The sequence below is a fragment of the Oceanobacillus massiliensis str. N'diop genome (genome assembly GCF_000285495.1).
Lineage (GTDB): Bacteria > Bacillota > Bacilli > Bacillales > Amphibacillaceae > Oceanobacillus > Oceanobacillus massiliensis.
Window position 1 is genome coordinate 554,613 of sequence record NZ_HE610977.1, and the last position, 56,104, is coordinate 610,716.

The 56,104-nt window shown below is 41.1% G+C and carries 53 protein-coding genes and 1 riboswitch; of the genes, 16 read left to right on the forward strand and 37 right to left on the reverse strand.

The window, feature by feature from the left end:
- Positions 1-385: 385 nt before the first annotated feature.
- From fabF to OMHG_RS08310, 4 genes are all read right to left on the reverse strand, one after another.
- Positions 386-1,624, reverse strand: coding sequence for a beta-ketoacyl-ACP synthase II (gene fabF / locus OMHG_RS08295; protein ID WP_010650017.1), 1,239 nt, complete (start codon positions 1,622-1,624; stop codon positions 386-388).
- 30 nt (positions 1,625-1,654) lie between these two features.
- Positions 1,655-2,593 (reverse strand): beta-ketoacyl-ACP synthase III, encoded by a 939-nt coding sequence (locus tag OMHG_RS08300; RefSeq protein WP_010650019.1) that lies wholly within the window; start codon positions 2,591-2,593, stop codon positions 1,655-1,657.
- A gap of 125 nt (positions 2,594-2,718) precedes the next feature.
- Positions 2,719-3,684: a BMP family ABC transporter substrate-binding protein gene (locus OMHG_RS08305; protein WP_390621674.1), complete on the reverse strand. Its 966-nt coding sequence runs from the start codon at positions 3,682-3,684 to the stop codon at positions 2,719-2,721.
- A gap of 63 nt (positions 3,685-3,747) precedes the next feature.
- Entirely contained in the window at positions 3,748-4,362 is a 615-nt protein-coding gene (locus OMHG_RS08310) for a hypothetical protein (RefSeq protein ID WP_010650022.1), read from the reverse strand.
- Between the two features lie 216 nt (positions 4,363-4,578).
- Between OMHG_RS08310 and OMHG_RS17885 the strand changes: the two genes are divergently transcribed.
- Complete coding sequence (locus OMHG_RS17885; RefSeq protein ID WP_010650023.1) at positions 4,579-4,743, forward strand: DUF2929 family protein; 165 nt, start codon at positions 4,579-4,581, stop codon at positions 4,741-4,743.
- Positions 4,744-4,792: 49 nt separating this feature from the next.
- Here OMHG_RS17885 and OMHG_RS08315 read toward each other — a convergent pair whose 3' ends face one another.
- Positions 4,793-5,101, reverse strand: a complete 309-nt coding sequence (locus OMHG_RS08315; protein ID WP_010650024.1) for a hypothetical protein — start codon at positions 5,099-5,101, stop codon at positions 4,793-4,795.
- 147 nt (positions 5,102-5,248) lie between these two features.
- On the opposite strand from OMHG_RS08315, the gene OMHG_RS08320 reads away from it, so the two are divergent.
- On the forward strand, positions 5,249-6,061 hold the full coding sequence (locus OMHG_RS08320) for an undecaprenyl-diphosphate phosphatase (protein ID WP_147629052.1): 813 nt from the start codon (positions 5,249-5,251) through the stop codon (positions 6,059-6,061).
- 179 nt (positions 6,062-6,240) lie between these two features.
- Here the strand turns inward: OMHG_RS08320 and OMHG_RS08325 are convergent, their stop codons facing one another.
- Positions 6,241-6,552 carry a metal-sulfur cluster assembly factor gene (locus OMHG_RS08325; protein WP_010650028.1) on the reverse strand — a complete coding sequence of 104 codons (312 nt, stop codon included), beginning with the start codon at positions 6,550-6,552 and terminating at the stop codon, positions 6,241-6,243.
- A gap of 84 nt (positions 6,553-6,636) precedes the next feature.
- Positions 6,637-7,398, reverse strand: a complete 762-nt coding sequence (locus OMHG_RS08330; RefSeq protein WP_010650029.1) for an alpha/beta fold hydrolase — start codon at positions 7,396-7,398, stop codon at positions 6,637-6,639.
- Between the two features lie 138 nt (positions 7,399-7,536).
- On the opposite strand from OMHG_RS08330, the gene OMHG_RS08335 reads away from it, so the two are divergent.
- The 4 genes from OMHG_RS08335 to OMHG_RS08345 all read left to right on the forward strand — a co-directional run bounded on the left by OMHG_RS08335 (position 7,537) and on the right by OMHG_RS08345 (position 9,327).
- Positions 7,537-8,373 carry an HAD family hydrolase gene (locus tag OMHG_RS08335; protein WP_010650030.1) on the forward strand — a complete coding sequence of 279 codons (837 nt, stop codon included), beginning with the start codon at positions 7,537-7,539 and terminating at the stop codon, positions 8,371-8,373.
- Between the two features lie 151 nt (positions 8,374-8,524).
- The gene (locus OMHG_RS18765) at positions 8,525-8,677 is read left to right on the forward strand and encodes a hypothetical protein (RefSeq protein ID WP_010650032.1); all 153 of its coding nucleotides are present in this window, start codon (positions 8,525-8,527) and stop codon (positions 8,675-8,677) included.
- Positions 8,678-8,872 carry a DUF3813 family protein gene (locus OMHG_RS08340; protein ID WP_010650034.1) on the forward strand — a complete coding sequence of 65 codons (195 nt, stop codon included), beginning with the start codon at positions 8,678-8,680 and terminating at the stop codon, positions 8,870-8,872.
- 191 nt (positions 8,873-9,063) lie between these two features.
- Complete coding sequence (locus OMHG_RS08345) at positions 9,064-9,327, forward strand: NifU N-terminal domain-containing protein (protein WP_010650036.1); 264 nt, start codon at positions 9,064-9,066, stop codon at positions 9,325-9,327.
- Between the two features lie 262 nt (positions 9,328-9,589).
- Here the strand turns inward: OMHG_RS08345 and OMHG_RS08350 are convergent, their stop codons facing one another.
- Positions 9,590-10,000, reverse strand: coding sequence for a hypothetical protein (locus OMHG_RS08350; protein WP_010650038.1), 411 nt, complete (start codon positions 9,998-10,000; stop codon positions 9,590-9,592).
- Positions 10,001-10,017: 17 nt separating this feature from the next.
- A complete protein-coding gene (locus OMHG_RS08355) occupies positions 10,018-10,860 on the reverse strand; it encodes a YitT family protein (RefSeq protein ID WP_010650041.1) in 843 nt (280 codons plus the stop codon).
- 113 nt (positions 10,861-10,973) lie between these two features.
- Here OMHG_RS08355 and OMHG_RS08360 point away from each other — a divergent pair, with 113 nt between their 5' ends.
- The 3 genes from OMHG_RS08360 (at position 10,974) to OMHG_RS08370 (ending at position 13,262) form a co-directional block, all read left to right on the forward strand.
- A complete protein-coding gene (locus tag OMHG_RS08360) occupies positions 10,974-11,840 on the forward strand; it encodes a DegV family protein (RefSeq protein WP_010650044.1) in 867 nt (288 codons plus the stop codon).
- 247 nt (positions 11,841-12,087) lie between these two features.
- Positions 12,088-12,279, forward strand: coding sequence for a YppF family protein (gene yppF, locus OMHG_RS08365; protein ID WP_010650045.1), 192 nt, complete (start codon positions 12,088-12,090; stop codon positions 12,277-12,279).
- A 110-nt stretch (positions 12,280-12,389) separates the two neighbouring features.
- Entirely contained in the window at positions 12,390-13,262 is an 873-nt protein-coding gene (locus OMHG_RS08370; protein ID WP_044476828.1) for an SDR family oxidoreductase, read from the forward strand.
- Positions 13,263-13,408: 146 nt separating this feature from the next.
- Here the strand turns inward: OMHG_RS08370 and OMHG_RS08375 are convergent, their stop codons facing one another.
- From OMHG_RS08375 to OMHG_RS08410, 8 genes are all read right to left on the reverse strand, one after another.
- Positions 13,409-14,902: an alpha-amylase family glycosyl hydrolase gene (locus OMHG_RS08375; RefSeq protein WP_010650048.1), complete on the reverse strand. Its 1,494-nt coding sequence runs from the start codon at positions 14,900-14,902 to the stop codon at positions 13,409-13,411.
- A 508-nt stretch (positions 14,903-15,410) separates the two neighbouring features.
- On the reverse strand, positions 15,411-15,782 hold the full coding sequence (locus OMHG_RS08380; protein ID WP_010650049.1) for a YisL family protein: 372 nt from the start codon (positions 15,780-15,782) through the stop codon (positions 15,411-15,413).
- 222 nt (positions 15,783-16,004) lie between these two features.
- Positions 16,005-17,210 carry a DUF2157 domain-containing protein gene (locus OMHG_RS08385; RefSeq protein WP_010650051.1) on the reverse strand — a complete coding sequence of 402 codons (1,206 nt, stop codon included), beginning with the start codon at positions 17,208-17,210 and terminating at the stop codon, positions 16,005-16,007.
- Complete coding sequence (locus OMHG_RS08390; protein WP_010650054.1) at positions 17,207-18,403, reverse strand: DUF418 domain-containing protein; 1,197 nt, start codon at positions 18,401-18,403, stop codon at positions 17,207-17,209. Before OMHG_RS08390 ends, OMHG_RS08385 begins: the two co-directional genes overlap by 4 nt.
- A 158-nt stretch (positions 18,404-18,561) precedes the next feature.
- Positions 18,562-22,290 carry a helicase-exonuclease AddAB subunit AddA gene (gene addA, locus OMHG_RS08395; RefSeq protein WP_010650055.1) on the reverse strand — a complete coding sequence of 1,243 codons (3,729 nt, stop codon included), beginning with the start codon at positions 22,288-22,290 and terminating at the stop codon, positions 18,562-18,564.
- Positions 22,283-25,777, reverse strand: a complete 3,495-nt coding sequence (gene addB / locus OMHG_RS08400) for a helicase-exonuclease AddAB subunit AddB (protein ID WP_010650057.1) — start codon at positions 25,775-25,777, stop codon at positions 22,283-22,285. The genes addA and addB overlap by 8 nt, the downstream gene beginning before the upstream one ends.
- Before the next feature lie 137 nt (positions 25,778-25,914).
- Positions 25,915-26,466 carry a signal peptidase I gene (lepB, locus tag OMHG_RS08405; protein ID WP_010650058.1) on the reverse strand — a complete coding sequence of 184 codons (552 nt, stop codon included), beginning with the start codon at positions 26,464-26,466 and terminating at the stop codon, positions 25,915-25,917.
- A gap of 82 nt (positions 26,467-26,548) precedes the next feature.
- The gene (locus OMHG_RS08410) at positions 26,549-27,175 is read right to left on the reverse strand and encodes a TVP38/TMEM64 family protein (protein ID WP_010650060.1); all 627 of its coding nucleotides are present in this window, start codon (positions 27,173-27,175) and stop codon (positions 26,549-26,551) included.
- A 212-nt stretch (positions 27,176-27,387) separates the two neighbouring features.
- On the opposite strand from OMHG_RS08410, the gene OMHG_RS08415 reads away from it, so the two are divergent.
- Entirely contained in the window at positions 27,388-27,780 is a 393-nt protein-coding gene (locus OMHG_RS08415; RefSeq protein WP_010650062.1) for a YhjD family protein, read from the forward strand.
- On the opposite strand, the gene OMHG_RS08420 is transcribed toward OMHG_RS08415, so the two are convergent.
- The 4 genes from OMHG_RS08420 to OMHG_RS08435 all read right to left on the reverse strand — a co-directional run bounded on the left by OMHG_RS08420 (position 27,725) and on the right by OMHG_RS08435 (position 32,036).
- Entirely contained in the window at positions 27,725-28,246 is a 522-nt protein-coding gene (locus tag OMHG_RS08420) for a competence protein ComK (RefSeq protein ID WP_010650064.1), read from the reverse strand. The two genes, OMHG_RS08415 and OMHG_RS08420, sit on opposite strands and share 56 nt — an antisense overlap.
- Positions 28,247-28,455: 209 nt before the next feature.
- A complete protein-coding gene (locus tag OMHG_RS08425) occupies positions 28,456-30,003 on the reverse strand; it encodes a fatty acid--CoA ligase family protein (protein WP_010650065.1) in 1,548 nt (515 codons plus the stop codon).
- Positions 30,004-30,224: 221 nt separating this feature from the next.
- Positions 30,225-31,220: a lipoate--protein ligase gene (locus OMHG_RS08430; RefSeq protein ID WP_010650067.1), complete on the reverse strand. Its 996-nt coding sequence runs from the start codon at positions 31,218-31,220 to the stop codon at positions 30,225-30,227.
- An 84-nt stretch (positions 31,221-31,304) separates the two neighbouring features.
- Positions 31,305-32,036: an MBL fold metallo-hydrolase gene (locus OMHG_RS08435; protein WP_010650068.1), complete on the reverse strand. Its 732-nt coding sequence runs from the start codon at positions 32,034-32,036 to the stop codon at positions 31,305-31,307.
- Positions 32,037-32,145: 109 nt separating this feature from the next.
- On the opposite strand from OMHG_RS08435, the gene yhfH reads away from it, so the two are divergent.
- Positions 32,146-32,277, forward strand: coding sequence for a protein YhfH (yhfH, locus tag OMHG_RS17890; protein WP_010650069.1), 132 nt, complete (start codon positions 32,146-32,148; stop codon positions 32,275-32,277).
- Positions 32,278-32,485: 208 nt separating this feature from the next.
- Entirely contained in the window at positions 32,486-34,300 is a 1,815-nt protein-coding gene (pepF, locus tag OMHG_RS08440) for an oligoendopeptidase F (protein WP_010650071.1), read from the forward strand.
- 242 nt (positions 34,301-34,542) lie between these two features.
- On the opposite strand, the gene OMHG_RS08445 is transcribed toward pepF, so the two are convergent.
- The 5 genes from OMHG_RS08445 to OMHG_RS08470 form a co-directional block, all read right to left on the reverse strand.
- On the reverse strand, positions 34,543-35,490 hold the full coding sequence (locus OMHG_RS08445) for a nuclease-related domain-containing protein (protein ID WP_010650072.1): 948 nt from the start codon (positions 35,488-35,490) through the stop codon (positions 34,543-34,545).
- Between the two features lie 435 nt (positions 35,491-35,925).
- The gene (gene hemY / locus OMHG_RS08455) at positions 35,926-37,335 is read right to left on the reverse strand and encodes a protoporphyrinogen oxidase (protein ID WP_010650077.1); all 1,410 of its coding nucleotides are present in this window, start codon (positions 37,333-37,335) and stop codon (positions 35,926-35,928) included.
- Positions 37,335-38,270: a ferrochelatase gene (hemH, locus tag OMHG_RS08460; RefSeq protein WP_010650079.1), complete on the reverse strand. Its 936-nt coding sequence runs from the start codon at positions 38,268-38,270 to the stop codon at positions 37,335-37,337. The genes hemY and hemH overlap by 1 nt, the downstream gene beginning before the upstream one ends.
- Positions 38,271-38,302: 32 nt before the next feature.
- The gene (gene hemE, locus OMHG_RS08465) at positions 38,303-39,337 is read right to left on the reverse strand and encodes a uroporphyrinogen decarboxylase (protein WP_010650081.1); all 1,035 of its coding nucleotides are present in this window, start codon (positions 39,335-39,337) and stop codon (positions 38,303-38,305) included.
- A 158-nt stretch (positions 39,338-39,495) separates the two neighbouring features.
- Positions 39,496-41,676 (reverse strand): transglycosylase domain-containing protein, encoded by a 2,181-nt coding sequence (locus tag OMHG_RS08470; protein ID WP_010650083.1) that lies wholly within the window; start codon positions 41,674-41,676, stop codon positions 39,496-39,498.
- A gap of 218 nt (positions 41,677-41,894) precedes the next feature.
- Here OMHG_RS08470 and OMHG_RS08475 point away from each other — a divergent pair, with 218 nt between their 5' ends.
- The gene (locus tag OMHG_RS08475) at positions 41,895-42,389 is read left to right on the forward strand and encodes an antibiotic biosynthesis monooxygenase family protein (protein WP_010650085.1); all 495 of its coding nucleotides are present in this window, start codon (positions 41,895-41,897) and stop codon (positions 42,387-42,389) included.
- Positions 42,390-42,458: 69 nt separating this feature from the next.
- Here OMHG_RS08475 and OMHG_RS08480 read toward each other — a convergent pair whose 3' ends face one another.
- The 6 genes from OMHG_RS08480 to OMHG_RS08505 all read right to left on the reverse strand — a co-directional run bounded on the left by OMHG_RS08480 (position 42,459) and on the right by OMHG_RS08505 (position 46,939).
- Positions 42,459-42,938: a thioredoxin family protein gene (locus tag OMHG_RS08480; protein WP_010650087.1), complete on the reverse strand. Its 480-nt coding sequence runs from the start codon at positions 42,936-42,938 to the stop codon at positions 42,459-42,461.
- Positions 42,939-42,941: 3 nt separating this feature from the next.
- Entirely contained in the window at positions 42,942-43,376 is a 435-nt protein-coding gene (locus OMHG_RS08485; protein WP_010650088.1) for a disulfide oxidoreductase, read from the reverse strand.
- Positions 43,377-43,719: 343 nt separating this feature from the next.
- Positions 43,720-44,346 (reverse strand): response regulator, encoded by a 627-nt coding sequence (locus tag OMHG_RS08490; RefSeq protein ID WP_010650089.1) that lies wholly within the window; start codon positions 44,344-44,346, stop codon positions 43,720-43,722.
- Positions 44,347-44,369: 23 nt separating this feature from the next.
- Complete coding sequence (locus OMHG_RS08495; protein WP_010650091.1) at positions 44,370-45,416, reverse strand: sensor histidine kinase; 1,047 nt, start codon at positions 45,414-45,416, stop codon at positions 44,370-44,372.
- A 31-nt stretch (positions 45,417-45,447) separates the two neighbouring features.
- On the reverse strand, positions 45,448-46,188 hold the full coding sequence (gene liaF, locus OMHG_RS08500) for a cell wall-active antibiotics response protein LiaF (RefSeq protein ID WP_010650093.1): 741 nt from the start codon (positions 46,186-46,188) through the stop codon (positions 45,448-45,450).
- Positions 46,189-46,297: 109 nt separating this feature from the next.
- Entirely contained in the window at positions 46,298-46,939 is a 642-nt protein-coding gene (locus OMHG_RS08505; protein ID WP_010650095.1) for a phosphatase PAP2 family protein, read from the reverse strand.
- 111 nt (positions 46,940-47,050) lie between these two features.
- Between OMHG_RS08505 and OMHG_RS08510 the strand changes: the two genes are divergently transcribed.
- On the forward strand, positions 47,051-47,485 hold the full coding sequence (locus OMHG_RS08510; protein WP_010650097.1) for a ferritin-like domain-containing protein: 435 nt from the start codon (positions 47,051-47,053) through the stop codon (positions 47,483-47,485).
- 102 nt (positions 47,486-47,587) lie between these two features.
- On the opposite strand, the gene OMHG_RS08515 is transcribed toward OMHG_RS08510, so the two are convergent.
- Positions 47,588-48,775 (reverse strand): DUF4317 domain-containing protein, encoded by a 1,188-nt coding sequence (locus OMHG_RS08515; RefSeq protein ID WP_010650099.1) that lies wholly within the window; start codon positions 48,773-48,775, stop codon positions 47,588-47,590.
- 213 nt (positions 48,776-48,988) lie between these two features.
- On the opposite strand from OMHG_RS08515, the gene OMHG_RS08520 reads away from it, so the two are divergent.
- The gene (locus OMHG_RS08520; protein ID WP_010650100.1) at positions 48,989-50,119 is read left to right on the forward strand and encodes a CAP domain-containing protein; all 1,131 of its coding nucleotides are present in this window, start codon (positions 48,989-48,991) and stop codon (positions 50,117-50,119) included.
- Between the two features lie 94 nt (positions 50,120-50,213).
- Here the strand turns inward: OMHG_RS08520 and OMHG_RS08525 are convergent, their stop codons facing one another.
- The 4 genes from OMHG_RS08525 to OMHG_RS08540 all read right to left on the reverse strand — a co-directional run bounded on the left by OMHG_RS08525 (position 50,214) and on the right by OMHG_RS08540 (position 54,222).
- On the reverse strand, positions 50,214-50,921 hold the full coding sequence (locus OMHG_RS08525) for a DNA alkylation repair protein (RefSeq protein ID WP_010650102.1): 708 nt from the start codon (positions 50,919-50,921) through the stop codon (positions 50,214-50,216).
- A gap of 718 nt (positions 50,922-51,639) precedes the next feature.
- Complete coding sequence (lipA, locus tag OMHG_RS08530; protein ID WP_010650104.1) at positions 51,640-52,584, reverse strand: lipoyl synthase; 945 nt, start codon at positions 52,582-52,584, stop codon at positions 51,640-51,642.
- A gap of 18 nt (positions 52,585-52,602) precedes the next feature.
- Positions 52,603-53,421: a lipoate--protein ligase family protein gene (locus OMHG_RS08535; protein WP_010650107.1), complete on the reverse strand. Its 819-nt coding sequence runs from the start codon at positions 53,419-53,421 to the stop codon at positions 52,603-52,605.
- 39 nt (positions 53,422-53,460) lie between these two features.
- Positions 53,461-54,222, reverse strand: coding sequence for a 3-oxoacyl-ACP reductase (locus OMHG_RS08540; protein ID WP_010650109.1), 762 nt, complete (start codon positions 54,220-54,222; stop codon positions 53,461-53,463).
- A gap of 195 nt (positions 54,223-54,417) precedes the next feature.
- A riboswitch (TPP riboswitch) is annotated at positions 54,418-54,523 on the reverse strand.
- Between the two features lie 289 nt (positions 54,524-54,812).
- On the opposite strand from OMHG_RS08540, the gene OMHG_RS08545 reads away from it, so the two are divergent.
- A complete protein-coding gene (locus OMHG_RS08545) occupies positions 54,813-56,009 on the forward strand; it encodes a M20 family metallopeptidase (RefSeq protein ID WP_081498512.1) in 1,197 nt (398 codons plus the stop codon).
- The last annotated feature ends 95 nt before the right edge of the window (positions 56,010-56,104 follow it).

Here is a 56,104-nt window from a genome sequence, read left to right on the forward strand (position 1 = left end):
AAGGTAATTCTTAAATTCCTCTTTTAATATTAATTCTAAGTTCTCTTTAACAAAATGAAGGACCATGGATTCGATTTGTTTAGAAAAAATATTTTCAGTTATACTAGTAGACATAGGTAAGGTACTTCCTTTCTGGTTTTTGTTGTGGCTAACTAGAGGATTTACCTTACCTTTTTGTTTTATACTTCTTTACACAACATATTGTACGTCATCCGCTCTTCTCGTTTATTCCGCGATTCTCACGATTATTCCGCGCTCACCCGGTTTTTTCCGCGCTGCCTCATCTGCACGCTCGGTCTCTAATCTAACCATGTTCACCTGCAGTCATATTCTTCAGTACCGCAATAAAAAAGCTGGCCCGCAATATTTGCGGGCCAGCTTTGATTTATTGATATTTTTTAAAGACAAGTGCTACGTTATGGCCGCCGAAGCCTAGTGAGTTGCTTAGTACGATATTTACGTCTTGTCTTCTTGCTTCATTCGGTACATAATCCAGATCACAATCAGGGTCTGGTGTTTCGTAATTGGTTGTTGCCGGAATGATGCCGTCTGTGATTGATTTGATTGATATAACGGCTTCTACTCCACCTGCTGCTCCGAGTAAATGTCCTGTCATTGATTTTGTTGAAGAAACGGCAAGATTTTTAACATGATCGCCGAAGACGGTTTTGATTGCTGCTGTTTCATATTTATCATTGAGTGCTGTGCTTGTTCCATGAGCATTGATATAATCGACTTCTTCCGGGGAAACCCCAGCGTCTTTAAGGGCATGCTGCATGGCACGTGCCGCTCCTTCTCCATTTTCGGCAGGTGCGGTAATATGGTATGCGTCACCAGTTGAACCGTATCCGATGATTTCACCATAAATGTGTGCGTCGCGCTCCAATGCGGAATCTAATGATTCGAGAATCAGGATTCCGGAACCCTCTCCCATTACAAAACCATCCCGATTTTTATCAAATGGACGACTGGCTTTGCTTGGATCTTCATTCGTTGATAATGCTTTTGCTGAGGAGAATCCAGCAAAGGCCATATTGGAAATCGGAGCCTCTGTTCCGCCAGCAATAATATAGTCCACGTCACCGCGCTGAACCGCTTTATAGGCATCACCAATTGAATTGGCACCTGATGCACATGCTGTTACGGTACATGAATTTATTCCTTTTGCACCTAATTGAATCGATACTTGTCCGGCAGCCATGTCGGGAATCATCATTGGCACAAAAAATGGACTGACCCTTTTGGGACCTTTTTCCATCAATTTGGTATGCTGTTCCTCCCATGTCTGCATGCCGCCAATACCAGAGCCAATCCATACTCCAACTCGATGGGCATTGCTGTCATCGATTGTTAGCTTGGCATCTTCAACTGCCATTTTAGACGCTGCTACCGCATATTGGGTAAACGGGTCCATTTTACGAGCATCCTTTTTATCCATATATGCTGTCGGATCAAAATCTTTAAGCTCTGCAGCCACTTTTGCAGGGTAATTGTCTTTCTCAACACGTGTCACAAAGTCAATTCCTGATTTTCCTGCGATGATACTTTCCCACATTGTATTTACATCATTACCAATAGGTGTTACGGCACCCAATCCAGTAATTACTACTCTTCTTTCATCCATTTTAATTCCTCCTCCCAGTTACTCAGTGATCTATCTTCCCCAGCGCATAGCAACCGCGCCCCAAGTAAGACCGCCACCAAATCCAACCAATACAATTAAATCATTATCTTTAATTTTACCTTCTTTAACAGATTCTGACAAAGCCATAGGAATTGAAGCTGATGAATTATTTCCATATTTCTTTATGGTCGTTGCCATTTTATCTTCAGATATCCCAAGACGCTGACGGGCAGCCTCCATGATTCGGATATTTGCCTGATGCGGAACGAGATAATCAACATCTTCCTTGCTGTAGCCGATTTCTTCAATAACATTGACAGTTGATTGAGGCATTTGTCTGACCGCAAATTTATAAACTTCCCGGCCATTCATTACAAGCTGCCTCTCCTCATTTTGGTATAATTCCTTACCGCCTGCACCATTTGCGCCAAGTTCGAAGGATAAGATACCTTTACCCTCTGATACTTCACCAACGACCGCTGCTCCCGCTCCATCTCCAAGCAGGACACAGGTACCTCTGTCCTCCCAGTTCGTGATTTTGGACAGCTTTTCAGCACCTACGATTAGAATTTTCTTGTATGCTCCCGTCTCAATAAACTGTTTTGCTGTGGTAAGTGCATACATGAATCCGGAACATGCGGCACTTATATCCATTGCTGCGGCCTTTGTTGCCCCAATACGGTCCTGCAGCATACAGGATACAGATGGAAATGGTGTATCAGGAGTAACAGTCGCCACTAAAATCAAATCGATATCTGCAGCATCGACATTTGCCTCTTCCAATGCACCAAGTGAAGCGTGATAGGCCATATCCGATGTATCGATATCATCCTCTGCCAGCCTTCTTTCCTCAATACCTGTTCTCGTTCTGATCCATTCATCATTCGTATCAACGATTTTTTCCATATCCTTATTTGTGACTACCCTTGTCGGCAAGTAGTGTCCTGTACCCAGTATTCCAACATTCATATTGTCAACTCCCCTATATATCAATGATTAATATCAATTATTATGACTTGGTACTAATTTTAATGTAAATGGAATGATTAAGCAAGAAAAAAAGAATGGCTTCCGCTTTCTTTGTACTTTGTTCCTCATTGTTCATTTGGCAAAAGATCTGTCTCAATATAAGTTTCAACATATCCTTCCATTTCTTTTTGGAATGACTCCGGAACGTCATCATTAAATCCACCAAGTGAAATAAAGTTGTCCTGGAAATCAAACGTTAAGACCGTTCCTTCCAGTTTATTTTTATTAAACATCTCAGCTGTGGATTTATAAAGCTTGTCCACATGCTGGATCGTGCTTGTAAGAACTGCGTCGGGTGCTTCATCCAGCTGATCGGAAATATAGCCGATTGCATAAAGACCATCTTCCTCTGCCATTTGGATAACCTCATTACTATAGGCATCCCCAATCGGATAAAAAATGTCCACGCCTTTCTGCTTCATCTCTTCATATATTTGCAGCGCTGTTTCAGTATCCTTCCAATCATTGACATAGTTGATTAGAATTTCCGCATCCGGATTTTGATATTTCACCCCTTCATAGAAGCCTTCAATTTCCGGCTGCCAGTTATAGGTGGCAATGATGCCGGCCAGATTGGATGTAGTCATCTTTCCTGCAACCATTCCGCCCAAAAAGCCCATCGCATGGGAGTTGAAATTCAGGCTCGTTACATTATCAGCATAACTGCCGCCATTAAAATAGACGAAATGAACGTCCGGGTACAGCTCTGCAACCTCTGTAAAGTAACTTCCATAGATACTGCTGTGGCCATAGACCAAGTTTACTCCATCCTCGACAAATTCAGCTACTGCATTGTTGATTTCCTCACTTGTCGATACGTTTTCTTTGTAATATACATCTGTATCAAACTCTTCTCCAATTTGAAGCAGTCCATTATACCCCTTTTCGCTCCATTCCGATGCGTCTATAGATGTATCAAGCAGCATACCGACATTTTGTACTTCACCAGTTTCAAAATATGAGCAGCCCGATAATGCAATTCCTGTAATTATTATGAGGACAAAGGCAAATTTCTTTTTCAAATTGTACACTCCGTTCTGCTTTTTCAAATGACTGTACTTCTACTCCTTATGTGGGATAAATCCTAACTGATTTCAACTGTCTCGATTCCTGTTTAACCGATAATGCTCCACTATCTCTTTTATAATATCACTATTAGGTATATTTTCCCGGAGATAGACCGTTTTATCAAGTTTTGTGCCTAAACTTCTTTTATTATGGCTGGAATAAACCTGTAAAAGGTCTGGTAAGCTTGGTCCCTTTATCCATTGGAGCAGTCCTTCTGTTAAATCCCGGACGTAAATTGCATTCTCTTTGAAGTAATCGGCAGTAAACGAAATGAATTCATCTTTTTGGAACAAGCCTTTTTCATTCATTGGCATCCATTCGCCATAGAGTAAGGGAGTCGAGATGACCGTACAATTCGGATGGTTAGTCGATTGGACTGTCTTTTCGTCCGGATTGATCATCATAAGTTTCTCAACCCTCTGCTGAATCGGATGATGGTATGCTCCAGCTATGATGCCAAGTTCATATTCTTTATATTCTTCTGCAGCAATCAATGAAAAGAGACTGTTCCTGCCAAAAAACATACTAAGATCATCCTCACTAGGCAAGCTGATTCCATCTATCTCATAGTCGTTTTCCAATAAAGAATTTACGATATTGTAACCAACCCAATGATTACAATCAGCGACAAGTATACGCATATTTGATTTGCCTCCCCCATAAACATTATATTTCGATGACAAGTCTTTTTTTTGGAGTGAAATTTGATAGAATAAACGAGATGTATAGACATTGTTCCAATCACAAATTAATCATACAATCAAACGTAAAGCAGTCGAGATGTTTCATACTGATCATTTCCAAAGAACTGCTTTGGGCAAATACAAAAAGGTGAGGTGTTAGGTGTGCGTTACATAATGACAATTGTTTGGGCCATATTGATTGGTGCAGCTGTTTCCTATGTACTGACTAGTATGGGCGGTGAGCCATTTGTAATGGCTGATTCATTAGTACTCTCTGCTATTTTCGCTGTGATAGCCATGATTCTTGGCGATGGAATCTTAAGACAGGAAAGTAAATAAGTTGAGTAAAACCCTTGCCTTCCAGCAAAGTCGGCAAGGGTATTCCTTTTTAATACCAAGGTAGGATACTTAATGCAGTTAGTGCTACAAGGGGAAGTACAAACCTTCTGAACCTTCTTCTCGGTCCTCCATATCCTGGAAACCCAAAACCGGGGTAGCCGTAACCGAATAATCTGCTGTTATCATTCCCAAAGTGTGACTGTTCGTTATTTTCTATTGGAACAGCAAAATATACATACTCATCATCAAGCCCTGTAATAATTCCGTCAAACTGCGAACCATCAGTAGTTTGTGCGAGCACATATGAATGCATATGGTTTTTGCAGAGTTCATACATATGTTTAGTATCATTATTCATTTTCTCAGCCTCCTCATCTTCAGCCTATTCAATGGCCTATAGGATGGTGACATGTATAGTGGATGAATTGATATTTGAGGAGCTTCTGCTGAATAGACAGAGAAAAAATGATTTCAGAAATAAGGAGAGAATAAGAACATGGATTTCATAACAAATATATGGACAATCATTCAATACTTAATCTTAGGTTTAGTACAAGGGGTTTCAGAACCGATTCCAATATCTTCAAGTGGTCACCTTGTCATCTTCAGAGAATTATTTGGAATTGAAGCTGAAGGTCTGTCCTTTGAGATATTCGTAAATTTTGCCTCACTTTTAGCTGTACTCGTGATTTACCGTGAGGATATTATACGAATTATAAAAAATGGCTGGCTTTTTGTTACAAAGAAATCCGAAGCTGCCAAAAGTGATTTCAATTTCATCATTTACCTAATCATAGCAACCATTCCAGTCGGTGTGGTCGGCGTGTTATTTGGTGACGCAATTGGTGAAGCATTAAGCAATACAAAGGTCGTTGGTGTGACATTATTAATTACTGCTGCAGCATTATGGATGATTCGAAACCTTCGGGGAAGAAAAAACGATGGCGACCTAACGATGAAAGACGCTGTTATTGTGGGACTCGCACAGACCATAGCAGTTACACCTGGCATCAGCCGCTCAGGTGCTACCATTGTTGCTTCGATGCTGATCGGAATGAGACAGGAGACAGCATTGCGATTTGCATTCCTGCTTTATATTCCAGTAAGTCTCGGAACTACCATACTGGAAGTGCCCGATATGGTTCAAAGTCCCGATTTCCAGGCAATGCTTATCCCGCATATCGTTGCCTTTATAGCATCATTTATCGCAACATATTTCGCACTTAAATGGTTCATGAATATCATGGCAAAAGGGAATTTAAGGTATTTCTCTTATTACTGTGTCGTTGTTGGACTGCTAGTCATCATATTCTTATAATACGCTTGAAAGCTGTCCTGAAAACAGGGCAGCTTTATTATATTTTGGCGTGATTCGTGATTATAATGCAGCAGTGAAAGAACCTGTCTTTTCCATCTTGTCTAACAGGACTGCCGCTCCCCAATCAAAAAAGCCTCTCCGAAAAGGATATTACCTTTTTCGGAAAAGCTTTATATAAGTCAATCCGGGATTCCCAATGCAATCTTGGCGTAGCGGGACATTCTTTCTTTCCCCCACGGCGGGCTCCATACGATAATTACGTTTGTTTCTTTTACTTCCGGGATATCGGCAAGTGCATGTTTAATATCTGCTTCAATGTGAGCAGATAGCGGGCATCCCATTGCAGTAAGGGTCATTGTTACGTCACATACCCCTTCGTCGTTCAGATCGACATCATATATTAAACCCAGGTTCACAATATCAATTCCCAGCTCAGGATCGATAACGTTCTCAAGGGCGCCCATTAAATTTTCTTTTAATGCTTCATCCATCATTTTTACCTCCTTCACTTATCTACTTCTATTTAAACATAATTTTAACTTTTATTAAATAATAAAACCCAATAGTGTGCTGAATTATAAATGCTTATCGAACCAGTTAACGGTTTGCATAATAGCATATCTGCTTACTTTATGATCGCGATTTTCTTCTTTGATAAATTTGATATTTTCTTTATTTTGATAGAGCTTCACGGCCTCGTCATAAAATGTGTAGGAATGATCAAATGGAACGACAGAGTCATTCTCGCCATGCCAGAACAGCAGTGGTCGTCCATCAAGCTTTTCCGGATGGACAGACAAATCAAGTTTCTTCAGGTTACTATACAAGCCTTCAAGCATTTCATCGGTAACAGGGAGATTCCCCATCTTCTTAAAGCTCTCGACGAGTGTTTTGGCAAATGTGGTGATCTTTGGTGAACCCATCAGAATCGCTGCCGTCTTAATCCATGGATATTTGGTCAGTGCTGCCGATGTAGTGATTCCGCCCATGCTCGTACCTGCCAAGCCGAACCGACCGTCAAGGAGCAGATTCTTATCATCTAAATAGGACTTTATGGTTTGAAGCTCGTCCACATTCTGAAGTACAATATCCCAGAAGGAAATTTGTTTTTTTCGATTGGAAATATCCGCTTCTCTTTCCCCATGATACATGCTGTCAGGCAGCACAACCCTGTAGCCTTTTTCTGCAAGCAAGTATGCAAGCGGCAGATTCTGTTCCTTTGCGCTTGTAAAGCCATGGATGTATACAACAACAGGCAATGCTTCATTCTGTTTGTCGGCATTTACAATCACTAAACTTGGAATAGATTGGATCATTTCTTTATATATTCCGATCATGTGCGTCTCCCTCTTCCTAAAATGTATGATATCTTCCATTTTAAGTGCAGGCTGGCTTCCTTGCAAACAATGTAAACAATAAATTACTTTACATATACCTAAATAATTAATAAACTATTCACATATGAGGTGAATTGCATGAAAAATAAAAAACATCTAATCGCATTGGATCTTGATGGTACATTACTAACCGATAAGAAAGAAATAAGTTCACGTACAAAACAAATCATTTTAACAGCAATGGATGAAGGCCATATAGTTGTCATTGCAACCGGCAGGCCCCACCGTGCAAGCATCGATTACTACAAACAGCTTGGACTGAACACCCCGATGGTCAATTTCAATGGGGCGTTGATTCACCATCCTAATGACCGGACCTGGGATTTCGCGATGCATACTCCCATGCCAATCAAAACTGCGCATAGGATTATTGACGCCTGTTATGAATTGGATGTTCAAAATATCCTTGCTGAAGTTATGGACGATGTTTATCTGGATAGCTTCGATGAGGAAATTATCGATATATTTCAGCAGACACAGAATGAACCGCCATACGTCATTGGAAATATAAAGCACAATCTGAAGGAAGACCCAACCTCCGTGCTTATCCATCCAAAAGAAGAACATATCGAACAATTGAGAAACCATTTAAATGACTATCATGCCGAAATCATCGAACACCGTAAATGGGGAGCACCATGGAATATTATTGAAATCATCAAAAAAGGCATGAATAAGGCTGTAGGATTGCAAAAGATTGCTGATTATTATGATATTCCCAAGGATCGTATCATTGCCTTCGGAGACGAAGATAACGATCTGGAAATGATTGATTATGCCGGTGTCGGAGTTGCAATGGGTAATGCAATTGAAGACCTGAAAAATGTTTCCAAGCACCAGACGCTGACAAATCAGCAGGATGGAATCGGTATTTTCCTTGAAGAATATTTGAACATTAAGGTTAAAACGATTTAAGCGCAGCTGGTTCCTAAACACCAATTGTTACCTGTTTTATAAAATGGAATCTATACCATACTATAAGTGGACGTAAATTTACGTTCACTTTTGTTTTGCCTTTACTTCAGCATCTTTAGAGTGATTCTGTATCTTTAGGGAGGACTTCATCTTGGGAAAGCGAAATAAATCGAAGCGCTTTAGTCATCAAGGAGCAACTTCCGTCAAGAAACACGCAGAGGTATTCACGTACCGTTCCACTTTAGCTGCAGAGGTCGATCGTAAACATGAAGATGATGATCATCATACCTTAGGAGGGTTTTAATTGCAAAACAACCTATTTCAGCGCGCAAGAGATGCAGTCACAAATATGGTAAATATGCCAGGACAGACAAGTGAGCAGGACCAGCAAGCTGCACAAAACGCCATACAGGCTGCTTATAAAGAAGCTTCTCCTGATGAACGTAATCAGTTGCAGCAGTTAGAACAGCAATTGAAACAGCAGCACGAACTCAAATAGTCGGCATACCAAGACATGTGATTTTCTGATTCCAAGAAAATTTAAAAGCAAGCAACTTTTACTTCCAAGAATAAGAAGCAGCAAAAATAATCTTCCCTTCTCCATTAGAGATTAGGGGAGATTATTTTTTTGCTTTGTAAAAATACGCTTTTCTGATACTATTAGGGTAGTATGAATTAGGAGGGATATATATGGGAATTCGCGTCGAGGCAACACCTAACCCAAATGCTATGAAATTTACTGCAGATAAACTAATATTCGAAGGTACGAACAGTGTTTCCGTTATGCCTGGAAACACAAGTGAATATGAAATCATGAATGAATTAATGACAATTGAAGAAGTTGAAAATGTATTCGGTTACCAGAACTTCATCACTGTAAATAAAAAATTTGATGCAGAATGGGACAATCTTAGTCCTAAAGTATTGGATATAATCGAAAAACACGGGTATTAGCATACATAGTAAAATGTCCGTTTAAAAGTTCAAGGGAAAATTTATAGTGCCCCATCCTTTCTGGGGGAAGTAACATTAGAGGAGCATTCAGCTTCTCTTTTTTGTTTGCATTGTTATTTCGGGTTGCCCTTTTATGTACAAGTGGCAGGTAATCTCAATAATGTCACACCTTTTTATCGCAGACGAAGGATTTAGCAAATATTAAAAAGGCCGGTGTTAATTCATGATTGAATTAACACCGGCTTTTTTGATTGAGAGCTACTCATTCTTCTATATCAATTGGGATATAGTTCGGGTTAACGGTTTTGTCATTGGCATCTTTCCCGTACAGCAAAATCATTGGCGGAGCCTCTTTACCTCTAACCGTTTCCGGAAGGGTCCCTTTAATCTCAAAATCTTCCCAGACTCCTGGATCAGCTTCTAACGTAATGCGCTGTTCTTCTACGATTCGTTCCGCTTCCTGATCAATTACGTAAAAAAATGCTCCCTCAGTAGCGCTCGCTTCTCCGGTTAGGACAAATTCATTTCCTTCCGTCTTCAGATCAAGATTTTGAAACTTTACCGATGCATTGCTTTCTTCAACTACGGTGTGCTGGCTATCTGCAGTATTGCTATTCCCATTTCCACATGCCGCGAGAATCAATACGGATGCCAGCATCATAATATATTTCATTTTGTCCATTCTCCTTATCAATCACGTCTGAAGAATCCATATACCCCTGCCGTCTCAACGATATTCGTAAAGGCGTCCGGATCGACTTCACTTATGATTTTTTCCAGATCATATAATTCGTACCGCGTTATCACAAGATACATCAGGCTTTTATCCGCCTTTGTATAGGCCCCTTTAGCAGGTAAAATCGTAATGCCGCGGACCATTTTACGATGGATAGCCTGCTGCAGCTCATCTGTTTTTAAGGTAACAATCATAGCTGTGACTTTTTCGTGACGTGTATGAATTGCGTCAATAACTCTTGTCGAGACATATAATGTCAACAACGTATATAAGGCGTTTTCCGGCAAATACAAGATACCGGCCAGAGCAATAATAACTGAATTCATAACAAGAAAATATATCCCTATCGGCTTGTCCTTCAAGCGGGATAGAATCATTGCCACAATATCCATACCACCTGTAGAGGCACCTATTTTCAGCGTCAGTCCCACTCCCAAACCACCAATTACTCCACCGAACACTGCGTTGAGAATAATGTCATTTGATAATGCGACCACAGGTATGAATTGCAAGAATAAAGATGAGAAGAAAACGGAGACAATACTATATAGCGTAAAGCCTTTTCCAACTTTGAACCAGCCTACCAATAGAACAGGGATATTCAACAGCAGCAGCAGAATCCCTGTACTGATATTGATACCAATAAAATCTTTAAAAACGCTCGACAGAATCTGTGCCGCTCCAGTAAACCCGCTAGCATATACATTTGCTCCTATCAGGAAAAGATTCAATGAAAGTGCATTTAATAGCGCACCAAATATAACAATAATAATCCGTTTTGCCTCAACCATGAACATAACGGTACCTCCTTTGTGCATTTATCTTTAATTAAATAATATTTCTTTGACTAAAATTCTAAATAGCTTTAAACTAGAATATACTAGAGTAAATTAAGAATGTGGGTGGGAAAATGTCGATAAAAATTCTTGCGGATAGTGCAAGTGATTTGTCAAAGCATTATTATAACCAATATAACATTGAAATGGTACCATTAACTGTTCATTTGGATGGAAAAGAATATGAAGATGGACAAACCATTGAACCAAAAACGGTATATGATTCCATGAGAGCAGGGAAATCCCCAAAAACTTCTCAGGTTTCGCCTCAACTGTTTAAGGCGGTTTTCACGAAATATGCTGAAGCAAACGAGCCGTTGCTATATATAGCTTTTTCTTCAGAGCTCTCAGGTACATATCAGACAGCAAAAATGATGGAGCTTGAAGTTAAAGAAAGCTATCCAGATGCTCCCATCCATATTATCGATACCAAATGTGCATCAATCGGCTGCGGTCTTGTTGCCATCCATGCTGCTAAGCTTGCTCACAATGGGGCCACCCTTGAGGAAATCATTGAATCTGCCGAATATCAAGCGGAACATATGGAACATATTTTCACAGTTGACGACCTCGAATACTTGTATCGCGGCGGCCGAGTAAGTAAGACAGCAGCATTTGTCGGTACGTTATTAAAAATTAAACCATTGCTCCATGTTGAAGATGGAAAACTGATTCCATTGGAAAAAATTCGCGGTGCAAAAAAAGTTCTTTCCCGTATGGTTGAGATTATGGAAGAGCGTGGAACAGACTTTCAGAACCAAACGATTGGAATCAGCCACGGGGATGACCTGGAAAAGGCTGAACTCCTGGCATCAATGATTAGCGAAAAACTTGGTGTTAACAAGGACGATATCGTGATCGATATGGTCGGAGCATCTGTCGGTTCACATGCAGGTCCTGGAACAATCGCATTATTCTTTTCCAACAAACCGATTAAATAATGATAAAGCCTGCCAAGCCTCTTTTTGCTGGACAGGCTCTATTTTTGGGGATTTTTATCGTAATTATATGTCTCACATAGGGTTATTCCTAATCTGCTCATTTGCAAACATGGGGAAAGTGACTGCATCACATATAGTTCCCTAACAGATATACGTGGAACTTCAATAAAAAATGGCATGATTGCTTTTCATTCGTCATACAGTTGTATATATAGCTACTATATTAAACCTGAGATGGGGGTTGCCTATGATACATGAACTTTTGGATGACTTTGAAAACGAGCACAAATTTGCACCACTTACCATTGACAACTTATTGGATTACTATCAAAAAAAATATATTAATGGTGAAATTGATATTAAGAAATACCACAACATATACAGTTGCCTGCATGAAAAAGGAGCAGTCTCGGCACACGAATATTCTTTAAATAAATAGCCCTGAAGTGGGCTTTTTTTATTTTCCAGCCCCTCTCCGTTTTTCTTCCCATGATTTAATTTCTTAATTTCGGGTACATTGTAACTAAACGATACTAAGGAGGAAAACTGATGGGAATGGAAAAATCTAATGGTACACAAACACCACCGGCACAGGTTCAAAACAAGCAGCCCGGTATTGAAACAAAAATGAATCCTGAACCTGAATATATACGTAAAGGTTATAAAGGCAGCGAAAAATTAAAGGATAAGGTAGCCATCATTACTGGTGGTGACAGTGGTATTGGACGTTCTGTCAGCGTTCATTTTGCAAAAGAAGGGGCAGATATCGCTATCATCTACCTCGATGAGCATGAGGACGCAAATGATACGAAGAGACTCGTGGAAAACGAAGGACGGAAATGTTTGCTTATAAATGGCGATATTGGAAACCAGTCATTTTGCGAAGCTGCAGTAACAGAAGTGCTGGATGCCTATGGCAAGATTGATATCCTTGTAAACAATGCCGCAGAGCAGCATCCACAGCAAAGCTTTATGGATATAAGTGCTGAACAGCTGGAAAAGACGTTCCGCACGAATATTTTCAGTATGTTCTATCTGACTAAAGCTGTATTGCCTAATCTGAAGGAAGGAAGCAATATCATTAATACAACTTCCATCACGGCATATGCGGGCAATCCTTCATTGATTGACTATTCATCTACGAAAGGCGCAATCACTTCCTTTACAAGATCCCTTTCAGGTGAGCTTGTTGAAAAAGGCATCCGCGTCAATGGTGTGGCACCAGGGCCAATCTGGACCCCATTGATCCCAGCTTCATTCGACAAAGAAAAAGTAGATCAATTCGGGGCAAATGCTCCAATGAAACGTCCAGGTCAGCCGCAGGAATTAGGTCCAGCATATGTCTACCTTGCGAGCGAGGATTCAAGCTATGTTACCGGTCAAGTGATCCATGTCAACGGCGGAACGATTGTGAATGGATAAACGTGGTACGGGAACAGTATTTCAAAGCGCTGTTTCTATATCCTTGATTAAAAAAATAGAAGGCTCTCCGATGCTGGAGAGCCTTCTATTTTTTTATCCATCTAAAAACCTGCCGAGCCGAGTTGATGCAAGGACTATCATCCTTTTTATTCAGCCATTCTCTTTTTCTGTTTGATACTGAGAGCAATGATTCCAATGACAAATAAAATGAACACAATTAAAACGAAGCCGATGAAAATCCAGTTCAACCCTGCATCCTCTTGCACGGAATATACTTCAGACGATTCACGCGGCAATCCGATTCGATATTCGCCATTTTCATTTTCCCGAACAAGGTTATCACCAAGAAATCCTCTAAGCTGCATACCAGAATCCATATCCGTGACATCGACATAGGCAGATTCACTGCCATTGTTAATTGCTATATACATGGTTTCATCATCCAACGTCCGTTTGAACACACTCATTGCCCCATCAGAACCCACTATTTCAAAATCTCCGTATTGCAATACCGGAAATTGTTCCCTCAAGGAAGAAATCCGATCATGAAATTCCTTTAATTCCGGCTCCCCACTATTGAATGGAACAAGCCGCTGTGTCTCTTCTTCCGTTGCCCCGTACATCGGCAATTCCGTTCCTTGGAGAAGGGTAGGAATTCCTGGTGTTGTATACATATATGTCAGTGCCAATGTCCAGGTAGTCAATGAATTCCGTTGATTTTCCGAATATATTTGCGTAAACCGTTCCGTATAAAAATCATCCAGATAGAGTAAAGGATTTTCATTCGACGTGTTTGCCCATGTTTCATAAATATTAGAAACAGGTTGATCCGGCTCTGCAAACACTTCTGTCATTGACTCTTTCATCTCCATATTCTCGACAGCATCCAGTTCGGTTCTTTCCAATAACTCCTCACTTGCTTCATCGTTGAAAAGAATATCACCAAGCAAGTAAAAATTCGGATTCTCATCCTTTATTTGTTTCGTGAAATTTCCCAGGAAATCAATCGATGCCTCATCTACCGCATGCAGCTTAAATCCGTCCAAATCGGTTTCTGACATCCAGTATTTTGCAGTATCAATTAAATACGTCTCCACTTCCGGATTAGCCAAATTGAGCCCAGCCGTATTGGCAGTCCAGGCAGGATCCGTCAATCCATGATCCATCATCCAATCTTCTTTTTCCGGTTCATCGGCAATCGGATTGGATTTTGCAATATAATTAGTAACAAATTCCATGACAACCTTCATTCCACGATCATGTGCTTCTGCTATCAGCATATCCAGATCATCGAATGTTCCAAACTGCTCCTCCATGCTGTAAAAATCTTCAATCCAATATCCGTGATAGCCATCAGCGCCATTGTTCATTAACGGAGACAGCGAGATTGTTGTAACACCAATCTCCTCCAATGCATCCAGTCTGGCGATAATACCTTCAATATCTCCGCCATGGTATGTATCGGGATTTTCAATATCTACCTGATCATCATTCATTGAATTTCCATTATTATAACGATCGACCATAATATTATATATAATTTCCCCTTGCAGCTCGCGCTCTTCCTCCGCCAAAGCTGAGGGAACAAATGACATAGAAGCCATCAAAATGATAAATAGCATAAATGCAGATTTTTTCATAAACGATCCTCCACTATAATTATAGTAACCCATCTCATATTATTAACTAATAACCGGAATAGTCAATGCGAAATGGAGCATTGTTGAAAAGACTTCACAAGTTGAGGCTGCGGGAGTACCGGGGATGCCGGGATGAGGCGGGATGGGGTGATTCCGCTATGCCAGGGATGGGGCGGACACGAGATGGAGGGCGGGGATGCCGGGATGGGGCGGGATGGGGTGATTCCGCGATGAGGCCAGATACGGAATTCCGCGCTTTTTGCTTATTTCTGCGCTTTTCACTGTTTTTTCCGCGAAAATAAGATTAATTCCGCGTTTTCCTATTTTTTGTTACTCCGCCCAGTTAAAATACAGCGGAGAACGACCGAATTGATAGACTACTCTCTTTCCCATTGCCGAAGCAGCCTATTATTCGACAAATTCAGACAAATTCCGGGAAGTGACAGGCACCTAAAGGGCAGTAAAAAACTGCCTCATTTTACATGTTGGCAGTTTTTTAGTATTTCTATTAGAGTTGTACTCCCATTGGCAGACGGATAAATCCTAGTACTAATACAATAATGAGCGCGATCCAGAATTGTACCCATGCGCTTTTAGCTGATTTTCTCTTTCCCTTTTTAACAAGGATCATTTCCATTGCTGCGATTAACCAGATACCTGCAATACCTTTAGTGATGGCTTCGGCAAGGATTGGCATTTCACTAGTCGAAATGTAATTCCAGAGCAGGTCGCCGCCAGTATACAGGATAAACAAGTAATCAAGCCGCAGAATCATATGAAGAATCTTTCCATTTTTTACATTTTCCCTATCCTGCATTGCAATGACCAGGATAAACAGAATGAATGCTATCACCCATGATGTTATGTGCATATGTGTCATCTATGTAACCTCCTTGTTTCAATGGTTCATGTGAAGAACCGTTGTTAAAACACCTATCCATAGCATAACATGTAAATCTAAATAATTCATTTAATATACCGCTCTAGCAAAATAGAAGGAATCTCCTTGCTGCTTCAATTATGAATATCCATCATATTTTTCTGTCCTTACTTGCGATACTTAATCCAATCTCCCGCGGGAGCAGATACGAGAGGAGATGTCTCATTTTTCTCCTTCTTTATGCTTTACTGCGATTGCCCTGCGCTGTCTATCCACGGAAAAGCTGATCAGGAACAGAAGGATGCCGCCTATCATGAAGAATAGGGATTTATTGATAGCATCCCAGGCAAATTGAATGAACACCGTAAATGTACTGAACAAAAATGCCGTTGTACCAAGTAAAATATACTCATTATTATCCTGCCTATAGCCTAGGAATAGCCATCCTAATGAAAAGATGAATAAGATGGTCAAGCTAAGAATATATGAAAATGGCAAGAATACAATTGGCAGAAACAAAAGCAAATCCATCAGTTCATACTTTCTATGCTGAATTAATTTCAATAGAACAGCAATTACGAACAGGACAATCCAAACAATGGCAAAAGACCATTGAAATTCAACTTTATTCATAAAAAAGTCTTCCTGCAGCATGAAGGTCTGATACATACTCATGATGAAAATAGAAAGCAGGCTGATAAGTTTAAATGGCTTTTGGAAAACCTGCTTTGGAACGAGATCTCCTGCGAGATAAAGGACCAGATAATAAACAATCAGCCAGTAGTATTGCTGCTCTTCGGCTATGGCAAGAATCAGCATTTGTATTGAAAAACTAATACTGCACAAATAGCTGAATAGATAGTTCGCATGGTGATAGGCAAAGTGACCGAATCCAAGCAAAAGGATGAGCAGCAGAATCCAATCAAATGAACCTGTCTGGCTCACACTGTACAGTTGGCCAATTGTTGTCACGGCGATTGCAATGGTAAATAATAATTTATGTTTATAGATAAAGTATAGTCCGAGTCCCGCAATCGCCCAAATGATAAAGGGCCATGCTGAATCTATCTGCACCTGATAAATCGTTATCGTAAGCAGCATTCCTGCACCGAAAACAATATAGCCTAAAACAATAAAGCTTACCGCCAGCATGTCCGGTCTTTTTCGATATAGGATATGCCCCCATACAAGGAAGGCTATGGTGATTACTGTGAAAATAATGACCCGTGAGATATGAGGCTGTCTTGCCCATTCGGTCATAATAAAGGTGAGAAACCCAAGCCCCGTTAATAAAATGGCAAATAAGTTGATGATGAAGTTCGGATCCTTATGAACATAGCGATTCAGAATCTGATCATACTGTTCCTGGGAAATGATACCTTCCTCTACCCAGATTCTTCCTTCCTGTTTCAATTTCTGTCGGTTCATTCGTGTTCTCTCCTTTGTACAGTTCTTTTGCGCAATGGCTGTACTTTATTATAGGTTAGGCTTCTCCATATCCATTCCATCGGTCCAAAACGGTACTTCGTGAACCACCATCTGCTGAACAACACTTGGATTATGAACAGGAGCAATACAATAATAATCCCTTCAATTGGACGTATCGTTCCATATAATCCAAAACCGATGCCATAGAACAGGATAAAGCTTACGGCAGATTGAAACAGATAATTGGATAGCGCCATCCTTCCCACTGGTGCGAAGGGTTGGATCAGTTTCATTCCGTTCTTGCTTATAGCAAGCAGGGCAAAAGATACAATGTAGAAAGTTGCGGATGCTGTCCCCCCAATATTATCCTGAATATAAGAAAACCAGATTGGATTTCCGAATAAATAAGGGCCTATTTTCAATAGGATAAATGCTAGCAGCGATAACCTCCATACTCGCAAAAGGATGCTCTTATGTTTTTCCGGCTCATGCAGCCAGCCTTTGCGTGCCAGGTACATACCGAATAAGAAGAGCGGGAGCAATGTTGTTATTAAAAATAAAAAGCCAATTCCCCCGTTCGAATACATCCAGTCCTGGTAATTTTGCATCCAGATGGTTACGAGATTGCTGCTTCGATAACTTTCCATCGCCTGTGAAATTGCGGCAGCATCATAGCCTCCCAGATAGTTTCGGGCAGAAAACAATGCCAATGACAACAATCCCACACTTCCTCCAAGAAGGATTCCTCCCCAAATTAATAAATAATCATCACGAACATTCAAAAACAGAAGCAGAAGCAGACCGATAAGACCATAAGATAGCAGGATATCTCCATGCCAGATGCCAAATGCATGTATCAGTCCAAATCCGATGAGGACCAACAGTCTTCTGAACAGGAAAGGAACTGCCTGTACATGGCGTTCCTTCAAGCGATCTTTGAGCAATTGAATACCGAAGCCGAAAAGAATCGAAAACAGTGTATAAAAGCTTGCCTGGAAAAAAATATCGATAAATGCTTGTGTGACTTTATCTAAAGGTGTACTCCACGCATCTGCTGCACCACCTTGAATAAAATAAGGTGCTGAAAAGGCTCCTATATTGACCATAAAAATGCCGAATATAGCAAATCCCCTTGCCGCATCAATCCACACAAGCCTCTTATTCTCGCGGGTAGGTATCATTTCACTATTCATGGTTTATCTTCTTCCCTTTCCACAATAAATTCTCCATACCCTAGTATTCGATACAAGCCCCCCAACTTCCTGCCAGGTGCCTGTCACTTCCCGAATTTTGTCGAAAAAAACCAGCCTCTGTCTTTAAACAGAAAGCTGGCGATATTAGATTATATCCTTTACTTCGGCAGTTCTATCAATAATTGTTTGGAGAAGAAATACAGATAGGTTTCTTTTACTGGCTGCTTCCAAATTTCTTCGAGAGCCTGTCTGTAGAGTGTCATCTGTGTTTCATATCGCTTCACAAGCTGTTCACGCACCTTGTTTGTGATCTCATTTGCGATTGCATCTGTCTTGTAATCAAGGATGATCCAGCCATCCTCTTTCGGAATGACACAGTCGATGACACCTTGTATCAGAACCTGTTCATCTGTTTCACTTTGCCAATTGGCATATACGGTACTTGCCGGCAAACTAAGGCTGAATGGAACTTCTCGATATAGTTCTGAACTTTGCATCATAATCTGGGCAATCTCTGACCCGAAGAACTTTTCAATTACTCCAGCATCCACGATATCCGCTTCCACTCTTGTCAGAATCTCCTTGTCTGCCAAGCGTTCCACATGTTCTGCTATCTCCGCTTTTGTCAAAGCCTTCTTCATCGGCAAATGCTGCATAACCGTATGCATAGCTGTACCCTTTTCAGCAGAAGTAATCTTTTTCTCCGTCTGCATGAAATTCGGGCGTTTCACAATTGGAGCCTTAAAGGATTGAACAAGCTGATCATCACTATATTCATCCTTGATTTCACGCTGACGTTTAAGTTCTGTGACGGTTTGCTTTGCGCGTGAACCGGCTGCCTGCTGGTAGGGATATTGATAGGATAACCGTTTATGAACAAAATCCTGTAATTCCGGATCTCTCCATTCAACTGGCTGCCAATTGACAATCTTTTCCTTCAGATTCAAATCGGATTCCTGGGTTGTCTCTTCCAAATTCGTCAGTTCACTGGCATGGATAATCGATACATCCCATCTTGATGGATCTGCATGGATTTCAGTCAGCACAGCATCTCCTATTTCTTCTGTACGGAGGCCGGCCGTTTCCTGATGACGGATTAGAGATGGACCGACCCAATCCAAATAGGTTTTCGACTCCATACGATAATGCGCTGGCAGAACCCATTCGGAATGGTCAATCATCTTCTGCCATTTCTGAAGTTTTTTCTCCAAGGATGCTACTGATCCAACCATGATCAGCTTTTCTTTTGCCCTTGTTAAGGCGACATAAAGCACCCGCATTTCCTCAGCCAAAAGCTCTCTTAATTTTTCCTGTTTGAGCGCATGGTAAAATAAAGTGGGATAGGTGATTCGTTTAATCGGATCGATATACTTGCTGGCAAATCCCATATCTTTATGCAATAAGTATTTTTGTCTCAGATCCTGTTGATTGAATTCTTTATCCATTGCCCCCAAAATGACAACCGGAAACTCAAGTCCTTTACTTTTATGGATTGTCATAATCCGGACAACATCCTCCTGCTCGCTAAGTGCACGGGCGGACCCTAAATCATCTCCACGCTCTTCCATTCTTTCAATAAATCGCAAGAAGCGGAATAGACCACGGAAGGATGTTGACTCGTAACCTCTGGCGCGATCGTAGAGTGCCCTTAAATTGGCCTGCCGCTGACGTCCTCCAGGCATACCCCCTACAAAATCATAATAGCCTGTTTCCCGGTAAATATCCCAAATCAATTCCGAGAGTGCGCCCTGTCTGGATGCGAGGCGAAATTGATTTAATTGATTCAGAAACTGCTCTACTTTATCTGCTGTGGCATTCACATGCTGCTTCTTATATTTTGTTGCTGCTTCATAAAAGGTATTCTGCTTATCCGCCAGCCGTATGGAAGCAAGTTCATCTTCATTTAGTCCAACAATCGGTGACTTCAGAACAGACGCCATCGGAATATCCTGCCGCGGATTGTCGATTACTTTTAGCAGACTGATCATTACCTTTACTTCAATAGCTTCAAAATAACCAGTTGATAGCTCAGCATATACAGGAATTCCTTGCTTTTTCAGTTCATCGGCTATCGTTGCCGCCCATGTCATAGAACGCATTAGGATGACAATATCCCGGTATTGAAGATCGCGCTGTGCTTGTGTTCCCTTGTCCACAACCTGCATTGGACTGCTTTCTTCTTTCAGACCGATCCATGTTTTTATTTTTTCTGCATAGGCCCTGGCTTCTATTTGAGCTTTTTCCAGATCCTGAAAGTTTTCTTCGTCCTCAGATGCTTCTTCCCTTTCATCGCCTGCTTCCCGGTCGATAATCAGCAGTTCCGGGTCTGGCTGATCATATGGCATCTCATTATACATCTTATTCCCATAGATCAGTTCAGCATCTGAATCATAATTAATCTCTCCAAGTTCTTCGTCAAGGAGCTGTCTGAAAATATAATTGGCCCCTGACAGCACCTGCTCACGGCTTCTGAAGTTGCTTGCCAGATCAATGCGCTTTGACGCCTCATCTTCTCTTGCAAAGCGTTTATATTTCTCGATAAATAGTGTTGGCTCGGCATGGCGGAAACGGTAAATGCTCTGCTTTACATCCCCTACCATGAACATATTGCCGGAGCCTGTCCTGTCACTTATCAAGGTAAGAATGGTTTCCTGGACCAGGTTTGTATCCTGATATTCATCAACAAGCACTTCACTGAACTGTTTCTGAAATTGGATCGCTACTGTGGATGGAATAATGTGATCCTTTGTCGTTGTTTCATCGACTAGCAGTTGCAGACATAAATGCTCCAAATCAGAAAAGTCAACGAGGGCTTTTTCCCTTTTATGCTCGGTGAATTTTGATTTGAACTGCTTTACAAGCTCTGTCAGCTGTTTAATGACCGGCGCCATTTCTCTCATATCCGTGATATGGCTGTTCAAATCCCTGCTGAACCATTTGCTGATCATTCCGTCCCAGCGATCCTTATAGCTTTTCCTTAATTTCTTAACCTTTTCTTTCTTAGCTTCGTCACAATCCGCACGTTTACTGGACAATTTCTTGAAAGTACTGTTCGTCATAAAAGATTGCAGATTTTCCCAGGAGCCGGCATGCTGCAACGCTTCCTGCAGAAGTGCCATATCGGCATCGATTGTTTCGGCGTAATGATATGGCCCATCATTTTCCCTCGTTAAATTAAGTGCCAGCTCCATTTCCTGTTTCATTGCGTCAAATTGATTATTCACTTCATGTTTAATCATTCCGAGCCATGATATATCTTCCTCATGCCAATCTTCTGGAATATTATACGATTCAGCCAGCTGATCCAGCCAGTGTTCCGGCCAAGGATTTTGGGTGGCAAATGTATATAAATCAAGAATCAGATTCTCAACCTCCAGATCGCTTCGATCATTCGAGAAACGGTCCACCACAGCAAAAAAATGTTGCTGATTTTCCGATTCGGCACCATACCATTCCTCAAATAGATCATCGAGCACTTCCTGTTTGATTAAATCTCCTTCCATATCGTCTGCAATACGGAACGATGGGTCGATATCAATCATATATGCATATTTTCTCACCACATCAAGGCAGAATGAATGAAGGGTTGAGATCGAAGCCCTCTGCAGCAGTGATAATTGTTTCCTCAAATGAATAGAGGCAGGATTTTCTGCCAAGGCCTTTTCAAGCGCGGTGCCCACACGGTTTCGCATTTCCTGTGCCGATGCATTGGTAAATGTAACGACCAGCAGTGAATCGATATCTACCGGGTTTTGGCTATTTAATAGTTTCTGAATAATTCTCTCAACTAAAACAGCCGTCTTTCCAGATCCTGCAGCTGCTGCAACGAGAATATCACTGCCAGCTGAATAAATGGCCTCTTCCTGTTCCTTTGTCCAATTAACCATCAATAGTTTCCTCCTCTCTTAGCTTGGTCAAAATGGTATCATCCTTCATATCTGCCAGTTTTCTGTAATTATTCTCCTCCAGCACTGGGTCGAATTGGCAAACAGAATGGAACGGACAGAATGTACACGCGATATTCTGCTTATGCTGATATGGGTTTAAATGCACCCCGCCATTTGTCATATCTATCCCTGCTTGCCTTATTAAGCGCTGGATATGGAGCTGCAAATCACTAAAGGTTTCATTGTCGGCAATTTTGGAATAGTTATAGAATCCGCCATTTTTCTTAACACCCGCCGGTACAATTTGGCTCGTTCCACTTTCCAATGACTGGTCCATCATTTTTACGACTTCTTCATTGGAAAGAAGCAGTCCCTGCATTTTATATTTTTTGAAGATCTCTTCTTCTATCTCATTATCGCTCATCTTCTGATTACCTGAGATCATCGGATTGTGCACATGGAAGTACAGTACCCCAGCAGGTGTTGCCTTTGAACCAAGCCATTGCTCGGAATGTGTCAGCACAACATCCAGATAGGTAAGCATTTGAAGTGCCAGCCCATAATAAACTTCAATTAGATTTAAGCCTCTGGCGCTTGATTTGTAATCTATGATTCTCAAAAATAATGATTCTTCATTTAAAGCTTTATCCACTCGGTCAATTCTCCCCCGCAGCAAAAGCTCATATCCGTTTGGCAGCTGCATGCTCAGCGGCGGCAGCTTTTCTCTTTCACCGAAACCAAGCTCCAGCCCAACTGGTGAAAAATGGCTCTGCCTTGCCTGTTCGCTTAATATATAGGCAGCCCTCGCAATAACCTCCTGCAGTTTCTGCTGAATATATTTATATCGATTGGAACTGTGAAGAATTTGATGCTGCAAGATCGGTGCCAGATGATGTACTGCCTTTTGTGCATAACCATCTGTATCCCTTTTGGTCAGCTGGGCAAAATCCTTTCCATCCACTTGGATCCATTCCGTAATGGTCTTTAAAGCTTCATGGAAAAGCTGACCAATATCGGGTGCATCCAGCTTATAGGTTTTGCGTTCATCCAGCTTCAGACTATATTTGGCAAAGTGCTGATAGGAACATTTATAATATGTTTCCAGTCTGCTGACACTAGCCTTCACTTGCTTCGGATAGAGTTCCTCCACCGTTTCAGCTGCCAGATTGATAGGCTTGTTCTCGTAGTATAAACTTTGCAGGGTCGTATAGGTTGTACTGTATTTCGGCTGATTTTGCACATACCAGTTGAATACCTCCCACCATACCGGTTTTACCGGATACCCTTTACGGGTTCTCGCGAGCTGGGCAGTCAGTGCAGATCTGGTTTTTACCGGTGTGGTTATAAAACGCTCTGCATCTATCAGTTCATCCGGGTCCTGCAGCAGAAGATGGGCGGTACATGTTGGAAATAAGCTTTCTACACGCTTAATAAGCTGTGATGGCATTTTCGCCTTTCCTTCCTCATCACTGAGCGGAAAGCTGATCATCAGTCTGTCCTCGGCTACGGTAAATGCAAGATACATATAAAACCAGTCATCCAGCAGCTGCCGCTTACCGCTGTCTGCCAGCCGTATGCCATTTCCGGCAAGCATTTCCCGCTCTTCTTCATTAATCATGCCATCACCTGGTGGCTTCATTGGCCATATACCTTCGTTAACCCCAAGCAGGAATGCACATTTGACGCCACTCATTCTGGATCTGTCAATTGTACCGACGATAACATGATCCATGCTTGGTGGAACATGGGCGAATTTAAGCGTCTCAAAGCCCGCCTCCAACGTGGAATGGAAGGTTGATAATTTCATTTCCTCGTCGCCAGCGATTTCCACCATCTCATCAAACAACTGAATAATGGCGTTCCATACTTGATCCTGTTCTCTTCCTTTTTCTGCCTCACCACTTTCATCATATTGCTCCCTCATTTGTTCCAGCCTACTCGGAACACCTAAATCCTCAAGCAGCATATAAGTGGTTTCACTTAATTCCCTTATCGTAGAAGCTTTACGAATTTGCTCATCAAATTGCTGCAGTGCCTCGGTTACCTGATATCGATATTTATTGATTCGGTTCTGTGTATCCTTCTCCGCATCGGTTTGTGTCGCCTGATCAAAACCACGGAATCTTTGAAATTTCCATTCCTCTGTCCCAAACCATCGTTCACGGGAACGTATCCCATATTCCAGCACATAATTTTCCAATTCATCGATTGCATCACTTGTTAATGGGCATTCCTTGTCTGTGGATGGGATAAAGCCTGTTTTCAGGACACGGAATATCGCATCATATCGCCAATTCCCCTCCACAACATCCAGCAGGGAACGAATAAACTCAATCAATGGATGGTTGAGCATAGTGCGCTTTTCATCAATAAAAACCGGGATGCCATGATCATCAAAAATGGTATGGATCAAGTCATGATAGACATCTGTCTGCCTGATAAACACAGCGATATCCTGAAAACGGTATTCCTCCTCTTCCACTAGGCGCAGAATCTCCTGGGCCGCCCCCTCGACTTCTGCGCGCGGATGTACGGCTTCTGCTATTTTAATTGGGACCTCTCCCTGAAATTCGGGTAACGGCCTTACATCAAAATTCTTCTCCAAGTGAGCGAAATATGGTCGTTCCCGATATCTGCCTTTTTTGGGATCAAGAATAATTCTTTCATCGACAGTAATTCGATTTTCCATCGCAATCTGTTCTAATATATGGTAGGTCTCTGTTGTCTGATAAAATAGGTCAAGCTCGGAGATTTCCTCGTTTGGATTATCCAATGCGAGGGTGACGGTTACCGAATGACACCTCTTCATCAATGCCTCCACAACAATCAATTCCTTTGGAGTGAAGCTGTGAAATCCATCTAAATAGATATGTGCATCTTCCAGTAATGTCGATTCACTGATTTTCTCTGCCAGCAGCTGCAATTGGTCTTCGCTATCAATGTAATTAGACTGGAGAACAGCAGTCAGTTTTTCATATATATAAAGGAGATCATCCAATTTATTCATTAATGCCACTTCACCAGGGGTCTTATGTACAAATTGATCCAAATGCTCCATTTGCAGCCTTAATACCTCTGGTGTAACCTGATAACGTTTAAATTCAGTTATCATTGTCTCCAACTGATTCAAAAAGCCTTGTTTTTCCATAGCCTTTTGAAAGACCTGCCAGTCCCCTTCTTTTTCCTCGATTATCTTTCGGAGCATCATTTGGATTCCTACCGAACTGATAAACTGTCTTGTCCCGCCGCCAGTCTCCTGTAATATTCTCCACGCCAGACGGGAAAAGCTTACCACCTGGGCTCGGATGCTTCCTTGTATATTCTCATCATTAAATAATGCAAATTCCTGTTGAAATGTCATCTGATCTGGAACGATATAAAAGATGGGGGACCCTTGAGGGTTATCCAGCAACTTCTCTTTTATCTCATCCAATGTTCTTCCACTTTTTCCTGTACCGGATCTTCCGGTAATAAATCGAAGTCCCATTGTTTACCCCCTACATTAATGATCGATCATAACTAAATAGAGCTTCTATCTATTTTAACAAAAATAAGATAGAAGCTCTATCATTGAGCACGTTCATAAACCCCGGTAAAAATATCCTTCTGTTTAGAACAGATATATTAATTGCCGAAGCTGAGTTTCGCCTGTGATAATGGCCAATATTTCACATCCACTTTCCCAACAAGCTGTTCAAGCGATATAAAACCAAAGGATCTGCTGTCCAGACTGTCCCCCCGGTTATCTCCCATGACAAAAAGCCGTTCTTCCGGCACTTTTTGTTCGCCAGTTGTATCTTTAAGCGTGAAATTATCTGTAAATGGCCGGGAATCACTTGCCTGAACATATGCATCCAGAAAATCTTCTTTCACAAATTCTCCATTTACATACAGCCGATCGTTTTTGTATTCGATTTCATCGCCAGGCAATCCAATTACCCGTTTCACGTAATCTTCTTCCTCATTTGCATGAAAAACAATAACATCAAACCGATCGACATCCTTCAAATCATATACCACTTTATTTACCATTAGTAAATTACCATCATATAACGTAGGTTCCATCGATTCGCCATCGACAATATAGCTTGCAAAGATTGTCGATCGTAAAATTACCGCAAGCACGACTGCAAACAAGACTAAAAAAATCAATCTGCGATAATTGTATTTTCTCATTATATCTTCCTCCAGGTTATTATCTACTCTTATAATACCCATGGAGAAGCACTTTTAACCTATATTCACCTTCAGAACGCCTTTATTTCGCATTTTTTTTCAATCTTTGTTCGAGGTATTTGCCCAGCATCCAGAAAAGGACTATTCCTATTCCAACAACAATCGTTTTAACGGGATTCTGGGCAAATTCCATAATACTTGAACCAACGTAGGAAATCGAGAATATCATTACTGTCTTTCCCAAAAGAACAGCAAGGATGAACTGTTGTGTGCTTACTTTCGACAAGCCTGCCACAACATTGATAATCGCTGACGGTGAAAACGGAAAACAGAGCAAAAGAAACATCGGCCCGAATCCATGGCGTTCCACCCATGCAGTGACACGCGTCACCTGTTTATTCCTTCTTACTTTTTTAAGGAACTTCGTATTGCCCAGCCTTCGTATCAGCAGAAACACAACAATTGCTCCACTGCTGGCGCCAAGCCAAGAGAAAAGAAATCCCTCCAATAATCCGTAAGCCGCTGCATTACCCAACACGAACACAATGAGCGGCAAAAAAGGCAAAAAGGCTTCTATAAATGGAAAAATAATTCCGGGCAATGGCCCCAAACCTTCATACTGGTTCAATAGCTGCTGTATAACTTCTTCCAACCCATCCTCTTCAAGAGCTGTTTTCCAGTTGGAGAAAGTAATGTTTAATAGGTACATTTAGTTGGATTCTCCTCGTAACATGAACGACTTCATAAGTTAATCTTATTTATATTTTAAATTAAACAGGAAAAATTGCATAGTTTTAAGAAAAAATCGGCCACTTTCTTTTTATTTCTGTATTTTTAAATTAAGTAGTGTATTTTATGCAACTTTGTCATATAATAAGATAATCGAACAAACGTTCTATGTTACAGAAAGGTGTTGTTAGTATGCGCTATCTAACAGACGAAGAATTGGAATTGGCCACCCGCTTCCTTTTTCTGTCTATGGCGATGGTTGTAATCAGGCAGGATATCGGTCACGCTCAAAATAGTGCCTCTAAACTGAAGGAATTTCATGTGAGAACTCTGGAGAAAATGGAAACGGAAGCGGCCTTCGAACGGAGAAATTTAAAGACGTTGATGAGAAAGAAGAACATGAAAATTGTAACACTCAATAAGAATGACTCCTTCTCATCGTTTCTCTTTCTATGTCAAGGCCGGGAAGAGAAACGGAATTACTTTAATCCTGCCATCCGCAATAAGGTGGCGGCCATTGTTCAGGAGCTTACGTTGAAGGTTCTGCAATCATATCAGCAGGAGAATACTGCTGCAAAAATTTGATCCTGTTATCGAGCTGAAAGCGAAATTGTGCAGTCCGCTGCAATTGATTCAGCATGGAGCCATATGAAATATCTAGTACGACCCTGCTTCCATTTTTAAATTGGATTTCCGTCTGCTGATTATTGGCCCTGCTGACCTTGTCAATATGTGAATGGGCAATCCATGCACACTTTGGGTTACTGGGAGAAGAAGTGGGAAAGAAGTACATCCCGCTGGAAGGATCAATGGAGATTGGTGCTTTATGTGTAATACCGCAAATGTCGCGTGTCCCGTCCTGTCTGCCTTTGAGGCTGGATCCGAAGAACCGGCATGCTTCGTCAATAATCTTTGTAGGGGTTTGATCCAAAACATACTCTGTGTCTTCCTCGATCACATAAGTCACATTTTCCCCTTCCGGATTTCGCTTGGCAATGACGGCCATTGTAACAGGTGTTATTTCATGGGTTGTGAAATAATAGTTTTTCATAAATATACGATTCTTCCTTTCCGAAAAAATAAAAAGAAAGTGGCTTATCTATTAATTTACCACAACAAACTATCAAATGATACATATAAACTAAATTTTTAGAAAAAATATATTATTCCATTATTTGAGCGGTTGGGTAAGCTGCCTATAATCGATTAAAAAAGAGTTTTGCCAATCAATATGACAAAACTCGCGACTATCATCTTCATTTATGGTTTGGTAATTTGATCCCTTAGGTTTTTCCTAAGGATTTTACCAGTGGTATTTTTAGGCAGTTCCTCTAAAAATTCAATTGTCATGGGAATTTTATATTTTGCCAAATGTAATGTACAGAAATCAGTCAAAGCTTCTGCTGTAACTTCAGGATTGTCCACTACCACAAATGCCATGACTTCCTCACCAGTTTCTGGTTGTGGAGCGCCGACAACCGCAACCTCTGTTACATTCGGATGCGAATACAGCACTTCTTCCACTTCCCGTGGATAGACATTATAACCCCCAACTATTATCATATCTTTTTTACGATCGACAATATAAAAGTAACCTTCCTCATCCATACGGGCCATGTCACCTGTATAAAGCCAGCCGTCCTTTAATGCAAGCATTGTTTCCTCGGGAAGTTTATAATAGCCCTTCATGACGTTCGGACCTCGAACAATCAATTCCCCTACCTCGCCTGGTTCTAACTCCTCACCAAATTCATCCACTACCTTATTTTCCACATTGACAATATTCCTGCCAATGGAACCAGCCTTACGGGGCCGATCGAGCGGATTGAAACAAGTAACAGGGCTTGCTTCCGATAAACCATACCCTTCTGATACCCTTACATTGAAAGCCTGTTCAAATGACTTGAGTAATGCGACTGGCATAGCCGCACCACCTGAAATACAAAGACGGATATCCGCAAAATCAGCCTGATTGCCTTTGACACTTTGCAGCAAATAGTTGTACATTGTCGGGACACCTGCAAAAACCGTTGCTTGATGCTCTTTAGCAGCACGGAAAACTTCCTTTGGTGAAAACTGCGGCAGAATGATGATCGTTCCGCCATTCAAAAGTGGCGCATTAAGGGCTACAGTTAGACAGAAGACATGGAACATTGGCAGCGCAGCTATCACACAGTCCTTATGGCCGATTGACAGGTAATTAGCAACATCCTGTGCATTGGAGTATAGATTCTTATGTGTTAGCATGGCACCTTTTGGCTTACCCGTCGTACCTGATGTATATAGGATAATGGCTAGATCCTCGCCCGCCAATTTCGGCTCTTCAAACACAGAGCTGCCACCGCTCACAAAGCGGGTGAATGAATACAGTTTCGGTTTGATGATGCTGCTTGTGAAATCATTGGCTGTCTCTTTACCACTTTCGCAAATTATGTAATGTTCCACTTTTGTCAGCTCACCTGCGATTGGCAAGAACTTTTGAAGGATTACATCCATTGTGATGATACCTTTTACATCCCCATTTTGAATAATGTAAGACAGCTCTGAAGTGGTATACAACGGATTAATCGGAATCACCACCGCGCCTGCCCTTAACGCTCCATACAGGCCAATTATAAAGTGGGGACTGTTTCCCGCAACGAGTGCGATATGATCCCCCTTTTGGTAGCCAAGCTCTATAAGGCTGGAGGCAAACCTCTGCACAGAAGCTTCCAACTCATAATATGTTGTCTCCCTATCTTGAAAGATATAGGCAACTTTTTGTGGATTTTCCTTGGCGATATGGAATAACTTTTCACTTAAATTCATTTACAATCCTCCTTTTCTGAATGAATACTCATTCATAAATTTGTTTAATGTTATCGGAATTGTTAATCGTCAATACGGAAACTTTTTAATTTTCCGTATATTGTTATTATAGAAGAACCCTTCTCTCATTTCAATAGAAAGCGCTAACATTATTATTGGCAATTGATTGATGGAAGATTGTTGTATAAAAAAGTCCACTGTGATGGCAGTGGACTTGATAATCAATATAGAAGATTAATAAAATCTTCTTTTGAAATTCTCCCTAGATAATGTGACACTTCGAAATCTTCAAGTGCTTCTTCTATAGCTCTGCGTTCATGACGAACACCCTTCAGTCTTTCTTCAAGCTCTTCTATTTGGCCAATTCCGAAGAAATCTCCATAGATTTTGCAGTTTTCGATTATCCCTTTCTTCACGTCCAAACGAACATCTACGAGACCTGCATCAAATTTATAGGTTTCCTGCACATTAAATGCTGGAGATTTCCCATAATTCCACTCCCATTGCTGATAACGCTTTTTCGAGATCTCCGAAATATTTTCCCAATCTTCATCCGTGAGGACATATTGTGGAACATCTCTTACATCATCGACATTAAAGACGTGTTTTAAGATGGTTTCTTTAAACTGTTCCATCGTAATTTTTTCCTTGAGAAATTCTGAGATGTTTGCTACGCGGCTCCGGATCGATTTGATACCTTTTGATTCAATTTTGATCTTCTTGACCTTCAGCGCTTTAGTCAGTTCTTCCAGTTCAGAATTAAACATCAATGTCCCGTGGCTGAACATGCGGCCCTTTGTAGAGAACATTGCATTTCCAGAAATCTTCCGTCCGTTCACTGCCAGATCATTGCGGCCCTGCATCTCTACAGGAACCCCTAATTGATTGATGGCCTCGACCATCGGCTGGGTAAATTTAGCGAAGTTCTGAAAGCTGTTTCCATCATCTTTAGTAATAAAACTGAAGTTAAGGTTTTGTTCATCATGGTATACAGCACCACCGCCCGACAAGCGGCGCACCACTTTAATTCCTTTTTCATCGACATAATCTGTGTTGATTTCTTCAATTGTATTCTGGTTTCGTCCGATGATAATGGACGGCTGATTAATATAAAATAGTAAATATGTATCTTTCTCACCAAAGTTTTCCAAAATGTATTCTTCGATGGCCAGGTTGACCATAGGGTCTGTAATCCCTTTATTATCGATAAACTTCATGTTTTTGGCTCCTCCTCCAATTCACTTTCTAACCCCAGTTTAATTCAAAAATTCAAAGTTATCAAAGGAAATAGCTTGACAGTCCTAGGACTGCCAGACCATTCCTTCTTCAGCCAATCTGATTGTTCCATGATAGTACTGTTTTGCTTCTTCCACCAGCTGGTCAAGATTGCCAAACTGTGGAAGATGACTGAGCACCAATGTCTTCACACCGGCATTCTTGGCAATTTTTGCCCCTTCTTCACTATTCATATGTCCTGCTTTCGATCCATCTTGTCCAGCATAATAATTACAATCCGTTATCAGTAAGTCAGCATTTTCCGCAAAGTCTTTCCACTCGTCCTTATAGCTTGAATCTGCTGTATACACAATGACGCTTTCTCCATCTGTTATCCGCATTCCATAGCATGGAACAGGATGAACCGTTTCAAGAAACTGGATCGTAAATGGCCCGATTTTTAATTCCTGTTCAGGATCGTATGGCATACCCTTTGTATATTCATGGCTTAAGGATTCAAACTCTTCAAGATCCTTTGTATGCCCGTAAATTGGCAATACTGAATCTGAATTTTTTACATAGAATTGTATTAGCTTTGCATACTGAAGCACACCAATATCTGCAATATGGTCGTGATGGTAGTGGGAAAGAATAACTGCATCAAGCTCGGATACATCTCTATAATTCTGCAATTTGGATAATGAACCACTGCCAGCATCAATCAGCAATGAAAAATTATTTTTTTCAAGTAAATAAGATGAAGTTGCGCCATCCCTTGCCGGATAGCCTCCCCAGCAGCCAATAACGGTCAATTTCATATTAAATCACTCCTAAATCAAATTTTGTTGTAACACAGTATTGACAACATGAATACTGTTATAATACAATAGTTTCAAGTTCCAAAACAATTGCAAAAGGAGGATACACATGATCAGTGTTGTTGAGTTTTTCAGAAACCTGCCTAAAAAGAAATGCACACAATGCGGTGAAGACATGATCCATGAGAAAGCTGACTGCTACGGAAATGTTTGCGACGAATGTGATCACCCCGCAAGATAATCGCAGCTGCAGACTCAATTAATGTGTAACTCAGATGAAATTGGAATACTTTAATAGAACTGTACTACAACAATCCTATAAATTCTACCCGCAGCTATGATTATAGCTGCCTTTTTTCGTTTGGATATATCAGAAAGTTCTATTATTATTGTTATATTTATATTATACTTAATAGAATTAGAAATATAAATTACAAAGGAGTTTACCTATGACAATTTCTACTACGACAAGATCCAGTCGCTCCGAAACGGCACAGGAGGAAACATGGAATTTAACCGATCTATTCCCTAGAGATGAAGCCTGGGAGAATGAACTTACCAGTATACAGGAAGACATTATTGACATCACAAGCTACAAAGGGAAGCTCACCTCTAATTCCAGCACATTACTGCAAGCAATAAAAGCACTTGAAACCTATCAGCAGCGTGTCGTCCGTGTTGCTGCCTATGCAGGTCTGCGTTTTAGCGCAGATGGATCAGATCCTGATAATCAAAGGGATTCATCGAAAATGTCTGCAGCTTTAGCATTCGTCGATGCGAAACTATCATTCTTCCAATCCGAATTGCTTACACTTTCCGACCAAACAATAGAAACGTTTCTAAAAGAACAGCCACAATTGAAAAACTACTACAAAATGCTAAATGATCTGATGGAGGATAAGGCCCATACATTAGCGCCCGAAATTGAAGAGGCCCTAGCTGCACTCAGCGAAGTACATAATGCACCATATATGATTTATCAGCGCAGCACTTCTTCAGATATGGAGTTTGATTCGATTAAAAATCCGGATGGGGTCGAACTTCCAATGTCAGCAGCCCTGTATGAAGATCGCTATGAATTCTCACCTGATACCAGTACACGCAGAGCCGCATATGATTCTTTTACCAAAACACTGAATCAATATAAAAATACATTTGCTGCAACCTATGCGACAGAAATAACGAAACAGATTACGCTTTCCCGACTCAGAAAATATGAGTCTGTCACAGACTTCCTACTGGCTAAACAGCAGGTTACCAAAGAAATGTACCATAACCAGCTGGAAGTCATCCAAAAGGAGCTTGCTCCCCATATGCGCCGCTTCATCAAGCTGAAAAAGGAAAAACTTGGTCTGGATGAAATTCGGTACAGCGATTTAAAAGCACCGCTCGATCCGGAATTCAATCCTAAAACTACCTATGAGGATGCTACAGCAACGATTGTTGAAGCATTAAAAGTAATGGGACCCGAATATACGGAAATTATCAAAAAAGGAATTGCCGAACGCTGGATTGACCGTGCTGATAATATCGGCAAAGCAAATGGGGCATTCTGTTCAAGTCCATACGGTGTCCATCCCTATATTCTGATTACATGGACAGACACAATGCGCGGTGCATTCGTCCTTGCCCATGAACTTGGACATGCAGGTCATTTCTACCTTGCAGGGAAGCATCAATCCCTTATCAATACCCGCCCTTCCACTTATTTTGTTGAGGCTCCATCAACATTAAACGAGCTGCTTTTAGCGGAGCATCTATTGAACAATACGGATGATGTTAGAATGAAGCGCTGGGTGATCACACAGCTGCTAGGTACCTACTACCACAACTTTGTAACTCACTTGCTCGAGGCTGAGTACCAGCGCCGTATCTATGACCTTGCAGAACAGGGAGTTCCATTAACAGCAAATGTACTTTGCAAAGAAAAGCGTGAAGCATTGGAAAATTTCTGGGGTGATGAGGTAGCATTTGACGAAGGAGCTGGTCTCACATGGATGAGACAGCCTCATTACTACATGGGTCTTTATCCATACACGTATTCAGCAGGGCTGACAGTCTCAACAGCAGTCGCTCAAAAAATCAAAGAAGAAGGAAAAACTGCAGTCGACAGCTGGCTTGATGTCCTAAGAGCAGGAGGAACCAAAAAGCCGCTTGACCTGATTAAGCAGGCCGGTGTCGACATGTCCAAACCAGATACAATTAAAGTAGCAGTTGACTATGTCGGTTCCCTTGTTGACCAGCTGGTAAAAAGCTACGAATAATGTGAAAAGAAGATCAGCCGCAGCTGGTCTTCTTTTGGTTTTTGGGGAATGGGGCGTGGGGCTTGGGCTTGATGAGTGGCTCGATGCTAGGCAGGGTGCTGGGTGCGGGGCTGATGCAAGCTGGGCGGCGCGTCCTCTATTTAAATTTTGCGCCCGATTAATTGTGAACATCAGCTATTTTCCTGTGAACATCAGCATATCTCTTGTGAACATCAGCCTTTCTCTTGTGAACATCGGCATTTTCATTTTAAGTAGTATTTTCGACCGCTGTTATTTCCTCTTTTCGGGTATTCGTTCAACAGATTCTTTGCTATATTAACCGATGCCAGCAGTAAAAAATCTCTTGTTTCCTTATTGCCTATATATTCATTTATTAGCAATGCATAATCATCTAAATCTTTCCGATGTGCCGTTTTGGATGTTTGCTGACAAACATTGCATTTCCATTTACCGCCAGCTCTTATCATTGGAACAGCCATACAGATCGGGCAGATAACGCCTTTTAGCAGTTCTTCAAAGGATATTTTATATTTATCTAAGACATGAAGCGTTTCATCTGTATGTGCTGAAAGTAAGTGGATGGCCAATTCATTTACCTGGTTATCTGTTAAACAGCTTTTTGTATATTCAAGCTGAATTTCTTCAATTCTAGAAAGCAGCTTATCCATTCGCATTACTGAATTTTTAATTGTCTTTTCACTAGTAAAATCTTTAAGGAGTGTTTTTTGAGTATATACGGCAATTTTTTCAATCGGTATTGCTGGGAAATCGAAATTGCGGAGCCAGCGCAGGAGTCTTACGTGCTGGAGCTTGATCTGTTCAATGGGGTTTGTTAAAGAATCTTCCTTTCCTTCCTTTTTACGGACTGATTGACCCATATCATCAAAATATACTTCCCCATCAATGTTTTTCACCTCAATAATCAGTATGAAATTATTACAGAGAAGTAATGCGTCAATTTGGAAATAACCATTTGCATCGGGAATTCTCAAGTGGTAAAAAATGAGGAAATCATCATAGGAGAGAAAATCAAGCGGAAATTGGAGGGCTGCTTCGCCATTGTGTCCCGCCCTTAAGATGCGAGCTTGGCCGTTAACTGTTTCTTTGAGCGGATGTACTGCAGGTAACCTTCTGTTTAGTGCCTCCATCTGCAAAATATGCTTGGATACTTCGAGGGGTTTAACAATCACTATGATACAACCTTTCTATATTCAGTTTTATTTCTTACTATAAGTACAATTCTATTTAATTTGCAATAATCCTGCTGTAATTAACCTAAAATTTTATAAGCTGAAAAAATTTGTGAACATCAGCATTTATTTTGTGAACGTCAGCCATTTTCATGTGAACATCAGCTATTTTCCTGTGAACATCAGCATAATTCTCATAGATATCAGCATTTCCCTTCCCAACGCTCCCCTTGTCGCCACCAGCAGCCCGCTCACGCTCACTACCCCGATTCCAGTATCCGCGACAGTGACAGCCTCCCCGCCCCTGATTCCAGTATCCCCGCTGTGTTCCATCCCCTACTCCGCGGCACCAACTCACCGTTCCGCGGCTCTTATGACCGTCCAGTCCAAGCCACCACACCAAGCAAAAAGCCCTGCTTTTGCAGGGCTTTCCTTTTATCTATTCAGATATTCGATTACTTCGGACGCACTTTTTTGGCCGTGTTCGATGCAATCAGGTATGCCCACTCCGTCGTAGGAGCTTCCCGTTAGGACTAATCCTGGCAGTTCACTGGAGGCATTCGTACGGATTTCATTGACAAGCTCGAGATGTCCAACATGATACTGTGGCCTGGCATCTTTATATCTTGTAATGATACTGAATGCTGGTTTTGCTTTTATTTTCATTGTTTTGTTTAAATCTTTCAGCACGATTTCCGTAATTTCCTCATCGGTTAAGTCTACGATTCCCTGGTCATCCGGTTTGCCGACATAGCAGCGGAATAAGGCTTTCCCTTCTGGTGTCGTGGTTGGCCATTTCCGATGTGTCCATGTACATGCGGTGATGCGGTAGTTGCTGCTTCTGCTTACGAGAAATCCAGTGCCATCGATATCCTTTTTAATGTCTGCATGGTCAAACGCCATGACGACATTTGCTGTAGAGGTAGCGGGGATGTCATTCAGTTTTCTCAAGAAATCGTATTGTGTAAGCATTGCTGGCACTTTCGTATGTGGCGCTGCCATGATTACAGCATCTGCTTTATATACCTCTCCATTGCTCAGAAGCAGGTGATATCCCTGTTCTTTCTTTTCGATATGATCGACTGCCGTATTCATGCTTACGGTACCAGCATCAAGTACTTCCGCCAGGCGTTTGACCAATGTCTCAAGACCTGTTTCAAAAGAGAAAAAGGCACCTTCTGGCTTCTTAGCCTTTTTCTTTATGGATGGTGCCTTTGGTAAGGTTTTTTGCAGTCCTCGCATGACACTCCCATACTCCTGCTCAACTTGATAAAACATCGGATAGATTGCTTGCAGGCTCATTTGGTCAATGTCTCCAGAGTGGATGCCTGAGAGCAAGGGATCGATCTGATAGTCCACGATTTCATTTCCAAATCGGTGCCGCATGAATGCACCAAGTGACTGGTCCCCTTTTATCTTGCTTTTTGGCAGCACTAGATCCATCAGGGCCCGCAGCTTCCCTTTTAAGGAAAATACATCAGAAGCCAGCAGTGGCCGAATTTCTTTTGGAACACCCATGTAGGCGCCTTTAGGCATTTTATGTAATTTATTTTTTATGAGAATATACGACTGTCCTGTGCCATTGCGAATCATTTGATCACTTAGTCCAAGTTCTTCAGCAAGTTTCACTGCGGCAGGTTTTCTTGCCAGTAAGGAATCGGGTCCCAATTCAATAGTATAGCCATCACGCGTAATCGACTGTATTCTTCCTCCCAGCCGACTGCTTGCTTCAACAAGCTTCACTTCAAAAGGAAAATTTTTTTCCTTTATTTGTTTTTGCAGATGGTAAGCGGCGGATAATCCAGTGATTCCGCCACCTACAATTACTATTTTTTTTGATTCCATCACACTTCACTCTTTACTTTTTTAAGGACAACCTTTGATAGCATGTTAATGAAGTCAACGTGGGCATTTGGCATGTCCGGGCGATGGTATTTAGCACCAAGTTCATCACAGACAACCTTACATTCATAATCGTTATCATATAGAACTTCCAAGTGATCTGCAATAAAGCCAACTGGAGCATATACAAATGAACGGTAACCCTGCTTTTCATAAAGCTCGCGTGTAAGATCTTGAACATCAGGTCCCAACCAAGGATCAGGTGTATTTCCTTCACTTTGCCATCCCAATGCATAATCTTTAATCCCAGCTTCTTCAGCAATTAGTTCGGCAGTTTCTCTCAACTGGTCTGGATATGGATCGCCATTTTGTAAAATTTTCTCCGGCAGACTGTGTGCAGAAACAATCAGAACAGCTTTTTCACGTTCTGCGGCAGACATATCATTGAAGATTTTGCTAATGCCTCTTGCCCAGAAGCTGATAAAACCTGGCTCTGTATACCAATCTTTTACAGACTCGATTGTAATACCATGTTTTTCTGCCTCTTTGCCAGCGCGATCATTGTATGATTTAACACTGAATGTAGAATAATGCGGAGCTAGTACAAGCGAAACAGCTTCTTTAATGCCGTCTTTCGCCATCTCTTCTACGGCATCTTCAATAAATGGTGCAATATGCTTCAAACCAACGTATACTTTGAATTCACACTCATTTTGTACTTTGTTTAGGGTTGCTTCCAGAGAATATGCCTGGTCTTCGGTAATTTTGGCAAGCGGTGAAATTCCGCCAATTGCCTGATAGCGATCTTTCAAATCCTGCAATGCTTCTGGTTCAGGCTTTCTTCCATGACGGATATGTGTGTAGTATGGTTCAATTTCTTCTTCCTTGCTTGGCGTACCATAAGCCATTACCAATAAACCGATTTTTTTCTTTTCCATTTTTTTCAGCACCTCTTTGTAAAATTTTCAATTTATTTTTTTGTGTAGGAATGAATAAACGCTGTCAACTTTTTCAAGGTATCAGGTTTAATATCAGGCGTAACACCATGCCCTAAATTGAATACGTACTTTCCTTGCTGCATCCCTTCATCCAAGATGCCTTTTGTACGTTTCTCTATTATCTCCCATTCCGTAAGTAAAATTGTCGGATCGAGATTTCCCTGCACTACTTTTGTGACACCCATTTCACGGGCTTCGGTAATGGAAGTCCTCCAGTCAAGTCCAATGACATCAATAGGCAAGTCATTCCATTCCATCAATAGATGACGTGCACCGACTCCGAAAATAACCAATGGTACATTATGCTTTCTGAGTTCCGAGAAAATCCTTGTCATCACAGGTTTGATAAATACACGATAATCGGGTGCATTTAGTGATCCTACCCATGAATCGAATATTTGGATTGCCTGTGCACCAGCCTCTACCTGTGCATCGATATAGGTAATGATCATATCAGACAGTTTATCCATCAATGCAAACCATGTTGCCGTATCGCGATACATTAATGATTTTGTTTTGTTATAGTTCTTGGAAGGCCCTCCCTCAATCATATAACTGGCTAACGTAAATGGCGCCCCGCTAAAACCAATCAAGGGAACATTCAATTGTTCCTCTGTCAATAGCCGGATCGTATCCAGTATATAAGGGATATCCGAAGCTGGATTAAGGTGGCCAAGACTTTCTACATCACTTAGCTTTCGGATTGGATTATGAATGACAGGTCCAATCCCGTTTTTAATTTCTACGTCGACACCCAAAGCAGGCAATGGTGTCATAATATCCTTATATAGAATTGCCGCATCGACCCCATAATTTTCAACTGGAAGCCTTGTTACATATGCGCTTAATTCAGGTTGGTGCGTAATTTCAAATAGCGAATACTTTTCCTTTAATTCACGGTACTCAGGCTGTGAACGTCCTGCCTGTCTCATAAACCAGCCGGGAATATAATCGGTTTGTTCACCATTGTAAGCTCTTAAAATTGTATCGTTGAGTTTTTTCGACATAAAGTTCCATCCTTTTACACATTCTACTTTCTCCATTACCTACTATAGCGATTTCAAACTTCGCTGTATAGTTCAGGCAAAGGTTTGTCATGAATTTGCCTCATTTTGAAAAGCGGCAAAAAGTAAATCTAACTCCAGAACAAACCTCTCCATATAAACTATCTGTTTTGCCAATCCAGTTCTACAGTCTCTGATCTGCCGCCTTCCATTTTGGTCAATGGATCGTAGGCGACAACATAATATCGATTATTGCGGAAAAGAGCATTGCTGATGCTATATTCTTTCTTACCAGTTACCTCGCCAATCCGCTTATCAATGCCTTCATTATCCTGATAGATCCGATAAACGATTCGATCATCATCAGAGCCATCCCATGTTAGCTTACCCTTTACAAGAGAAAATCCGCCAAATTCGTATTCTGCTGTAAGATTAGTGATTTGCTCAAGGCGAATTGGTTCTGGCAATGCGTCCACATTTTCCGGTTTCACAAATTCTGCCGCAAGAGAGCCTCCAGTTTGTTTATCGATCTCATTCAGAATTGATTTGGTCAAACTGGTTGGGTAGGCACTTCCTCCTGTCAGGTAATGATCTTCATCCGATTTATCGTAGCCCATCCATAGAGCACTGACATATTCAGGTGTATAGCCTACAAACCAGGCATCTTTCGTTTGTCCCTCTACCCGTGGATGCTGAGTGGAGCCGGTTTTTCCTGCAAGTGCCTTTGAGTACTCACCAGAAGTAGCTGTACCGCTAGTCACCGTTTCTGCTAACATCTCTGTCATATTCCATGCAACCTGTGGATTGAATACTTGTTTCGGACTTATCTCGGCTTCATAATCCATCTGATTATCTCGATCGAATATCTGATTGATTGTGCTGGAATCCATAACATTACCTTCAGAGGCAAACGATTGGTAGCTTTGAGCCATTTGCAGAGGTGTAACACCATGTGTCAATCCCCCGAGTGCAATTGCCGGACCTTCATCCTCTATCGGCATTCCCAATCGCTTAAGATATTCTTTTGAATAATCGATTCCAATCTGTTCGAGCAGCCAGACGGCAGAAGTATTCTTTGATGTCATCAATGCTTCATAGATGGTTACTGTATTCGCATATTCTCCATCTGCATTAGAGACGGAATATTCGCCAATTTGCTGATCGGGAAGCAATGTAAATGGGTTGAACTTTTCCTCCTGCATCATTGCCGGTCCATATACAGCAACAGGTTTAAACGTTGAACCAGGCTGTCGTTGGACGGTAACACGATTCAAATCTCCGAGCTGATAGTTTCTGCCGCCAATGGCTGAAACTATATTGCCTGTCCCTTCCTCCATCATCACGAATGCACCTTCGACCCCTTCTGTACTCCCCGGGAAAAATCCATCATTTTGAAATTGTTCATAGGCAATCTGCTGAATGGCAGGGTCCATATTGACTACTATTCGATATCCGCCTTTTTTCAATGCATCTACAGAAAGTTGATGTTTATCAGCCGCTTCCTTCATCACAAGGTCGATATAGCTGTCAGTCCATGGGGTTGGCTCCTTTTCCTGAAGCACCAAACCAAGCGTCTTTTCTTGTTCACTCTTACGTGTTTCTGCTGAAATGTACCCGGCATCTTCCATTGCCTGCAGAACGATATTTCTTCTTTCCAATGCCTTTTCCGGATGATCAATCGCCGAATATCCATTGGGGGCCTTCGCAAGTCCAGCCAGCATTGCGCTTTCAGAAATGCTTAATTCTTCGACAGGTTTCGAGAAGAAATAGTTTGAAGCAGTTTCCACCCCATACAGACCTTCTCCAAAGTAAATTTCATTCAGATATAATTCCAGAATCTCAGCTTTGGAGTAATTTCTTTCAAGATAAATGGCTGCCATTGCTTCTTTAATTTTTCTTGTCCATGTTTTATCATTGTACAAGAATAGGTTCTTAGACAGCTGCTGTGTAATTGTACTTGCACCTTCGACTTTACTCATGGCAATGATATCCCGGTAAACAGCACGCGTGATGGATTTTAGATCGACGCCTTCATGGTTATAAAATCGTCTATCCTCTATAGCTACAAATGCCTGTTCCAAATGATCTGGAATCTGTTCGATGGAAACAAGCTCCCGATTTTCGTTATAAAGCTTACCTATTATTTCTCCTTCGCGTGTTTCAATCGTAGTTGCCGCATCCAAAATCAGGTCTTCGTCGTCCACAACGAGATTTCCACCATATAAGACAGCCCCATATCCAAGCAGTCCAATTATAATAAGAAAACCCGCCATCCATAAAAACAGCTTTAATTTTCGTGAGACAGTTGTTCGTTTTCTTCCTTTATTTTCTTTCTTACGCATATGTTCACCTCTACACAATTACACTTATAGTATACGACATTTTTCGCCAAGGTTAAAGAATATAGTCCCTATCATTTAATAATTATTTTAATTTACACTTAGTGTAGTTATTTCTGGTTTCGGGTAATATGATGACTATAGGCTTAATAGTTATGAAGGTGATTTGTAAAAATTCTTATCAAAGCTTTAGTATGATTAATCAACAAGGAGGTTTCTGCATGAAAGCATATATGACAAACGGCACAATTGATTTTTTGCAAAAGCTTGACAAAAAACATCCTGAATTCAATCTTCATTTAATGTCAAGCAGTGAAAGTGGCATCGCCTATTATGAAAATAACAATAAGAAACTGTTTAATGCAGGGCGTGAATACGAATTATTAATGCAGACAGGAGAAATTCAGAAAGAAGGCTTTGTCGTCATGAACAATATACCGGTCGCAGACGATAGCAAGCCTGGTTTTGAACACCGTTTCAAAAACCGTACAAATGCTGTTGAAGGAATGCCCGGATTCCAGGCATTTCGCTTTCTGAGACCGCTCCAGAATAATACTTACGTTGTACTTACCCAATGGAGTTCGGCTGCCGATTTTGAAAATTGGAAGGCATCCGATCAATTTAAGGAAGCACATAAAGGGCAAGCAGCCAAACAGCCTGCACATTTTACGGAACGTCCGTTTATAACAACATGCACGATGCTAGAAGAAGATTAACGAAAAGCAAAAAGCTAGCTGTTATCTATCACAGCTAGCTTTTGGTATATCTTCTGTACGGCGGTATATCTATTCTAAAACATATTCATTGAAGAATGCTTCATAGTCCTCTTCAGCTTGCTGGCCAACAAGACGGGCAACTTCTTCTCCGTCTTCATAGTGGACTAGTGTCGGTGTAGATTCAATATTATAGGCAGTCCCTTCCTGTCCGAATTCGAGGAGATTGAATTTCTTCATATCCACGTCCATATCCTCTGCCAATGGTGCCAAGTATGGTGTCGTGTTTTGACAATAGACACATACTGGACTATAGAAATAAACCGTTGCTTCTTCCCCATTATTCAGGGTTTCACTCAATTGTTCCGGAAGAATCTGATTCTGATATAAGGGATCATCCAACTGATCAATTGTTGCCTGATCCAGCTCTTTTGAGCCATATGGATTTTCGCTGTTGTCCAGCGCCTGATTGTTTTTATAATCAACCACAAAGTATAGTGCGATAAATAATACGACAATCGCACCGATGATGATTAACATTTTCTTTCCCATTGATTATTTCCCCCTCTGTTCTTTTAATAACATAAACTGTAAAACAAAAATGACAATAAATGCTATACCGGCTAAAAATGGGATTGTAACAAATCCTAAGTAATTGACATATACAGCATTGCATGGAACTCCGCCCGTACAAGAACCTCCCATTTCATGAAAAGCAGGGACTTTTTGTACCATATAATGATAAATGGAAACAAACATTCCGATGCCACTTAGGATTAACCCGGGCAGTGTAACGGAAATTTCCTTCTTGATAGCTGCAAAACCATAGATAACTACCAGAGGATACATCAGAATACGCTGATACCAGCATAATTCACATGGGATAAATCCCATTATCTCGGAATAGAACAGGCTTCCCCCAGTCGCCAGAATGGCCTGTACCCATATGAGCAATAACAGATTTTCTGCTTTCTTGGTCACACTTCGCATATAGACGCTATCCTCTCTTATTTAAAAGTACATTTGTATTATACAAATGCACTCCTATAAAAACAATAGTTTAGCAGCAGGTGACAGAATCATTTTGTCAAATTAATGAACGATTGCATCGATTCCTTCTGCTCATCAATATAACATATACAGTAAATCGAATCATAGAGCAGATTTATTCATATGTTATATGGATTCAAGTTACCGGGAAGTTTCATGAACTATTCCGCTCCGCTTACGCATTCGGCTGACCCGCACACCTGGACTCCATAGAACTGGAATTCCAGGACAGTACTGCCTCGCAATCCAACTAGTTATCAAAAACAGCAAGCTATTGGATGCCCTATAATAAATGCTTGCGATGCACATAGACTGCTGCCTGTGTCCTGTCCTTTACATTTAATTTGGACAGTATATTGCTGACATGTGTTTTGACTGTCTTTATGCCGATATATAGCTGGTCACTAATTTCCTGATTCGTCATTCCATTCCCAATACAAAGGAGCACTTCCAGTTCGCGTTCTGTAAGATCATCATGCAGCTTGTTTTGTTCTGAACGATAATTGGACATCATTTTACCAGCCACTTTCGGTTCAATGACATTCTCATTTCTAGCCGCCTTTTTGATTGTCTCTGCAATCTCGGGTGCGGATGATGTCTTTAAAATATAGCTGAAGGCGCCAGCTTGAATCGCCGGGAAAATCTGTTCATCATCATAGAAGCTTGTTAGAATAATAATCTTACAGGCGGCATGCTTTTCCATAATCCTTTTCGTTGCTTCGATTCCGTTTCCATTATCCATAATCAGATCCATCAGTACAACATCAGGTCTTAATTCAAGCACAAGTTCCGCCCCTTCATTCCCGCTTGCGGCTTGCCCTATTATATCTATATCGTCCTCTGTCTGCAGATATGCAATAATACCTTTTCTAACAATTTCATGATCATCAATAACAACTGTTCGAATCAATGCTATCCCTCCTTATTAGCTGTCTAACATGGAATACGTATATCGATATAGGTTCCCTCATCCGGATTCGAACGGATAATGAAGGTTCCACCGAGTTCTTCACTTCTCTCCTGCATCGTTTTTAAACCATACGACGTCTTTCTTACTGTATCTTTTGTAACATCGAATCCCTTTCCGTCATCCCGTATATGTATGAATAATTCTTTTGATTTTTTCGAAATATCGACATGCACCTGGCTTGCATTCGCATGTCTGAGAATATTGGATAAAGATTCTTGGACAATCCGAAAAACATGCTCTTCTATTGCTTCACTGAGTCTCAGATCCTCATGGATGTCCAGAATAAAATGCACCTGACTTTTCTGTCTTAGCTCATTAATCAGCTTGCTGATACCAGTAGGCAGCGAATCGCCGGAGAGATGCACCGGCCGCAAATGCAGCAATAATGCTCGCATCTCTGTTTGTGCCTGCAATGCTGCTGCAGCAACTTCATTCATTTGATGCCTGGCAAGGGCTGGATTCTTGTCAAATTGCTTCACAGAGGCTTCTGACATCATAGTCAAAGCAAATAGCTGCTGACTTACAGCATCATGAAGGTCTCTTGCAATACGCTGCCTTTCTTCTATGACTGCTGCTTTATGGGCAGATTTGGCAAAGTCTGCCTTCTCATCCCCCATCCTTTGCAGTGATTTCACTTGTTTTTGCAGTTTGGGTCCCAATTCATTCAGCTCTTTCCCAATCCTTGCTAATTCGTCCCCATCATCTTCCAGAAAGGAAATGGAAGATTGATAGTTTCCATTAGAGAATTGCTTGATTAAAACAGAAACTGCATCAAGCCTTGTCTTAAGAGAATTTCCGGTAGACTTAAATCCGGAGTATACAGAGAGAAGAAAGGAGACCGATACATACAATAATATAAATAGGAAAATACTCTGTACAGTAAGCCATGCCGGCTCAAACAGGACATGAACAGACAATAGAATAGAAAGGAGAAATATTGTCGTTAAGAATAAATGTGATAAATGTGAACGAATAAATGTATAGCGGATGCTTGAGAATTTCCTCTTCAAACTGCTTCCTCCCTTCGATTAGATGGATCTTCTATACTTGATCAATCCGAATAGACCCAGCCTTTAGATTTATCATGAAGTCCAACTTGCGTTCGGCAACTTCATAATTGCCTGTCTGGAAATTAATGGATCGATTAATCCCCTCCGCATTCTGGCCAAGGACCTTAATCTCCCCAGCGTTTACAAAGGCCTTAATGCGAAAATCCAGATTCTCGGGCACTAGAATAGTTACATCGCCAGCCAGTGAGCGAACAGAGATTGGAATATTCTTCTCCGGAATAAATGCTTTGGTAAAATCAAAGTAAAAATCCCCTGCCATATGCTTCAGAATCATAGGCTCCACCTTCCAATTCGGTTCACTGTATTCATGATCACCTACTGTAAACATAGAAAAATCCCCTTTCTTCCATTCTTTGCCTGATCCATATTCGCCAGTAAACCGTTCACGCCTAAATAGGTTAAAACCTATATACACAATCAAAAGCGGCCATAATTTAAAAATATCCCAAAAGGTAAATACAATCCAATCCATCCTGTCCATCAATAACAAGGAACCGAACAGTAATAGGAAGGAACCCATTTCCCAGCTTCCGCCCCTCTTTCTAAAAAAACCGAATAGCCAATTTATCCCAATCACAACAAAGAATATCGGATAGATATATTGCCATGCGAGATTGAGGTTGAAACTGACTACTCCAACATTCGCCATGACCAGCATCACACCGATTGTTATTAAAAAAACCGCCAAAAAATAGCGAAATAAATTATTCATCTATATGTCATCCTTCCATCAGGTATTGCTGCGGTAAATAAGAGTTACCATTATCATATAAACATTCTTCTATTTGTTAAACCAACCAGAGAATGCTTTTCACTCCGTCTTAAGACCGAGACCTGTATTTCTGAATCCATTCATACAGATAGATAATCCCTATCAAACAGATAAAACCGATTACAAAACCCGCCATAACATCTGTTAAATAATGAACATTAATAATATATCTGCTAAGACCTATCAGAAATACCAGCAAGGAAAAAAATAGCTGCGTAGCCATGATAGCCTTAGATGATTTCATTCTTTTCACGAGAAAATAGCCCAATAAGCCATAGCACACCATGGAAATCATGGCATGTCCTGATGGAAAACTATATCCTTCTGCATTGGCTGCAACGGAAATGCTCGGTCTTTCCCGATCGACAAGATTCTTTATTAGTTTATTTAATGTGTGGGCCGCTATCGTTCCACCGGCAAACATAAAAGCAGCAAACCAATCCTTAAACAGAATCAGGAGCACAATTGACATTACAAGCAAAAGCGGAATGATGAATGACCGGGAACCAAGTTCAGTTATAAACCGGGCCGCTTGATACCAATACGAATGATCCAGGCTGTCCACTAGACCTCTTGTCCATCTATCCGCATACGGAAGAGTTCCGTTGATAATTTGTGCTACCCATACTCCTATAACTATAAAGACTATAGTAAATAATAATAAAACAATCCGATGTCGCTTATCATGCATCTGCAGACCCTCTCCTTCTCCCTATATCATACTCCAATTAAGGTTTGAAAAAAACTGAACAGGGTAGATTATTAGTATAATAAAAAATTTATTTAGACAGGGGTAATCAATATGGAACAGGAATTACAAAATCTAATCGATGGCTTAAACGAAGACCTAGCAAACGAATATGGTGCGGCAATTCAATACACGTATAGTGCTTCTGTAGTTTCCGGATTATATCGTTCTGCATTAAAGCCCTTCTTTGAAGCAGAAATCACGGACGAACTTGGACATGCATTATATTTATCTGAAAAGATTAAATCCCTTGGCGGTACCCCTACAACAAAAGCTGCTGAGATACCACAGCCTACAGAGGTTAAAGAATTGCTTGAAGCAAGTTTAAAATCTGAAACAGAAACAATTGAACGTTATGAAAAACGAAAGAAACAGGCAGAAAATCTAGGGTTTACTGAATTAGTTGTCAAACTGGAAGATTTAATCTCTGATGAAACACACCATAAAGAAGAAATCGAACGTTTGCTTGAAGACGCAAGACTTTCTTAATGAAGACTTCATTCAGCAATTACAAGGGCTGAGGAGCAATTCATGTTTCAGCAAAAGCAGGAAAAGCGGCATCCATTGCGGATGCCGCTTTTCCTATTCCTTCTATTCTACATCTTCAGCCTGTTTAAACAGTACTTCCGGAATCATTTCAAATCCTTCTATCACTGTATTTTCTTCTACTTCAATCATTAAGCACAGCTTGCCATCCAGGTGCAGTTGACGCACATAGCGCAGATCTTGCGGACTGACTTTAATGTCCGCGACTTTTGTTTTGATTTTGATAGACTTGGAAGCATATTTTGGTAAAATGCTAGTAGCTTTCAGTTCATATTTTTCATCGTCGATCACCTTTTTGAAAGCCGATTCAACTTTCTCCTGATCGACGTCCTGGATTCCACTGCTTTTCAGAACCTTCTCTACATCCCGGTAATCCAGTTTTGGCGCATCTGGTTCCTCGTTCTCTTCCACAACACGATTGATTTCATCATAAACATTGGCAAGGGTAGATGTATTTATCTGACCGCCTGCCACATCCTTGACAATTTCCTCGAATACAATCTTATCGTCTTCCGCGGTCATTGCTTCTTCTGCATTCAAGACCTCTTCGATAAAATGATAATCCAATTCGTAAGGTTTTCCCGCCGAATAAAGCACGCGATTCACGTTTGCCGCATTGTCGGTAAAGCTCGGAAACAAGAATCCACCCATCGGGGCCTTCAGGTTAATTACTGGATCAACCACAAAATGATATTTGAATTCCTTTTCCACATAATCAAACAGCAATTCCTTCTTTGGATCCAGTGTTCTGTTGATACTGCACAGGATAAAGGAATTGGAATAAACACGATCTCGACTGCTCTCGTCTGCCTCGTCATTGCTTCGTCTTGTTGGCTTCAGATATTCACCATGTATGAACGTAATCACGGTGTCCATCTCGTATTGCTTATCCTTCAGCATCTTTTCAACGAGTTTGAGCATTTGCTCTTTCCATTCAGCCGTATCGTTCGTCAGCATCCCCTGATGAAGAATGAGCTGACTGCTATTTTCGATGTCACGCTGGAATTTCAGTTCGAATAATTTTTGGTCGAGCTGGCCTGTCAGGACTTTCTTGAAATTGGCCATAAACAACTCCTTTTGTTCCTGTTCCAGCATTTCAAAAGGCGTGCTTTGATGATGATAGATATCACTCGATTCTTTCATAATATAGACATTAAAAATATCCTGGATTTTAAGTAAATCATTATTAACCTTAAATTGCTTTTTAATATCTGCTATATCTTTTTTATTCAAAATTATTTCGCTCCTCTTGATTTCAACCATCCGATTGACTGTCTTTCTCACATCCTTCCATTTTATCATAGAAAAAGGATTTCGATTAAGAAGAATTTCGGTTATTCTTTTGCAAACAATTGATAAAACTTCTGCTAAACTTCTTCATATTTGTTCATACTGTTGATACTTGATAGAATAGCGGAATAGAATCAGAAATCAGGAAGTGAGATAATGCCAAAATTAAGACATATTATTGTTATCATAATACTCGCAGGAGCACTTTGGCATTTCTACGGAGAAACATTCCAGCAACATGGCGCTGCCGGTGTTTATGAAGAAATTCGCAGCGATGCCAATGCACTTATAGAAAACCCCCATATTACTGCAGCAATTGACACCATCAATCAGGAGTTTCAACTTTTGAAAGGCAGACTGACAGATATTCAGCAGGAAAGCCAGCAGAAGAAAGAAAATGCTGTTGAGAGACCACAGCTTGATGAACCCACCGAGCAGTCCTTTTCGGTGGGCAATGCAGAAATTGGAGACGATCGTTCGGAAGTGGAAAACCTAGCAGGAAAACCAAAACGTTCCACTATGAATGAATATGGGACCGACTGGCATACCTATCATGAAAACTATCATAACTTTTTCATGGTTGCCTATGATGACCAGGATCAGGTTGCCGGTATATATACCAATCAGGACATGCTTACCTCCACGAAGGGCATCAGCTATGAGAGTTCGCGTGAATCTGTCCTGGCTGAGCTGGGCGAGCCGCTTAAAGCGATTCGAAAGGGACTCGTCAATTACCAGATTCAAAATGAGCAGGAATATGATGTATTTCTGATTGAAAATAACTATGTAACGATTTTCTATGACAAACATGAAAATAACACCGTTACAGCGATACAGATTATCAGTGGAGAACTGGAAAAGCAGAAAACAAGCTATTTTGCCGATCCGGATCAGTCATTAAAAGAGGGCTTTGAATATCAGCTGTTCGATCTGACGAATGCTGCAAGAGTAAACCATGGACTTACCGTGCTGAATTGGGAGGAACCGTTGAGGAAGACTGCGCGGGACCATAGCACAGACATGGCTGTGAATCATTATTTCAGCCATACAAACCCAGAAGGCCAATCGCCGTTTGACAGGATGGCAGAGGACGCGATTTCTTTCCGGATTGCAGGTGAAAACCTTGCCGCCGGACAATCAAGCAGTATCTTTGCTCATGAAGGCCTGATGAACTCCCTTGGTCACAGAGAAAACAAATTGAAAAAAGAATATGAAGCACTTGCCGTTGGTGTTTCATTCGATAACGAATCGAAGCCGTTTTTCACAGAGAATTATCTGACGAAATAGATTAATGCTCCCTTATTTTAATTGCAGCTGCGACAGCAAAACTGGAACCGGATTACTTATGATCTGGTTCCAGTTTCTTATATTTCTTACTAAACTAACACCTTACGTAATTTCGTTTGAATCCACTCATTCCTCTATCTAAATCCTTTTTGATTCTTTCGGAAACATTTGAAGTAGTGGTTTTTTTCTTACCTTTACTGATTTCGACTGGACCTATCTCCTTAGCAATTTCAATTGCCTTGTCCTGAAGAGGTACATAGGAAATAGCAACTGTATAGATGAAATTATTCATGGATGCCTTCGTTCGGTCTGGTGAATCATGGATCGCAGTTTGCATGTGATCGATCATGCTTGAAAGCTTGTTTTTGCTAAATTCAGCATCTGGACGACTTCCCAAAAGCCAGCAGTAACAGCTCCATCCTGCCGACATTTTAAGTTCGTCATTGCTTGCAATCCATTTGTCGGACACAGCTTGGGCTATATCGGTTTCTGACAATGTTACAGCAACAACATAATCGGACAGCATATAAAAATAGGCCCCATCAATCCAACGCTCAAAATCTTCTTCTGTCATCGTTTCCGGGTCCGCAATAACACCGGCAAAATACATTGCATCATAGTTCCCAGTGGCATAGAGCTGCTCGGCCAATGGCTGATTTTTCTTGATTTTCCTTGCGATTGGCTTCATTGCTCCTGTAGCTACTCCAAATACAGGCTCCTGTGCCCCATTTCCAATATATCTCTTTTTCGTCCTTTCCTTACCTAGTGCTTCCAGTTCCTCCATAACCGTGTCTAAATCCATGTTCTCACTTCCTTTCATTTTAATAGGATCTTTTCGTAAGTATTGTTATTATTTCTAACTTGGTATTTGATAGAAACTGCGACATAACAGGAAAGGATTGGTGTTTTATCCCCGCTCCGGAAATACACTGCGCTTTCCGCGGGCTCGCGCTAAGCCAGGGTACTACTTGCGATTGCTTCCTTGTTCCCTTGCACCGAGGAAGCATACTGCGGAGTGTTACTGGCAGACGCAGGTGCATCTAGTGGGGTCTTAGCGTCTTCGCTTTCCCGCTGGAGTCCCCGTGTATTTCCTCCGCTATGATCGGGTTTTCTGAATCAAATTACTGATAATTATTAAGCTGATTGATTGGAGCGTAGGGCTGTCGACTCCAGCGGGAATAGCAACAGCTGAAGATCCCGCAAGAAGCCGGTTTTGCTTCTGAGGAAGCTGAGAGCGCCCGCCGCGGAAAGCGACTGCCCGGAGCGAAAATCGGCCGTTGCTGTTACATCGCAGTATATATATTTTATGTAAAAACAACAATCTTTGAGAAAACAGCCTTTTAATAAATACATTTATGCATTTGTGAGTCCAGTATATTATAAAACAATTCTATCTTAATGAATTTATAAAGTAAAATCGCCCCTATCGTAAAGATAGAGAGCGATTTAAAGCAGCATTTCATTGTATGGTTTGCCTGATTCCAAATAACTGATAAATTCGGATTATTTACATGGCGCAACTAAAAGTTGAAGTTGTCAAGTCTTCTTCCGCTGGCTTCAAAGCCTTTCATGTAATTGATCATGCGCTGAGCGGAAGTAGCATTCACCTGTTCATCTGCATGGTAAGAAGATCGAACCATCGGCCCTGCTTCACAATGTTTGAAGCCTTTAGATAAAGCAATTTCCTTTAGTTCTGCAAATTCATCCGGATGGTAATACCGTTCCACATTCAAATGCTTTTTGGTTGGCTGCAAATATTGGCCAATTGCCATGATATCGACTTTATGTGCAAGTAAGTCATCCATCGTTTCGAGGATTTCTTCTTTTGTTTCCCCAAGACCGACCATGATGCTTGATTTAGTTGGTGTATTTGGTGCTATCTCTTTGACCCGTTCCAGCAACTGCAGGGACCGGTCATACATGGCGATTGCCCGGACTTTTTTTGTCAGGCGGCGGACCGTTTCCACATTATGATTAAAAATATCCGGTTCACTGTCCATCAGTGTATGCAGACTATCGTAATCCCCTTTCATATCTGAAGGAAGGATTTCTACTGTCGTACCCGGCATCTTTCGTCGTATTGACCGCACCGTTTCTGCAAATACCGCTGCACCTCCATCCTTCAAATCATCCCGTGCTACTGCAGTTATTACTGCATGCTTCAATCCCATAATTTCTACAGACTCTGCTACACGTTCAGGTTCACCCCAGTCCAGCTCATTTGGCAATCCGGTTTTAACTGCGCAAAATCTGCACCCTCGAGTACATGTGTCTCCAAGAATCATAAATGTCGCTGTTTGCCGCTCACTCCAGCATTCATGAATATTTGGACATTTTGCCTCCTCACAAACGGTATTTAAGTTCTTTTCCCGCATTAATTTCTTCAGCCCGTTATACGACTTATTTGTATTAAGTTTTACGGTCAGCCATTCCGGTTTTTTTACATGTTCATATTTTTTTACCATTATACAACACTCCTTCTTTTATCGGGAATAGTTCCATTCGGGACTTCTGTACTTGGTCTCTGCCAGCTCATTTATTTCAGATATTTGTTCAGCTGTGGGTCTAAACGGCTTCAGTTCAATATTCAGCCCGCGTTCAAATCCTGTTTTGAATGCAGCTTTCACTTCTTCAAAGGTGTACGGTTGTTCCGATACATCGTTAATTGCAACAGCTTTCTCGCCGAAAGCTCTTCTGGCCCGCTCCTTGATTCGATCATTTGGATAGACGAATAAATCAAATAATTTTATTTGATCTACCTCTATTGGAATGGAACCATGCTGAAGAACAACACCTTTTTTGCGAGTCTGTGCGCTTCCTGCTGCTTTTCTCCCTTCAATTATCAATTCATACCATGATGGTTCTTCAAAACAGACTGCCGAATTGGCCGTCTGCAGTTTTCCTTGGGGAATGGCGAATCCTGCATCCAGATTGAGTTCTTTAAACCCTTCTAACAACCCCTTTGAGATGACCATATAAGCATCTTTGATGGAATGCGGCATTGTCGGATGTTTTTCAGATACAAGCAAGCTGTATGTTAGTTCCTGGTCATGGAGGACAGCACGCCCTCCAGTCTGCCGGCGCACGAGTTCGATCCCATAATCTTCAGCACTTTTGACGTCAATCTTTCCATTTACTTTTTGAAAATAGCCGATGGAAAGCCCAGCTGGTCTCCAACCGTAAAAGCGTAAGACTGGGGGTATCTTTCCCTCGCTGTGCCAATCAAGCAGGGATTCATCCATAGCCATATTGAAAGCAGGAGAACAATACCCTGAGTCAACGTAATACCATGTTTCTTTCATGAACGTTTAACCTCTTTTCCGACATCATTTTGTCCATCATTAATCCATAACCAATCCGCCATCGACAACTAAATTCTGGCCAGTGATTGCCCTGCTCCATGGAGAGGCAAAAAATAATGTCGCATCCGCTAATTCCTCAGGAGTTGTCACTCGCTTTAACGGGGTATTAGCCTTTATCAGTTCAAACACAGAATCGGGAGTGGATGCACTTGCATCTGTTTTATGCAGCAGTCCGCCTGAGACCATATTTACCGTGATACCCTTTTCACCTAGTTCACTTGCCATACTTCTTGTAAATCCAACTAATGCAGCCTTGCTGGCATTATAATCATGGTAAGGCACAACAGGATTTTGGAATAGATTTGTTCCTATATTGATGATCCGACCAAAATTGGATTTTGCCATTCCTTCAATTGCAGCTTGTGTGGTATGTAATGCTGCCTTAATACTTCCTTCAAACTGGGTATGATAATCTTCCCAATTGATGGCATCTGCTGTTTTCCTGTTGACAGCATCGAATTCAAAATTTACAAGGGCATTGTTTATGACTGTTGTAACTGGCCCTTTAAATTGTATTTCTGCCTGTTCAAACATCTCAAGAACCTGCTTTTTTTGGGTAATATCTGCCTGAACGGCTATTGCATCTTTCCCGATATGCTCTACGACTTCCTTTGCTTTCTTTTCATTTTGATAGTAATTTACGATGACATGTGCACCTTGTCCTCCAAATGCTTTTGCTATTTCTGCACCTAACCCCCTGCTTGCTCCAGTTACCAGAACGACTTGGTCCTTGATTTCCAATAGTCTTCCCCCTTAAATTCTTTCACTAAGGTAGGTCGAACGACGAGTAATTTGACAATCGCGGACCATTTTCTAAAAGATTGTAGAAGATTAATACAGCGAAGGCTGGAAAGCAATAATTATGAAAAAATCCTATAAAAAAACAGCACCACATTATCGTGATCCTGTTTATTAAAATTAGTCATAATCGAGTAATAGTAAACAACATCACTTCCCTTCGCTGGTATTACCCAAATCAGGTTCAAAGAGTCAAAGGAAATGAATTCCCTTTCTCAGCCGCATGGCTCCCCTAGTGAATTATATTTTATTTAATTTCATTTACAGTTTAACATACATAATTTCCCTTGTCTCCCGATAATTCTAAATATTGCCGCCTCTTTTAGTTAGAAGACTTAGCCATTACTGATTACAGTTCGTTAAACTTCTTTCTTTTTGTTTAAATTGAAAAATGAAAAATGTCAAAATAATGTTATAATAGTTGTTAAACTATTATCGATTAACCAGTTGATGGTCCAGGAGACCACTATAGAAGGTAATCGAGAAGGCAATCGCGCATAAGGGTGCAAAGGCATTTTCTTGGAAAAAATCAGATGAAGGTGGGATTTGTTTTGTTGAAAGAAATACATAGAGCAATTGATGAGATATATCCGGAGATGGTTGAAATCAGAAGATATCTGCATCAGCATCCGGAGCTTTCTCATCAGGAAATACAAACGGCAAACTATATTGCGGACTACTATAAAAAATTGGAAATTCCTTATCAGACAAAGGTTGGCGGCAATGGCGTCCTTGCAACACTTAAAGGAGGAAAACCAGGTAAGACGATTGCATTAAGGGCTGATTTCGATGCCCTCCCAATCCAAGACGAAAAGGATGTTCCATACAAATCCAAGGTGCCAGGTGTAATGCATGCCTGTGGTCATGATGGCCATACAGCTACCTTATTGACTTTGGCTAAAGTGATGAAGCAGCACCAAAATGAATTGGAAGGGACGATCATTTTTCTCCATCAGCATGCAGAAGAGTATGCCCCGGGTGGTGCGAAGCCTATTCTGGAATCCGGCGCACTTGAAGGTGCTGATGCAGTATTCGGCACACATTTATGGGCCACCTTGCCACTCGGTGTCATGCACACATCCCGCTCTGCCTTTATGGCGGGTGCAGACCGGTTTGAAATCACCATACAAGGCCAGGGCGGTCATGGCGCCTATCCACATGAAACAAAGGATGCAATTGTATTGGGAGCAGAGGTGGTCTCACAGCTTCAGCAGATCGTCAGTAGAAGATTGGATCCACTGGAAACCGCGGTCGTCACAACTGGTATCTTTGAGGCAGGAAACGCATTTAATGTGATTGCTGATCAAGCTAGATTAATTGGTACTGTGAGGTACTTTAATTTAGATGTCCAGGCTAAAATCATGGATGAAATGGATAAAATCATTAAAGGGATCTGTATCTCAAATGATGCTGCCTACACCTTTGATTATATAAAAGGCTATCCACCATTAGTCAATCATCCTGAGGACGCGGAAATAGTTCTGGAAGCATGTAACGATATAGTTGAAATCCATACCGCTGAAGAGGCACTGCCGGTAATGGGCGGTGAAGATTTTGCTTATTATACGATGGAAAAACCAGGTGCCTTTTTCTTCACAGGGGCAAATAAAGAAGGAAATCCCTATCCGCATCACCATCCGAAATTCGATATTGATGAAAAGGCAATGCCCATAGCGGCCAAAACACTCATTGGTGCCTACTTCGGCTGCCAGCGGAATAATATAAGCTGATAAAAAGGTTCTGCCTATATACGATGCTTTTAATGTAGTTAAGTGAAGTTTGCACAAGAAAGCTTTTTATATAAAAAAAATCCGACCCATCTCAG

Coding starts and splice junctions, on each gene's coding strand:
- fabF (WP_010650017.1), bottom strand. CDS start 1,624: ATGGATGAAAGAAGAGTAGTAATTACTGGATTGGGTGCCGTAACACCT.
- OMHG_RS08300 (WP_010650019.1), bottom strand. CDS start 2,593: ATGAATGTTGGAATACTGGGTACAGGACACTACTTGCCGACAAGGGTA.
- OMHG_RS08310 (WP_010650022.1), bottom strand. CDS start 4,362: ATGCGTATACTTGTCGCTGATTGTAATCATTGGGTTGGTTACAATATC.
- OMHG_RS17885 (WP_010650023.1), top strand. CDS start 4,579: ATGACAATTGTTTGGGCCATATTGATTGGTGCAGCTGTTTCCTATGTA.
- OMHG_RS08315 (WP_010650024.1), bottom strand. CDS start 5,101: ATGAATAATGATACTAAACATATGTATGAACTCTGCAAAAACCATATG.
- OMHG_RS08325 (WP_010650028.1), bottom strand. CDS start 6,552: ATGGATGAAGCATTAAAAGAAAATTTAATGGGCGCCCTTGAGAACGTT.
- OMHG_RS08330 (WP_010650029.1), bottom strand. CDS start 7,398: ATGATCGGAATATATAAAGAAATGATCCAATCTATTCCAAGTTTAGTG.
- OMHG_RS08335 (WP_010650030.1), top strand. CDS start 7,537: ATGAAAAATAAAAAACATCTAATCGCATTGGATCTTGATGGTACATTA.
- OMHG_RS08345 (WP_010650036.1), top strand. CDS start 9,064: ATGGGAATTCGCGTCGAGGCAACACCTAACCCAAATGCTATGAAATTT.
- OMHG_RS08350 (WP_010650038.1), bottom strand. CDS start 10,000: ATGAAATATATTATGATGCTGGCATCCGTATTGATTCTCGCGGCATGT.
- OMHG_RS08355 (WP_010650041.1), bottom strand. CDS start 10,860: ATGTTCATGGTTGAGGCAAAACGGATTATTATTGTTATATTTGGTGCG.
- OMHG_RS08360 (WP_010650044.1), top strand. CDS start 10,974: ATGTCGATAAAAATTCTTGCGGATAGTGCAAGTGATTTGTCAAAGCAT.
- yppF (WP_010650045.1), top strand. CDS start 12,088: ATGATACATGAACTTTTGGATGACTTTGAAAACGAGCACAAATTTGCA.
- OMHG_RS08370 (WP_044476828.1), top strand. CDS start 12,390: ATGGGAATGGAAAAATCTAATGGTACACAAACACCACCGGCACAGGTT.
- OMHG_RS08375 (WP_010650048.1), bottom strand. CDS start 14,902: ATGAAAAAATCTGCATTTATGCTATTTATCATTTTGATGGCTTCTATG.
- OMHG_RS08380 (WP_010650049.1), bottom strand. CDS start 15,782: ATGACACATATGCACATAACATCATGGGTGATAGCATTCATTCTGTTT.
- OMHG_RS08385 (WP_010650051.1), bottom strand. CDS start 17,210: ATGAACCGACAGAAATTGAAACAGGAAGGAAGAATCTGGGTAGAGGAA.
- OMHG_RS08390 (WP_010650054.1), bottom strand. CDS start 18,403: ATGAATAGTGAAATGATACCTACCCGCGAGAATAAGAGGCTTGTGTGG.
- addA (WP_010650055.1), bottom strand. CDS start 22,290: ATGGTTAATTGGACAAAGGAACAGGAAGAGGCCATTTATTCAGCTGGC.
- addB (WP_010650057.1), bottom strand. CDS start 25,777: ATGGGACTTCGATTTATTACCGGAAGATCCGGTACAGGAAAAAGTGGA.
- lepB (WP_010650058.1), bottom strand. CDS start 26,466: ATGAGAAAATACAATTATCGCAGATTGATTTTTTTAGTCTTGTTTGCA.
- OMHG_RS08410 (WP_010650060.1), bottom strand. CDS start 27,175: ATGTACCTATTAAACATTACTTTCTCCAACTGGAAAACAGCTCTTGAA.
- OMHG_RS08415 (WP_010650062.1), top strand. CDS start 27,388: ATGCGCTATCTAACAGACGAAGAATTGGAATTGGCCACCCGCTTCCTT.
- OMHG_RS08420 (WP_010650064.1), bottom strand. CDS start 28,246: ATGAAAAACTATTATTTCACAACCCATGAAATAACACCTGTTACAATG.
- OMHG_RS08425 (WP_010650065.1), bottom strand. CDS start 30,003: ATGAATTTAAGTGAAAAGTTATTCCATATCGCCAAGGAAAATCCACAA.
- OMHG_RS08430 (WP_010650067.1), bottom strand. CDS start 31,220: ATGAAGTTTATCGATAATAAAGGGATTACAGACCCTATGGTCAACCTG.
- OMHG_RS08435 (WP_010650068.1), bottom strand. CDS start 32,036: ATGAAATTGACCGTTATTGGCTGCTGGGGAGGCTATCCGGCAAGGGAT.
- yhfH (WP_010650069.1), top strand. CDS start 32,146: ATGATCAGTGTTGTTGAGTTTTTCAGAAACCTGCCTAAAAAGAAATGC.
- pepF (WP_010650071.1), top strand. CDS start 32,486: ATGACAATTTCTACTACGACAAGATCCAGTCGCTCCGAAACGGCACAG.
- hemY (WP_010650077.1), bottom strand. CDS start 37,335: ATGGAATCAAAAAAAATAGTAATTGTAGGTGGCGGAATCACTGGATTA.
- hemH (WP_010650079.1), bottom strand. CDS start 38,270: ATGGAAAAGAAAAAAATCGGTTTATTGGTAATGGCTTATGGTACGCCA.
- hemE (WP_010650081.1), bottom strand. CDS start 39,337: ATGTCGAAAAAACTCAACGATACAATTTTAAGAGCTTACAATGGTGAA.
- OMHG_RS08470 (WP_010650083.1), bottom strand. CDS start 41,676: ATGCGTAAGAAAGAAAATAAAGGAAGAAAACGAACAACTGTCTCACGA.
- OMHG_RS08475 (WP_010650085.1), top strand. CDS start 41,895: ATGAAAGCATATATGACAAACGGCACAATTGATTTTTTGCAAAAGCTT.
- OMHG_RS08480 (WP_010650087.1), bottom strand. CDS start 42,938: ATGGGAAAGAAAATGTTAATCATCATCGGTGCGATTGTCGTATTATTT.
- OMHG_RS08485 (WP_010650088.1), bottom strand. CDS start 43,376: ATGCGAAGTGTGACCAAGAAAGCAGAAAATCTGTTATTGCTCATATGG.
- liaF (WP_010650093.1), bottom strand. CDS start 46,188: ATGAATAATTTATTTCGCTATTTTTTGGCGGTTTTTTTAATAACAATC.
- OMHG_RS08505 (WP_010650095.1), bottom strand. CDS start 46,939: ATGCATGATAAGCGACATCGGATTGTTTTATTATTATTTACTATAGTC.
- OMHG_RS08510 (WP_010650097.1), top strand. CDS start 47,051: ATGGAACAGGAATTACAAAATCTAATCGATGGCTTAAACGAAGACCTA.
- OMHG_RS08520 (WP_010650100.1), top strand. CDS start 48,989: ATGCCAAAATTAAGACATATTATTGTTATCATAATACTCGCAGGAGCA.
- OMHG_RS08525 (WP_010650102.1), bottom strand. CDS start 50,921: ATGGATTTAGACACGGTTATGGAGGAACTGGAAGCACTAGGTAAGGAA.
- lipA (WP_010650104.1), bottom strand. CDS start 52,584: ATGGTAAAAAAATATGAACATGTAAAAAAACCGGAATGGCTGACCGTA.
- OMHG_RS08535 (WP_010650107.1), bottom strand. CDS start 53,421: ATGAAAGAAACATGGTATTACGTTGACTCAGGGTATTGTTCTCCTGCT.
- OMHG_RS08545 (WP_081498512.1), top strand. CDS start 54,813: ATGAAGGTGGGATTTGTTTTGTTGAAAGAAATACATAGAGCAATTGAT.